This is a genomic window from Longilinea arvoryzae, from assembly GCF_001050235.1.
Taxonomy (GTDB): Bacteria; Chloroflexota; Anaerolineae; order Anaerolineales; family Anaerolineaceae; genus Longilinea; species Longilinea arvoryzae.
Window position 1 is genome coordinate 278020 of the sequence record NZ_DF967972.1, and the last position, 57671, is coordinate 335690.

General features: G+C 58.7%; 55 protein-coding genes and 1 riboswitch (1 of these 56 running past the window's edge). Of the genes, 29 read left to right on the forward strand and 26 right to left on the reverse strand.

The genetic code is table 11. The features are described 5' to 3' along the window. Nucleotides 1-232, reverse strand: a 232-nt coding sequence (locus tag LARV_RS20270; protein WP_172797753.1) for a DUF1206 domain-containing protein, incomplete at its 3' end; no start/stop codon positions are given. Between the two features lie 202 nt (nt 233-434). Between LARV_RS20270 and LARV_RS01280 the strand changes: the two genes are divergently transcribed. Further along, on the forward strand, nt 435-1496 hold the full coding sequence (locus LARV_RS01280; protein ID WP_075071930.1) for a 4Fe-4S dicluster domain-containing protein: 1062 nt from the start codon (nt 435-437) through the stop codon (nt 1494-1496). 101 nt (nt 1497-1597) lie between these two features. Here the strand turns inward: LARV_RS01280 and LARV_RS01285 are convergent, their stop codons facing one another. After that, complete coding sequence (locus LARV_RS01285) at nt 1598-3979, reverse strand: plasma-membrane proton-efflux P-type ATPase (RefSeq protein WP_083522240.1); 2382 nt, start codon at nt 3977-3979, stop codon at nt 1598-1600. A 165-nt stretch (nt 3980-4144) separates the two neighbouring features. On the opposite strand from LARV_RS01285, the gene LARV_RS01290 reads away from it, so the two are divergent. Beyond that, nucleotides 4145-4531, forward strand: coding sequence for a VOC family protein (locus LARV_RS01290; protein ID WP_075071931.1), 387 nt, complete (start codon nt 4145-4147; stop codon nt 4529-4531). A gap of 195 nt (nt 4532-4726) precedes the next feature. Here LARV_RS01290 and LARV_RS01295 read toward each other — a convergent pair whose 3' ends face one another. Further along, nucleotides 4727-6709, reverse strand: a complete 1983-nt coding sequence (locus LARV_RS01295; RefSeq protein ID WP_075071932.1) for an aldehyde ferredoxin oxidoreductase N-terminal domain-containing protein — start codon at nt 6707-6709, stop codon at nt 4727-4729. Between the two features lie 251 nt (nt 6710-6960). Then, nucleotides 6961-7063, forward strand: a riboswitch (cyclic di-GMP riboswitch). 146 nt (nt 7064-7209) lie between these two features. Here LARV_RS01295 and LARV_RS19800 point away from each other — a divergent pair. After that, the gene (locus tag LARV_RS19800) at nt 7210-9060 is read left to right on the forward strand and encodes a hypothetical protein (protein ID WP_083522241.1); all 1851 of its coding nucleotides are present in this window, start codon (nt 7210-7212) and stop codon (nt 9058-9060) included. Nucleotides 9061-9209: 149 nt separating this feature from the next. Here the strand turns inward: LARV_RS19800 and LARV_RS01305 are convergent, their stop codons facing one another. The 6 genes from LARV_RS01305 to LARV_RS01330 form a co-directional block, all read right to left on the reverse strand. Then, on the reverse strand, nt 9210-9785 hold the full coding sequence (locus LARV_RS01305; protein ID WP_075071933.1) for a GNAT family N-acetyltransferase: 576 nt from the start codon (nt 9783-9785) through the stop codon (nt 9210-9212). 328 nt (nt 9786-10113) lie between these two features. Continuing rightward, a complete protein-coding gene (locus LARV_RS01310; RefSeq protein ID WP_075071934.1) occupies nt 10114-11451 on the reverse strand; it encodes a GyrI-like domain-containing protein in 1338 nt (445 codons plus the stop codon). A 254-nt stretch (nt 11452-11705) separates the two neighbouring features. Next, the gene (locus tag LARV_RS01315; protein WP_075071935.1) at nt 11706-12473 is read right to left on the reverse strand and encodes a type 1 glutamine amidotransferase family protein; all 768 of its coding nucleotides are present in this window, start codon (nt 12471-12473) and stop codon (nt 11706-11708) included. A gap of 60 nt (nt 12474-12533) precedes the next feature. Further along, nucleotides 12534-13019, reverse strand: coding sequence for a ClbS/DfsB family four-helix bundle protein (locus tag LARV_RS01320; RefSeq protein ID WP_075071936.1), 486 nt, complete (start codon nt 13017-13019; stop codon nt 12534-12536). An 89-nt stretch (nt 13020-13108) separates the two neighbouring features. Beyond that, on the reverse strand, nt 13109-13501 hold the full coding sequence (locus LARV_RS01325; RefSeq protein WP_075071937.1) for a VOC family protein: 393 nt from the start codon (nt 13499-13501) through the stop codon (nt 13109-13111). Between the two features lie 198 nt (nt 13502-13699). Continuing rightward, entirely contained in the window at nt 13700-14206 is a 507-nt protein-coding gene (locus tag LARV_RS01330) for a hypothetical protein (protein WP_075071938.1), read from the reverse strand. A gap of 188 nt (nt 14207-14394) precedes the next feature. On the opposite strand from LARV_RS01330, the gene LARV_RS01335 reads away from it, so the two are divergent. Then, a complete protein-coding gene (locus LARV_RS01335) occupies nt 14395-15264 on the forward strand; it encodes a carbapenem-hydrolyzing class D beta-lactamase OXA-1089 (RefSeq protein WP_075071939.1) in 870 nt (289 codons plus the stop codon). A 24-nt stretch (nt 15265-15288) separates the two neighbouring features. Here LARV_RS01335 and LARV_RS01340 read toward each other — a convergent pair whose 3' ends face one another. The 3 genes from LARV_RS01340 to LARV_RS01350 all read right to left on the reverse strand — a co-directional run bounded on the left by LARV_RS01340 (nt 15289) and on the right by LARV_RS01350 (nt 16940). Beyond that, the gene (locus LARV_RS01340) at nt 15289-15672 is read right to left on the reverse strand and encodes a hypothetical protein (RefSeq protein WP_075071940.1); all 384 of its coding nucleotides are present in this window, start codon (nt 15670-15672) and stop codon (nt 15289-15291) included. Between the two features lie 162 nt (nt 15673-15834). After that, nucleotides 15835-16395, reverse strand: coding sequence for a GNAT family N-acetyltransferase (locus tag LARV_RS01345; protein ID WP_075071941.1), 561 nt, complete (start codon nt 16393-16395; stop codon nt 15835-15837). Between the two features lie 146 nt (nt 16396-16541). After that, nucleotides 16542-16940 carry an ACT domain-containing protein gene (locus LARV_RS01350; RefSeq protein WP_075071942.1) on the reverse strand — a complete coding sequence of 133 codons (399 nt, stop codon included), beginning with the start codon at nt 16938-16940 and terminating at the stop codon, nt 16542-16544. Between the two features lie 284 nt (nt 16941-17224). Between LARV_RS01350 and LARV_RS01355 the strand changes: the two genes are divergently transcribed. The 5 genes from LARV_RS01355 to LARV_RS01375 all read left to right on the forward strand — a co-directional run bounded on the left by LARV_RS01355 (nt 17225) and on the right by LARV_RS01375 (nt 24095). Continuing rightward, nucleotides 17225-20938, forward strand: a complete 3714-nt coding sequence (locus LARV_RS01355; protein ID WP_075071943.1) for a 5'-nucleotidase C-terminal domain-containing protein — start codon at nt 17225-17227, stop codon at nt 20936-20938. Nucleotides 20939-21111: 173 nt separating this feature from the next. Next, nucleotides 21112-21744 carry a class I SAM-dependent methyltransferase gene (locus LARV_RS01360; RefSeq protein ID WP_075071944.1) on the forward strand — a complete coding sequence of 211 codons (633 nt, stop codon included), beginning with the start codon at nt 21112-21114 and terminating at the stop codon, nt 21742-21744. A 150-nt stretch (nt 21745-21894) separates the two neighbouring features. Beyond that, on the forward strand, nt 21895-22548 hold the full coding sequence (locus LARV_RS01365) for an HD domain-containing protein (RefSeq protein ID WP_075071945.1): 654 nt from the start codon (nt 21895-21897) through the stop codon (nt 22546-22548). 54 nt (nt 22549-22602) lie between these two features. After that, the gene (locus LARV_RS01370; protein ID WP_075071946.1) at nt 22603-23232 is read left to right on the forward strand and encodes a response regulator; all 630 of its coding nucleotides are present in this window, start codon (nt 22603-22605) and stop codon (nt 23230-23232) included. 74 nt (nt 23233-23306) lie between these two features. Next, a complete protein-coding gene (locus tag LARV_RS01375; RefSeq protein ID WP_075071947.1) occupies nt 23307-24095 on the forward strand; it encodes an inositol monophosphatase family protein in 789 nt (262 codons plus the stop codon). A 57-nt stretch (nt 24096-24152) separates the two neighbouring features. Here the strand turns inward: LARV_RS01375 and trhA are convergent, their stop codons facing one another. The 3 genes from trhA to radA all read right to left on the reverse strand — a co-directional run bounded on the left by trhA (nt 24153) and on the right by radA (nt 27409). Continuing rightward, nucleotides 24153-24788: a PAQR family membrane homeostasis protein TrhA gene (trhA, locus tag LARV_RS01380; protein WP_075071948.1), complete on the reverse strand. Its 636-nt coding sequence runs from the start codon at nt 24786-24788 to the stop codon at nt 24153-24155. Between the two features lie 230 nt (nt 24789-25018). Further along, nucleotides 25019-25831: a hypothetical protein gene (locus LARV_RS01385; RefSeq protein ID WP_075071949.1), complete on the reverse strand. Its 813-nt coding sequence runs from the start codon at nt 25829-25831 to the stop codon at nt 25019-25021. A 171-nt stretch (nt 25832-26002) separates the two neighbouring features. Then, nucleotides 26003-27409 carry a DNA repair protein RadA gene (gene radA, locus LARV_RS01390; protein WP_075071950.1) on the reverse strand — a complete coding sequence of 469 codons (1407 nt, stop codon included), beginning with the start codon at nt 27407-27409 and terminating at the stop codon, nt 26003-26005. 240 nt (nt 27410-27649) lie between these two features. On the opposite strand from radA, the gene LARV_RS01395 reads away from it, so the two are divergent. Then, nucleotides 27650-28669 (forward strand): hypothetical protein, encoded by a 1020-nt coding sequence (locus LARV_RS01395; protein WP_075071951.1) that lies wholly within the window; start codon nt 27650-27652, stop codon nt 28667-28669. Nucleotides 28670-28716: 47 nt separating this feature from the next. On the opposite strand, the gene LARV_RS01400 is transcribed toward LARV_RS01395, so the two are convergent. Beyond that, nucleotides 28717-29949: an NAD(P)-binding domain-containing protein gene (locus tag LARV_RS01400; RefSeq protein ID WP_075071952.1), complete on the reverse strand. Its 1233-nt coding sequence runs from the start codon at nt 29947-29949 to the stop codon at nt 28717-28719. 173 nt (nt 29950-30122) lie between these two features. Between LARV_RS01400 and LARV_RS01405 the strand changes: the two genes are divergently transcribed. After that, nucleotides 30123-31106 (forward strand): GNAT family N-acetyltransferase, encoded by a 984-nt coding sequence (locus tag LARV_RS01405; RefSeq protein ID WP_075071953.1) that lies wholly within the window; start codon nt 30123-30125, stop codon nt 31104-31106. A 29-nt stretch (nt 31107-31135) separates the two neighbouring features. On the opposite strand, the gene LARV_RS01410 is transcribed toward LARV_RS01405, so the two are convergent. From LARV_RS01410 to LARV_RS01420, 3 genes are all read right to left on the reverse strand, one after another. After that, nucleotides 31136-31741: a hypothetical protein gene (locus LARV_RS01410; protein WP_075071954.1), complete on the reverse strand. Its 606-nt coding sequence runs from the start codon at nt 31739-31741 to the stop codon at nt 31136-31138. Between the two features lie 116 nt (nt 31742-31857). Continuing rightward, nucleotides 31858-32115 carry a hypothetical protein gene (locus tag LARV_RS01415; RefSeq protein WP_075071955.1) on the reverse strand — a complete coding sequence of 86 codons (258 nt, stop codon included), beginning with the start codon at nt 32113-32115 and terminating at the stop codon, nt 31858-31860. Nucleotides 32116-32138: 23 nt separating this feature from the next. Beyond that, entirely contained in the window at nt 32139-32567 is a 429-nt protein-coding gene (locus tag LARV_RS01420; protein ID WP_075071956.1) for an RrF2 family transcriptional regulator, read from the reverse strand. Nucleotides 32568-32842: 275 nt separating this feature from the next. Between LARV_RS01420 and LARV_RS01425 the strand changes: the two genes are divergently transcribed. The 3 genes from LARV_RS01425 (at nt 32843) to LARV_RS01435 (ending at nt 37086) form a co-directional block, all read left to right on the forward strand. Continuing rightward, nucleotides 32843-33265 (forward strand): acyl-CoA thioesterase, encoded by a 423-nt coding sequence (locus tag LARV_RS01425; RefSeq protein ID WP_075071957.1) that lies wholly within the window; start codon nt 32843-32845, stop codon nt 33263-33265. Nucleotides 33266-33306: 41 nt separating this feature from the next. Then, entirely contained in the window at nt 33307-34353 is a 1047-nt protein-coding gene (locus LARV_RS01430; protein WP_075071958.1) for a M42 family metallopeptidase, read from the forward strand. 234 nt (nt 34354-34587) lie between these two features. After that, complete coding sequence (locus LARV_RS01435; RefSeq protein WP_075071959.1) at nt 34588-37086, forward strand: ATP-dependent Clp protease ATP-binding subunit; 2499 nt, start codon at nt 34588-34590, stop codon at nt 37084-37086. Nucleotides 37087-37189: 103 nt separating this feature from the next. Here the strand turns inward: LARV_RS01435 and LARV_RS01440 are convergent, their stop codons facing one another. After that, nucleotides 37190-37855 (reverse strand): GNAT family N-acetyltransferase, encoded by a 666-nt coding sequence (locus LARV_RS01440; protein ID WP_075071960.1) that lies wholly within the window; start codon nt 37853-37855, stop codon nt 37190-37192. 102 nt (nt 37856-37957) lie between these two features. Beyond that, nucleotides 37958-38212, reverse strand: a complete 255-nt coding sequence (locus LARV_RS01445; RefSeq protein WP_075071961.1) for a GlsB/YeaQ/YmgE family stress response membrane protein — start codon at nt 38210-38212, stop codon at nt 37958-37960. A 359-nt stretch (nt 38213-38571) separates the two neighbouring features. On the opposite strand from LARV_RS01445, the gene serC reads away from it, so the two are divergent. The 4 genes from serC to LARV_RS01465 all read left to right on the forward strand — a co-directional run bounded on the left by serC (nt 38572) and on the right by LARV_RS01465 (nt 43551). Next, a complete protein-coding gene (serC, locus tag LARV_RS01450; protein WP_075071962.1) occupies nt 38572-39669 on the forward strand; it encodes a 3-phosphoserine/phosphohydroxythreonine transaminase in 1098 nt (365 codons plus the stop codon). A gap of 183 nt (nt 39670-39852) precedes the next feature. Beyond that, nucleotides 39853-41271: a LysM peptidoglycan-binding domain-containing protein gene (locus tag LARV_RS01455; RefSeq protein WP_152031651.1), complete on the forward strand. Its 1419-nt coding sequence runs from the start codon at nt 39853-39855 to the stop codon at nt 41269-41271. Nucleotides 41272-41289: 18 nt separating this feature from the next. Continuing rightward, complete coding sequence (locus LARV_RS01460; RefSeq protein ID WP_075071964.1) at nt 41290-41937, forward strand: ABC transporter ATP-binding protein; 648 nt, start codon at nt 41290-41292, stop codon at nt 41935-41937. Beyond that, entirely contained in the window at nt 41938-43551 is a 1614-nt protein-coding gene (locus LARV_RS01465) for a hypothetical protein (RefSeq protein WP_075071965.1), read from the forward strand. A gap of 7 nt (nt 43552-43558) precedes the next feature. Here LARV_RS01465 and LARV_RS01470 read toward each other — a convergent pair whose 3' ends face one another. Genes LARV_RS01470 through LARV_RS01490 form a run of 5 tightly spaced genes read right to left on the reverse strand, consistent with a single transcriptional unit; the run spans nt 43559 to nt 47453 of the window. Next, nucleotides 43559-44353, reverse strand: coding sequence for a GNAT family N-acetyltransferase (locus LARV_RS01470; RefSeq protein ID WP_152031652.1), 795 nt, complete (start codon nt 44351-44353; stop codon nt 43559-43561). A 14-nt stretch (nt 44354-44367) separates the two neighbouring features. Beyond that, complete coding sequence (locus LARV_RS01475; RefSeq protein WP_407936362.1) at nt 44368-45258, reverse strand: class I SAM-dependent methyltransferase; 891 nt, start codon at nt 45256-45258, stop codon at nt 44368-44370. Between the two features lie 5 nt (nt 45259-45263). After that, a complete protein-coding gene (locus LARV_RS01480; RefSeq protein WP_075071968.1) occupies nt 45264-45779 on the reverse strand; it encodes a ClbS/DfsB family four-helix bundle protein in 516 nt (171 codons plus the stop codon). A gap of 35 nt (nt 45780-45814) precedes the next feature. Then, entirely contained in the window at nt 45815-46456 is a 642-nt protein-coding gene (locus tag LARV_RS01485; protein WP_075071969.1) for a GyrI-like domain-containing protein, read from the reverse strand. 16 nt (nt 46457-46472) lie between these two features. Beyond that, nucleotides 46473-47453 (reverse strand): helix-turn-helix transcriptional regulator, encoded by a 981-nt coding sequence (locus LARV_RS01490; RefSeq protein ID WP_075071970.1) that lies wholly within the window; start codon nt 47451-47453, stop codon nt 46473-46475. Between the two features lie 163 nt (nt 47454-47616). Here LARV_RS01490 and LARV_RS01495 point away from each other — a divergent pair, with 163 nt between their 5' ends. From LARV_RS01495 to LARV_RS01545, 11 genes are all read left to right on the forward strand, one after another. Beyond that, complete coding sequence (locus LARV_RS01495) at nt 47617-48531, forward strand: nitrilase-related carbon-nitrogen hydrolase (protein WP_075071971.1); 915 nt, start codon at nt 47617-47619, stop codon at nt 48529-48531. A gap of 88 nt (nt 48532-48619) precedes the next feature. Next, complete coding sequence (locus tag LARV_RS01500; RefSeq protein ID WP_075071972.1) at nt 48620-49270, forward strand: hypothetical protein; 651 nt, start codon at nt 48620-48622, stop codon at nt 49268-49270. Between the two features lie 221 nt (nt 49271-49491). Then, entirely contained in the window at nt 49492-50244 is a 753-nt protein-coding gene (locus LARV_RS01505; protein ID WP_201785853.1) for a PIG-L deacetylase family protein, read from the forward strand. A 113-nt stretch (nt 50245-50357) separates the two neighbouring features. After that, nucleotides 50358-51098: a M23 family metallopeptidase gene (locus tag LARV_RS20275; RefSeq protein WP_172797755.1), complete on the forward strand. Its 741-nt coding sequence runs from the start codon at nt 50358-50360 to the stop codon at nt 51096-51098. Continuing rightward, nucleotides 51095-51805: an SDR family NAD(P)-dependent oxidoreductase gene (locus LARV_RS01515; RefSeq protein WP_075071974.1), complete on the forward strand. Its 711-nt coding sequence runs from the start codon at nt 51095-51097 to the stop codon at nt 51803-51805. Before LARV_RS20275 ends, LARV_RS01515 begins: the two co-directional genes overlap by 4 nt. A 3-nt stretch (nt 51806-51808) precedes the next feature. Then, nucleotides 51809-52609 (forward strand): AAC(3) family N-acetyltransferase, encoded by an 801-nt coding sequence (locus tag LARV_RS01520; protein ID WP_075071975.1) that lies wholly within the window; start codon nt 51809-51811, stop codon nt 52607-52609. Between the two features lie 3 nt (nt 52610-52612). After that, nucleotides 52613-53782, forward strand: a complete 1170-nt coding sequence (locus LARV_RS01525) for a threonine synthase (protein ID WP_075071976.1) — start codon at nt 52613-52615, stop codon at nt 53780-53782. A gap of 14 nt (nt 53783-53796) precedes the next feature. Then, nucleotides 53797-55368 (forward strand): sensor histidine kinase, encoded by a 1572-nt coding sequence (locus tag LARV_RS01530; protein ID WP_075071977.1) that lies wholly within the window; start codon nt 53797-53799, stop codon nt 55366-55368. A 27-nt stretch (nt 55369-55395) separates the two neighbouring features. Beyond that, the gene (locus LARV_RS01535) at nt 55396-56253 is read left to right on the forward strand and encodes an MBL fold metallo-hydrolase (RefSeq protein WP_075071978.1); all 858 of its coding nucleotides are present in this window, start codon (nt 55396-55398) and stop codon (nt 56251-56253) included. A gap of 285 nt (nt 56254-56538) precedes the next feature. Beyond that, nucleotides 56539-57597: an asparaginase gene (locus LARV_RS01540; protein WP_075071979.1), complete on the forward strand. Its 1059-nt coding sequence runs from the start codon at nt 56539-56541 to the stop codon at nt 57595-57597. Beyond that, nucleotides 57597-57671, forward strand: the 5' portion of a protein-coding gene (locus tag LARV_RS01545; RefSeq protein ID WP_075071980.1) for an endonuclease III domain-containing protein. The gene runs 630 nt beyond the window's last position; 75 of the gene's 705 nt are visible here — the first part of the coding sequence; its start codon is at nt 57597-57599; the stop codon falls past the right edge of the window. Before LARV_RS01540 ends, LARV_RS01545 begins: the two co-directional genes overlap by 1 nt.

The following is a 57671-nucleotide window of genomic DNA, read 5'->3' on the forward strand; positions in this document are numbered from 1 at the left end:
CCGGATCGGTAGGCTGGCTGGTCAATTCAAGCGTGGGCTTTGGGGTGGGCAAATTGCCAGCCGGATTGATGACGCTGTTTGCGTAGACGATGGCCGATTCCAGCCGCCAGCTCAAACGGCGGTGAAAATACGGCACCTGATACAGGATCAGGCCAATGACTGCCAATCCAGCCAGGATCAGCAGAACGCGGCCAAAAGGTCGTTTGAAGAAGGGTTTCTTTCGGTATAACATGAGGGGAATTGTACCAAAGAATCAAGGGGCCTTCGACCAGTATCCGGGAGGGTTGATTTTTGAACCTTTCCCGGTTGCAGGCGGATGATCGCTGGCCGGTTTGGAATGGTGAAAAATACAAAAATAACAAAGGGCGGTTGATTCGCCGCATCCGCGACCTATAATGGATTCATCTCCGTTTCGAGATGAAAGTGAGTTGTATATGAACGAGCAGACTTACCGCCGGCTGGCCAGACACCTGGACCAGCTTCCGGATGGCTTCCCACCCAGCCGCACGGGCGCCGATCTGCACCTGCTGGAGTTGCTGTTCAGCCCGCAGGAAGCCGAACTGGCCGTGCACCTGACGCTCGAACGCGAGAGCGCCGGGCTTATCGCCGCCCGGGCCGGACTCGCGCCGGACGCCGGCGCACTTCTCCTGGATGAGATGGCGCAGAAGGGCCTCATCCTTTCCATGGATACTGAGGACGGCGGTCGAACGTACATGGCCGCGCCTTTCGTGGTGGGCATCTACGAATTCCAGGTCAACAACCTGAGCGTCAATTTCCTGCATGCCCTGTGGGAGTACTGGAGCACGACCGTCGACCGCCCATCCGCGGAGACGATCCCGCAAATGCGCACCATCCCCATCCACGAGAGCATCGATCCGCGCCTGGAAACGGTGACCTACGAGCAGGTGAACGCCATCGTCGATGCCCACACCCGTTTCGCCGTCGCCCCGTGCATCTGCCGCCGCGGCGCCCGGATGGTGGGAAAAGGCTGCGACGCGCCCGAGGAAAGCTGCCTGATCTTCGGCGAATGGGCCGAGTTCTACGCCCGCACCGGGCGCGGGCGGAAAATCGACCGTTCCGAGATGCTGGCGCTCATCGCCAGGGCTGACGCGGCCAACCTGGTGCTGCGCCCCAGCAATTCACAGGACGTTTCGTTCATCTGCTGCTGTTGCGGCTGCTGCTGCGGCGGCCTGGTAGGGTTGAAACGCCACCCCCGCCCCGCCGATGTGGTGGCCAGCGCCTTCATCGCCAGCCTGGCGCCCGAGGACTGTCAGGGCTGCTTCACCTGCCTGCAGCGTTGCCAGATGCAGGCCCTGGTCGAGGACGGCGACCGCGTGGCCCTCAAGCAGGAGCGCTGCATCGGCTGCGGCCTGTGCGTGACCACCTGCCCGAGCGGCGCATTGACGCTGGTGCGCAAATCCGAGAGTGGACTGACGCGCGTCCCGCCAACCATGGAAGATACCTGGCGCATCATCAGCCAGACGCAAAATATCTGATTTTAAGCCAATCTTTTACTTTAAAGCTGCCCGGCGCTTTCTTCGGCTGGGCAGCCAATCCATGAATATCCACTTAGAGTGGCAATGCCTTGTCATTCCCTTTAGTTGAGGTGAAGTTTGGCGAAGATCGGCACCTTGATAAGATCCAACGCCATAAGATACACACAGATCACCCCAAAAACTTCTACCACCAGCATAATCTGGATGGGAGCCATCAGGATACCCTGGGTTGCGAGAAGGCCGACTACCAAAATATCCGCGCTCGTTCCAATCAGCATCCATTTACTGGGCAGCGAAAGCCAGAAATGACCTCTTTCGCGAACCAGATAAATTGTTCCCTGCCCACTGTAAACCAACATTACAAACAGCAGCGTCTGCAGGTTTGCCAGTGGTAGTTGCAGAACAGAATGGGCGTACCAGAAAATCCCGAACGACAGCGCCAGGATTGGTAGAGCGATGCATACGGCCCCCCAAACAATCGAGCGCACATTCCAGCGGTTGGGCAAAGGGGATGGTTTTACCTGATCGGTGGATATCGACATGGTGACAAAGTCGTTGGTAAAAATCAAAAGAATCATCAGAAGGGGTGTTGTGACAAACGTGTGGAAGAAAATCAATCCAAAACTAAGAAAAAACACAATCTCAATGGTCTTGATAATCTTATTGAGTGTGTAGGTAAGCATACGTTGATAAATTCGCCGGCTGGTTTCAATCGCTGCAACCAGATTGCTGAGTCCAGGAGAAGTCAGAACCAGGCTGGCAGCTGCTTTGGCAACATCGGTAGCGCTTGAAACAGCCACCCCTACTTCAGCTTGTTTTAGGGCAGGAGCGTCATTCACGCCATCTCCCGTCATCCCTACAACCATTCCCTTCTTTTGGAATTTTTTTACCAACTGATACTTCATTTCTGGAAGCACTTCGGCATAAACATCATAATCTTCGTCCGAACCTGTTTGCGGAATTTGTAGACTCTCGCCCAACGAAGCTCGGTCGCCAATGCCGATTATCGATGCAATCGATTTGGCAGTGATCAGCCCATCCCCGGTGATCATAATCACTCGGATTCCTAATTTTTTCAATCGGGAGATCAAATTGGCAGAATCTGGGCGAGGGGGATCCTGAAAAGCAACCAACCCGGCAACCTGGACGATGTCATCTGTTCCGGAGGCAATCGCCAGGACGCGTAACCCCTTGGAGGATAGGCCATCCACCAATTGTGTGAATTTCTCATCCAGATTTGAATCAAAGGTACTGATAATTTGAGGCGCGCCCTTCATAATACGAAGGATATGATCATTCTGATTAAAAAATGCTTCTGACCGCTTGGTGGCAGGCTCAAATGGCACAAACCTTTGCCGGCTGTCATTAATATGCAAATCAACCCCTGCCTTTTTGGCCTTTTCCAGAATCGCTTTGTCCAATGGATCCTGTGTGGCTGCATCGCTCGCCATCACTGCCAAGTGAATCACATCCTGTTGAGAATTGGGCGAGAAAGCAATAATCTCTGACACTTCCAATTTATTTTCGGTTAGTGTTCCTGTTTTATCCGTACATAACACTTGCATGGATGCAGCTTCTTCGATCGAACTAAGGCGCGTAACCAGTACCCCATTCTTTGAGAGTGTAACCGCGCCCAAAGCTGTTGCAACAGTAAACGTAGCCGGTAGAGCGACCGGAACAGAGGCCACCAAAAGGATTAATGCAAATGGAAGCATATCCTGCATTGGCAACCCAGAGAAAACTGCATACGCCAGAACAATTGCAACTAAAATGATATCCAGAATCACGAGATGTCTGGCGATCGAAAAGACAATTTTTTCAAGCTGTCCGGTCGACCTTGCCACTCGAACCAACTCAGCTGTCTTCCCAAACCGGGTGCGAATCCCGGTCTCTGATACGATTGCCGTGGCTTCACCACGAACAACAATGGTGCCCTCATAAGTTAATGCACTCTCGGCTGCTTCGACTGCCATCGATTCACCGGTCAATGAAGATTGATCCAGCGATATTTGACCGGAAACCACTTTCGCATCCGCTGGTACCAGATCCCCCATCCGTAGATAAATTACATCGCCAGGAACCAGATCCACGCTCGGTAATAATTGCCAGGCCCCATCCCGTAATACACGAGCATTTACTGTTAGTCTTTTTTTCAATAAAGCTAAAGCATTCTGGGCATTATTTTCCTGTTGTGTACTCATACCTGCATTAAAAAGGATCAATGCGCCAATAATTCCAGCTTCGATATACTTTCCCAGGATAAGTTCAAGGACTACACAGGCCTCAAGCATCCAGGGTATCGGTCCCCACATTTTTTTCAAGAAGACCAGCCATAGGTGTGTTTTTTGTTCTGGTAATGCGTTTGGACCATATTGTTGTAAACGTTTCTCTGCTTCAGCCTGGGAAAGGCCTGCACCAAGGGAGGTGGATGGATTTTCCGTCCTTTTTTCAGGCAAACCATCCGATAATATAGATGAATTCATATGGCAATAATCCTTTCTTTCATTTTACCCATAACGAAATCGCCAATATGACAACCAGAGCGAAAAGCATATCTTTCCACTTTAACATTTTTACTTTATTTACAATTATTATAATATTCTATATAATAATTGTCACCATTATCCATATCTCAAGGAGGATACAGCATGTCTCGCATCATCCATTTCGAAATCCCCACCAACGACCCGGCCGCCAGCATCAAGTTCTATGAAACCGTGCTCGGCTGGAAGTTCGAAAAGTACCCCGGCCCCATGGATTATTGGCTGATCAGCACCGGCGATCGAAACCTTCCCGGCATCGACGGCGGGTTAAGCGGCGCCGCGGATGATTTTAAGACCACGGTCAACACCGCTGAGGTTGACAACCTGGACGAAACGTTCAAGCTGGTTCAGGCCAACGGCGGCCAGGTCATCACAGCCAAAAATCTGATCCCCGGGGTGGGATGGATTGCCTACATCCGCGATCCCGGCGGGACCGTGCTGGGCTTGTTGGAACCCCTGCCCGGCAGGCCGGTCCGTCCGACGCAGGAATAAGAGAGGAATTGACAGGGATGAAGAGGACGGGGAGGATGTAAGGAGAATCGGGATAAAGAAGTTATCGAGTGGTTGGTTCCGCTCGGATCATGCATCAGATGGAAGAGTGCATCATCTCAGAACCCATTCCATTCTCTTTCTTGTGCTCTTGATCCTCTTCATCCCTGTATTCTTTATCCTGCGTATCCTGTTTTCCTATGTTGGTTTGTTACCGGCCTGCTGCCCCGGGGTGAGCTGCTCGGGGATGGCGGCCGGGCCGTCGGCAAAGGCTGCCTCGATGCCGCGGCGTACCTCTCGCCAGTAAGCCTGCGCCGCGGTGAACTTGTCGGCCCGGAAACGCGCCAGCCACTCATCCAGGGCCGGGTTCTTCAACCCAACCCGTTCCCACTGTTCCAGATACCCCAGAATCAAATCCACCACCCGCTCGCTTTCCCACATGGCCACCTTGGGGCCTTCGCGATGGTTGATGTCTTTGGCCAGTTCGAACTGGTGGGCTTTGTAATCCACTTTCAAATCGTAATGCGCGGTCAGAATTTCATCCGTGATCAGCTCGGACCACTTGCGGTGGAACCGGCAGATCCCGCTGTTCTCATTGAACAGCTCGTAGGTCATGCGCTCCACATTCTTCCGCCCCAGCGTATACGGATCGAGGAAATCGACGCCGTAGTAGACAAAGTATTTGCCCATCATCGGCATCGGAGAGAACATGCCCGGCACCCAGTATTGGTTCGGCGTCATGTAGCCGTTTTCGCCGTGCGCCAGGTAGACCGCCCGATCGCGGCTGCGAATCTTGTATTTCTTGTCCAATGCGGCGGCGGCGGCGCGGATGCCCTGGCGAAAGATCGCGCAGCGCGGATCCGTGAGCACCTGGGCGGTCACCTGGATGGCATACTCGGCGTTCCTGGCGCTGTCGGCGACCACATCGAATTTCTGCGGGTCGTCGGTGTAGTCGAAGCGTAATTCCTGGCGCGCCGGGAAGCCGAAATCTTCGGGCGGAATGAGACCCTGGCTGATCAGTTCGAGAATCCAGGCCAGTGTGCAGCCGGCTTCGATGGCGTCGTAGCCCATTCCCTCGACGAAATCGTTGAGCTGTTCGGCGGCGCGTTGGTCGAACACACCGCACTGCGGACCGAGGGCGTGATAGGGTTCGTAGTCTTTCTTGTAGCGTCCATTCAGCTTCTTGCACACCACGGCGCAGGGCTCGCCGCAATGCTGGAATTTGCGGGGTTTGATGGTTTCTTCATTGAACTGGGCCAGGTAGTGATCCAGAATGAAATTTTTATGCTGGCGCAGGCGCGAATCCTCGTCGGCGTAGATGCTGGTGTAGTTGAAGCTGAGGATACGTTCGTTCAACTCGCGCATATTGACACCGAAGGTGCCGCCGGTATCGAACTGCGGCACGTAGCGATATTTTTCTGTCGCCGCCAGGTCGGTCTGGATGGTTTTCTTGCCGAAGTGCTCGATGAAATAAGCGTCGATCTCGCTCGAATCGCGCAGGTCCGGGTCTTCCCATTCGCCGCCGAAAACGATGGCAGCGATATTGTGGTACTGCAGCAGGCGGCTGCCCAGCCCGCCGCGCCCGGCCCAATCGGTCACCGCGGTCAGCGCGCCTTTGCGCACCGGGCTGGAACCGATCGCCCCCTCGCGGGTGTGGCGCGCAGCGGGGCCGACCGCCATGATGCGCACCTTGTCGGTCTGATATTCGGACGCGTACCGGTCGAACAAAGCCTGCTGCAACGCGAAGAAGCCGGTCAGACGTTCGCCATCCGGATCGGCATACCCCACCCACAGCGAATCCACATCCACGGGTTCGATGCGGCACTGAATCTCACCGTTCTTGTGGTTGAGCAGCAGCACGCTGGGCGTCTCGGCGCGGTTGCGCAGGGCGATGTAATTGACGCCCACGCCGTGGAAGACGTAAGCCGCCCCGCCCAAGCTGGACACATAGAAGCCATCCCATTGCGGACTCCAGGCGCTCACCACCAACCGGCGCGAGCCAGGAATGCTGCTACCCGCCAGCAGACCCTCGCCAAAGGTAAAACTGTCCGGATAGAGGTTGTAGCGGTGCCAACCGTAATCCACCGGTCCCAGAATATCAGCGTCTTCGAGCGGGCGCGCGTACCAGTTTCCATTATTCAAGTGGACGGTCATCTCGCGTTGGATGATCGGATAAGTCATGATATCTTCCTTTCCGCAGATGTTTGGGCTATAAAATATTGTAGCCCAGTTTCAGGTGATCAGAACCAGGCATCTGGAAAATCCATGCCATCCCGGCGATCTTAAGAATACCTAATTTATCCGAAATAAGGAAATTTCCCTATTGTAAAACCTTGCATATTTGTTAGAATAGAAATGGTTAAGGGTTTGAAACCCTGATAGTGGGACAGCGAAACCTCGTTTTTTGGTTAACCAGGGTGATTTACAATCCGCTTTGTTGGTGAGGCGATGAACCACCGGTTGAATTTGGTCGCTTGCGCTGTAAAAACAGCCTAGACCGGTGGGGAGCCAGTAGCGAAACCGGCCCGAATTGGACGCCGGTTTTTTTGTTTTCCGGCGGTTCAGGGCATTCCTGCGAGGGGGGAAGCAGGTGATCAAGGAGGTTTAACGATTCACAATCGTCATGCCATGACTTGTTTGGTTTTGGCCTATAACCGGTTTTGCTCATCAGGAGGAATTCAATGAAATCGAAGTCTATTTTTGCCGCTCTGGCAATGCTTATTCTCGTGATTGGTCTATTCGGGATTTTCCAGCCTGTTTCAGCTCAAGATCAGGCCGGCACAACGCTGACCGCCGTGGTTCAGGAAGCCACGCCTTTTTATAAGGTCACTTACCAGTGGACGCTCGACAAGTCGGTGTACCCGGCCACCTGGGATCTGTTTGCCGGCGACAGCGGCACTTCACTATATACGGTTACCGCCACCAAATCGGCCGGAACGCTGCTTGGCTTCATCGACGGCCAGGTCTGCGTCACCAACAGCGGCGCTGAAGCCACCCAGGGCCTGAAGATTGCCGTGCATGTGACCCTCCCGCCCGACACAACCGACGTCGCTCTTTCGACGATCGTTTTTCAGAGCGGTGAACTGGCCGCCGGCGCTTCACAGTGCTACCACATCATGGCTTACGTCGACCCGACCCTTCTGGCCGGCAAGGTCTTCAAGCTCACGGCCGATATCACCATCGACAATCACTCCGGCCATATCGGCGAACCCTTCGGGCCTTCGCCCTCGCTGACCGGCAATTTCCCATCCAGCCCCAATTACGTCTTCAACAACAGCCTGGATGTCAGCGATACCAACGGCCAATCCTGGCATTTCACCGACACCAGCGTGGTCAATTACTCCAAGACGTTCACCTGCAATGCGGATGAGGGTCGGCACGACAACACGGTCTCGGCCACTCAGATCATCAACGAGACTCCCAAACCGATCAGCGACACCGCCTCGGTGCAGGTCAACTGTCACGATCTGACCGTCGCCAAGGACGCCAGCACCAGCCTCCAGCGCAAGTACACCTGGAGCATCGATAAGATCGCCGACTTCGCAGCCCTGACGCTGAGCCCCGGCCAGTTCTATACGGTGCCGTACAGCGTGATGGTCAATGTCACCGGACACACCGACAGCCAGTTCGCCGCCAGCGGCAATATCACGGTTACGAATCCGGCGCCCATGGCCGCGACGATCAACGCCGTCAGCGATGGGATTGCGGGCGGCATCACCGCCAGTGTGGTCTGCCCGGTCAGCTTCCCCTACAGCCTGGCTGCCGGCGGCACATTGAACTGCACCTACAGCGCTTCGTTGCCGGATGCGGCCGACCGCCTCAATACGGCCAGCGCTGTGCTGCAGAATCACGCCTATGGATCGAACGGCAGCGCGACGCCATCCGGCACCACCCATTTCAGCGGCACCGCCAACGTCAGCTTTGCTTCGGCAACCATCAACGAAGTCGATGAGTGCATCAGCGTCACCGACAGCATGCTCGGCAACCTGGGCACGGTCTGCAAGAACGAAGCCCCCAAGACCTTCACCTACTCGGTGAATGTCGGCGGATACGGCACCTGCGGTGAATACTACGTCGATAACACGGCATCCTTTACCACCAACGACACCTTCACGCCGGGTTCCGACAACTGGCGCGTGACCGTGACCGTGCCGTGCGCCACCGGCTGCAGCCTGACCCCGGGTTATTGGAAGACCCATTCCAGTTACGGCCCGGCGCCTTATGATGGCACCTGGGCTCAGGTCGGCGAGAACACGCCCTTCTACCTGAGCGGCAAGAGCTGGTACGATGTATTGTGGACTACCCCGCAGGGCGGCAACGCATACTATATCCTGGCGCACGCCTACATCGCGGCTCACCTGAACCAGTTGAACGGGGCGGACGTCAGCGCGGTGGCTTCACAATTGGCCTGGGCTGAAGGCTTCTTCACCACCACCCTATCGAAGAGCACGCGCACTTACGTGCTGTCCGTGGCCTCGATTCTGGACAACTACAACAACGGTCTCATCGGCCCCGGACACTGCAGCGAATAACCTCGAATTTACCGATCGACAACGGCGGGCTTGATGCCCGCCGTTATTGTTGGGGAAGGGATGGGTTTGCGGTATGAGGTAGGCGGATTCGTCATAAAGCCAATGGGCTATAAGCTAATCGCCAATAGCTGATTGCTAACCGCTAACCGCTAATCGCCAACCGCTAAAAGCGAATTAGCCGCCAGCTCTTTCCCCAGAATGGCGTACATCCGCACCGCGCCGGAGAAGAGAAAATCGGATACTAACAACTGCCAGCCGCGCTTGCGGTACAGCGCCAGAGCGTTGGTTTCGGTTTGCATGGTCGATAGCACCGCCGTTCGCTGCGGCCGGCCGGCCAGCACCCGGTCGTGGAGCTGCCCGCCGATGCCAAAGCCCTGGTAAGCGGGCGCGACGGCCAGTTCGGTCAGTTCGAAGGCACTGCCCAGCCAGTGCTCGCGCTGCACGTCGTTCATATGCTGTGCCACCTGATCGTGCCACCACTGCCCCGGCAGGCTGGTGAATCCGTAGACGAATCCGACCACAGTCCCCAGGGCAGCCTCACGCGCCACGATGCAGTGGAATCCAGCCTGGCCGCGCTGGCGCAGGAAGATATCCGAAAAAGCGCGCGCCTCCGGTTCGCCGCGCAGGTAGGGCGGCGGCTCGAAGGCGGCTGCGTACACCCTGACGATCGCATCGCTCATGGCCGCGGCAGAGGCCGGCGAAAGCTCAAGGTATTGAATCTCCATACTCGAATTATAACTTCAGCCCACAGCCGCGCAACGCTGGGAACCAGGCAAATACCGGCCCCCTACGGGCGCAACGTCCCCTGGAACCAGGCGGTCGTCTCCTGCGGTATGGCCGACGGGGTGCGGTGGGCAATCCCGGCGCAGATGCTAAGCGGCAAACATATTCTTAAAAAAAGCCGGTGGCGGCCCGGCTGCGATGAAACTCTAATGTGGGCCAACCACCAAATATCATTATAGGCACTTCAGGGCCGTTGGGAACTTACAGCCACATAACAAACCGTTCCGATTTACTGCATCGGAACGGTTTGTGCACTCCCAGATGTTCGCCTTACTTCACCGGAACGTAGATATAGAATACCGAGTTGTCGGTGAAGTTGAACTCTTCGCCGTAGAATTCCATATCGAAACCGGGTTCCACCACCTCCAATCCCGACTGAGGCAGCCAGGCCTGGTAAAGCGCCTGGTAGGTTTCGCCAAGCGTGTCCAGTTTGCCGTGGTGCGGGTATGCAACACACTTCAACTCCGGCAGGTTCACCACCAGCATGCCCTCAGGCACTTTCTCGACTTTCGAGACCGGCATACAGGCGACGTATTCGAACTCGCCCTCCGGCAAGCCCGGTGGAACGCGGCACACCCCGTACGCGTTTTCGAGTCCGTTGGCAATTTCAGCAGCCCGTTTGTTGAATACGTTCCACAGTTCAGGGACCTCGTCGTTCTGGTTCTTGCCCTGGTAGCGCAGCCCGATCAGTGTCATCGCGGGCTGGTTGATGATTTTGACATCCATTTCGGTCTCCTTCTTTTCCTGTCTGGCGTTGGTTTGAATTCTCCAATGCCGGTTGCGTTCGACGGGAAACTGTAACTCCACCATGGCGGCGCTGTTCTCGCCCGGCTCCTGCAGGTAGACTTCGCGCACCGGGCCGTTCACCAGGTAACCGTTGGCTTCCACCCAGCCATACAGGCCGGTATAGGCATGCATCAAATCGCCGGGTTGGCGTGGGATGACGGAGCAGGCCAGTTCGGGCACGGCGGGCAGCCAGCGCAGATTCACCGACCCGGAGGGCAGGTTGCTAGGTTCGGAATTGCGCGGATCGAGCACGACGGCCGTTTCAATGGGCACGGCGCGTTCGTCGTATTCCGGTTTCTCATGCAGGGCCAGCCATTCGCCGCTTGGGCGCAGGTGCGCCTGCTGCAGCCACATCATGATCGAATGATAGAGCCGGTCGCTGTGATCGAACATTTGCTCCGTGGGGAGCGCCAAAGCCTGCTGGCTGGCGACATGCAGCGCCGGAGATGACTTGAGCGCGGCGTCCGGCAGCGAAGTCCGGCCCTCGGCTTCGATCTCACGCAGGCGCACGGCCACCATCTCCAACCGGCGCTGCTCGGATTGCACCCGCCGCTCCAACTCGGCCTGCTTTTCCTCCAGCATGGCGCGCAGTTGAGTCGCCCCGAGGTCGCGGTCGAGCAGGTGGGTGATCTCATCCAATGAGAAACCCAGATCCTTGAGCGCCAGGATGCGGTTGAGGCGCGGAAGCTGCTGCAGCGCGTAGTAACGGTAGCCGGTAAAGCGGTCGATCCAGGCCGGACGCAGCAGGCCCATCTGCTCGTAGTGGTGCAGCGTCTTGACCGTCACCCTCGCCAGTTTGGAGAAGTCTCCGATCTTGAGCATACTTGTTTCCCATCCTGAAAAGTACTGAAGGCCTTCAGTGCGCCCAGTATAAACCCTCCGGTAACCGGAGAGTCAAGAAGAGAAGAGAGTCTTAAGTTGATGAGTCGAAGCGTTCTTCGTGGAGGTGCCGTCAGGCTTCGGGTTATATCGTTATTGAATCAATGATCGGCTAAAAATGATGGATGTTGGAGGATACAGTCCATATCCAGAGAACGTCCTGTCTTCCTCTGAACTCCAAACACAGAACCCATCACTCATCCCCGCATGATCCCGCCGCCATTGCGGAACAGGCTGACTTCCACCCGCCCCATATGGTGAATCTGCAAGCGGTAGGTGTGCCCCAGACCGTTGGTAAAAAAACCGCGCTCGCCAATTTCAAGCAGCGTATCTTCGTCAATCGCCCAGCTTACGTCCACCAGTTCCATGGCCACGGCATGAATCAGGCGCGTCAAATTACCCCACTGCCCGGCGTGACACTCGATGGCAAACGGCGCCAACCCCAACCCCGGCCGCACTTCCAACTCGTCCAACCCCTCGCTGGCCCAATGCGCCTGGATGGGATGTTTTTCACCATCCACCGTTACGCGCCAGCCGCCCACCACGGCACGATCGCCCGCCACAACAGCCCCGGAGGAAACGCCGCAATAGGGTAAATCTTTCTCCTGCAGCCAGCGCACCCATTCGAGATCCTGGCACAGCGCCTGCTGGCAGAGTGGTGTGGAGGTGGCGCAAACGCACACGCCGCTCGCGTCCATCGCCGCCAGTGCGGCCAGCGCCTGCGCATCCAGAGAATGGCCTTCGGTCAACGCCATCTTCAGGATCTGGTCGGTTGGCAGCCCAAGTTCATTGAAAATATGCTGATAATAAGCGAAAATCTGGTCCGCATCCCCAGCCGTGACGCCCACGACGATGAGCGCCAGGCGCGCCTTTTCGGCGCCGGCAGCGGTCAAAAAACGCCCATAAGTATCGGCCCAGGTTTGTGGCTGATCGCCCCCACCGCCTATCAGAAATATATTTGCCATGGTTCCCTCGCCTGCTTTCTCCCCCCATTCGGCAGGATCAAGCAAAATCAATTCTCTGCTTCAGCCCGGCTGTTTTTTTCGCCAGGCCAGCAATACCGGTAAATGTTCGTCATAGTGTTCGTACGTGTTGCCGATGATCCATTCCACGAAGGGATGCCCGCGCGTCCACGCAAAACACGTCGGGCTAAAAAGGTGTTCCTCGGACGCGGCGGCTGCAAACCGTTTCAACGCCTGATAGGCCCAGGATTCATTCTCACGCACTTGCGCCAGCGGCGTCAGTCGATTGCGTTCGTAAACCAGCGCGTTCAACGCATCCACCGAAAGGTTCTCCCCCTCCAAATTCGACAGTTCCCCGATCACCAAACCCAGGTAGATATCGCCGACCCGGTTTTCCCAAAACGCCAGATGCGCCAGGACATCCTTGATGGACCATCCGCCGTCCAATACGGGCGCCAGGAATTGTTCATCCCGTAGGCCTGCCACCGCAGATTCCAGGCGGCTACGTCCCGCCTGCATGTTTTGCAGCAGTTCGCGTCGGTCAATCATCAGGCATCCTTATGCTCAAACGCAACCATTATACCCCCTCCATCCGGGTAAATCCGGAATCGAGACCCTCCCCGCCATCGCAATCGGAATTACACCCCTGCCCCGCCGGATGTTTCCGTCAGCGGCGATGCGAACTGGATGCGGTTGCCTTCCGTGTCGTAGAAAGCGCCGACGGCCACCACGCCTGGGATGATCGCGATATCATCGCAGCGCACGCCGCGCGCGCGTAACGCTGCCAGGGTGGCGCCGGCATCCGCGACGCTGAGCACGGCAATGGCGCCATTTTGAGGGATGGGGCCTACGGCTTGATCCCATCGATTGATCGCCAGGTGAGTCTTTCCAACTTCGCCGAACTCCATCCAACCCATCCGGTCGTCGAGGTAGGCCACCGGCCAATCCAGAAGGTCCATGTAGAATTTCTTGGCCCGTTCCCAATCGGCCACGAAATATTGCACCACATTGACATCCGTAAACAAGGACATGGCAGCCACTCCTTTTGAAATATATTTCTTTGTTGATTGAATTTATCAATTTATAAGCGGGAAGTCAACAGGGAATATTGAGAAAGGGGCTGTGCCATGTGGAAATGGGTATGCGGAGGGAGGCAAAAAGAAAGAGCTGCCAAAAGTGAGATTTGCTTTTAGGCAGCCCTTTTATCGGGTTCTTACGGGAGAAAACAATCAGGCGGTACGGCCGCCTTTGAGCGTATCCTGGTAGGCGCGCAACCGTTCCATCTCGCCGGCCGCGGCCATGCGGGCCTGCTCCGACCAGGTTTTCGGATCGGCCAGGCGGATACCCGCCGCCGTAAGAATATTCATGATTTTTTCCGGCTCCAACGCAGCAAGTTGAGCGAAAGTATTGACCCCGGCTGTATGCAGAATCGTATTGATCTTCGGGCCGATGCCCTCGATGAGGGTCAAATCGTCCGGCTGCAGCGGCGCCGACGCCACCCCGGTCGGAATTTCGGCAGCCCGGACGGCCTCATCCTCTATTGGCGCAACCGTCTGGTTCGTTTTGACTTCTTCCTCCGGCCGCGAGCGGAATACCAGCCAGAAGAGCACAAAAATCACCAGAATAATGATCACCCAACCCCACCAGGGCATGCCGGATGTGGTTTCAGTCTGTTGAGCGCATCCTGAAATCAACGTTGCCAGCAAAATCATAAGCAGCCAGTTTTTTCGAAGCATAACCATCCTCCGTCTTGGTTGCCGACTGATAGCATTACATTCTGTGATTCATTATAGACAATCTCCAGTGATTTACAAATCGTTGGTCAGACTGTGATTCTAAATGATGAATTGAACCGTCAATAAGGTCATTATTTCAAAAATCGGAATACAATCAGGCATCCTATTTTTCCCAAGGAACAAGATCCATGCGTAGAACCCGGGTCCTCGTGTTGAGTTTTACACTCCTCCTGGCTTTACTGGCAGCTTGCAACCCACTCCAGACCGCCACGTCCCAACCCTTGCCGAACACAACCGTTCAGACGGAAACCGACCTTCCGGTTTCCGAAGAAAAACCGGAACTGGAAAATTTCTTCGAGGGAATGAAGGGCGCCTTTGTGTTGTACGACTTGAATGGTCAGAAAACGATCCGTTTCAATACACAGCGCTGCGCCGAACCCTTCCTGCCGGCGTCCACCTTCAAAATTCTAAACGCCCTAATTGGTTTGGAGACCGGCGTTATCTCGGACGAAAATTACAAGATTGCGTGGGACGGCACGAACTACGAGATCGCCTCCTGGAATCAGGATCAGACCCTCGCGACGGCGTTCCAAAATTCGGTCGTCTGGTATTACCAGGAACTCGCCCGGCGCGTCGGGGAAGAGAGAATGCGGCATTATGTGGAATTGGCCGATTATGGCAACCGGGACATCTCTGGCAAGATCGATACATTCTGGCTGGAAGGCGGCCTTCGAATATCAGCCGACCAACAGGTGGATTTTCTGAAGCGGTTCTATCAAAATGATCTGCCGTTTTCCACCTCATCGATCGACATCGTGAAGAAGATCATGATTTTGGAGTCGACCGATTCCTATACCTTTCGCGGAAAAACCGGATCGGTTCAACGTGTTCCCATCCACACCGGCTGGTTCGTGGGTTACCTGGAACGGGATGGGAATGTGTATTTCTTCGCGACCAACATTGAAAGCACCGATCCGGATGGATTTGCAAGCGGTGCGGCCGCGAGGGAAATTACAGAGAATATCCTGGTCGAGGAGGGTCTGCTGCCGCCCCGCTGAGAATCACCGGCGCGGCGCTGCATCTCAGGCGCGATAGAACTGGCTGGCCGGGCAACCCGCGCAGCGCGTTTGGTACTGCGGGCAATGCGAGCAATCCGAACCGCACGGTGGTTGAACGAGCTCGGGCCTTGTATCCCCGCGCGACCAGGCGCTTTCCGCATCCGGAAAATCCATGAACGCCAGGCTCGCCCGGACCAGTCCCAACAGTTCGGGGTGTTGGGCGGGAATTTCAATCCACCAGCGCTTGTTTTCCGGCAGCACATAAACGCCAATCGTCATGCATTTTTCTGCAAGATAACTGGCCACATAGGGGCAGCGGGCTGAAATTCGAGCATGCTCGGCGGCCGCCTCGGGAGTTGCCGCCAGACCCAAAAGAACCGCGCATAACCGGTCGGTTGTTTGCGCCATTTTGCCTCCAATAACATCCATGAAAGACGATTTCTTTAGATTTTATCGAAGTTGACCGGGTCCATTGGCCAGTTTTTTTCGAAAAGCCTGTTTGGATTCACTTGAGGTACGGTCGGACAAAGAAGGGTATCCGGGTGTAAACCCGGCCTGTTGCATGAATTCTTAACATAATTCGGAATGGATCGCGGTAAAGCCAAATTGTTCCAGGCGCTGGAGCAGAGATTTTTCCTGGATGGGACAGCCAACGCGAAGCGCCGTATAGCCTTTTTCGACCAGCGCGTGCAGTGATTTTTGCAGCAGCGTCATCGCCAGACCCTTGCCCTGCCAGGGGCGGGCCGTCATAAGATCGAAAATTCGAGGGGTGTCCGACCCGCGCGGCCGCGCGATCAGGCAGGCTGAAACCGGAGCGCCATCCACGAAACACATCCACGAGCTGTCCAACAGCGGATGCGATTCTACCGTCAGGAAATAGCGGCGCATGTGCAACCGTAATTCTGGTAAAGCCGCGCCATCCAGACCATAAGCGGATTGCGTCAACGCGGCCAATAATTCATAGTCGCCGCCGCCGGGGTGCAGCAGATAGGCGCCGGTAACCGGCAAAGGCAGGGGCGATGGGATCACGTCGGCCAATGTCTTCTGCAATACAAAATCCCCGGCATTCGAGAACGTCGGGGGATCCACTTGATAAGTCAGATTCCAGCAGTGTCCGAAGGCGGTCGTCATTTTCCTGTTAGCAATGCAACAGGACGCCCCCTCGGCCCCGTTGGATCGATTACCTTTATTTTGGAGGATATTACTTTCAATAATCTTACATTTAATAGTAACGACACAGGATATTAAAAGAGTCGTACCCGGCCGAAACGCAATTATTATACAACCTTTTGCGGGTAATCTGGTTCCAGATCATGCCCGGCTTCCTTCAATGCCGCGCATGCCCGCGCAAGCAGGGCCTCTTTGACAAACACATAATCCGTATCGTAAGTCGAAAGCGTAAACACACTCACCCCGGCCTGCGCCAGCGGCGCCAGGACACCCAGCAGTACACCGATCTGGTCGAAGGCAAACGGTCCCTCCAGGCGTAAAATTCGCCAGCCGGGTTCGCAACGAAGATCCGCCGGCAGGTTCGCTTTGCTGCACACCAGCGATAACTCGTCTGGCGTGCGGGTGAGTGAAGTAAACGGGCCTTTCATGGCCCAGGCCGGGATTTCCGCGTCAGCGGCAAGCCGGCAAACGCTGTATCGTTCGGGCAGCACGGTAATCGCAGTCACGCTTTGATTGTATCCCGGTTTGACATTTCCTTAACTTATCAGGATTTTTTAAGAATTAATCCATTGGCGGTTTGGATCGGTATAATGATTTAATGTCGATGAATTAAGTACAATTTCCAAACGAACACCCATAAGGAGGTGCTGCCTTCGAAATGAGTATAGCGGGGATTAAACGAATTTGAAGGAAGTTTGGATATCCGGCGGTATTGGCCGGATATTGACCCAAAAACCAGGGTGCATTGCACCCGTGTCCAATGATAATCACGAAAGGAACAGGTTTCGAGATGAAAAAGCATACTCTTGTACGAGTATTTGGCGGTTTGTTGATACTCGTCCTTGCCTTTTCTTCGCTGACCGTCAATGTCTCTGCCGCGCCGGCCGTTGGCAAAACCACCGACACCAAGACCAACGGCGTCATCTTCTTTGCAGCCGACGGCATGCGTCAGGACCTGGCATTGCAATATGCCGAACAGGACCTGCTGCCCAATTTTGCCGACTTGATCCAGACCGGCGCGATCGCGGGCGATAACGGCCTGCTGACCCAGGCGCCGGCCAACACCGGCGCGGGCTGGTACAGCCTGGCAACCGGCGCGTGGTCTGGCGTAACCGGCTCCACCAACAACACCTTTGCCATCAACGGCGCGTCCTTCTCCAGCCGCACTGCCTCCTTCGACAAAGGCGTCGTGCAGGCTGAATCGTTGGCTCAGGCTGCTGAACGCGGCGGCAAAAAGGTTGCCCAGATCGAATGGTCGGGCGGCGCTGAAATGAACATCCAGGGCCCCTCCGTCGATTACCGTTCCTTCCTGTCCGGGCGCGGCGTGGCCACCAACTACATCAGCCCAACCGATTCGGCCGCCTTTGTAGCCTCGTTCGGGCTGCAGTTCGATCACCCGGCCGGATTTGCAGGCCAGGCGCCTTACGCCGCTGCTGCGCCAACAAACGCGGTCGGTTGGAGCCATGTACCCACCTCCTATAGCCCCGCCAAGGAAATGCACCTGCGCGTGCTCGACTTTGGCACCGACAAGTACGGCCTGAACGCCTATATCTTCGATGCCACCAACGATGCCACAGTCAATTACGACACAGTGCTGTTCGCCTTTGGCAAGAACGGCGCCGAAGCCGTGGCCACGTTGCACAAAGGCCAATGGGGTGACGTGAAAGTCAAGATCGTCGGCGGCTCGATGGCCGGCCTGACGGCGGGCATGCTGATCAAGGTCGAAGAAATGACGCCCGATCTCTCGATGGTGCGTCTGTTCCACACCTCGGTCACACGCGCCATTGCCTCCTGGCCCACCTGGCTTGGAGAAGACGGCTTCAGCGGTGATTTCGCCGAATACATCGCCCAAACCTTCCCCACCGCCACCTCGGCTGACTATGCCATTCTGGAATCCGGCATCGTCAGCGAGGACACTTACGTGGAGCAGGCGCTGTACTGGGAAAAGGCCTACCACCCCATCATCGAATACGTCATCGACGCTTACCATCCCGATCTGCTGCTGCTGGGTTATTCGGCCACGGATGAGTTCTCACACCAGTTCCTGGGGCTCATCACTCCCACGCTGCCCAACGGCGAGCCGAACCCGGCTTACGATGACGTGCAGGTCAACGGCACGCCCGATGGACGCGTGGCGGACCGCGAAGCCTACATCAAGGCAGCCTACGAAGGCGCAGACAGCACGCTGGGTCTGGGGCGGTCTTTGATGGGCAAGGACATCACCACCTTCGTTGCTTCCGACCACGGCTTTGGGGCTCAATTCCTGGCCATCGACGCCAGCAAACCGCTGGTCGACCTGGGATTGCTCTCCAAGCCCCAAACTTCCAACTGCCGTCCGGCAACCGGTGAGACCATCGGCAAGGCCAAGGCCTGCTGGGCCGGCGGTACGTTACAGATCTACCTGAATCTGGCCGGTCGCGATCCGGCTGGCGGCGGTTACCAGCAGGTGGCCGCTGCAGATGAAGCCGCGGTCGTCCAGCAAATCAAGGCCGCCTACCTGGCGCTGACCGATCCAAACGATTGGACCGGCGACGGCCAGCCCGAAGACTGGATGATGATCGACCGCGCGTATACCAAAGCCGAAGCGCGCTACATCCCCAACGGGACGGACTCCTACGCGGATATGGCTCACCCAACCCGCACCGGCGACCTGGTTGTGTTTGCCTATCCGCCGTACCAGTTCGACGCCGAAACCCCCGGCACGCTGGTGGCGCTCTCGGCCTTCTTTGGCCAGCACGGCTATGTGCCGGATGTACAGAACCTGGATGCAAACGTCAACATGCATGCCACGTTCTTTGCCGGCGGCAAAGCCATCCAGCCCAACTACCTGGCTGAAGGCATCCGCACCATCGACCTGGCCCCCACCATCGCCTACATCCTCGGCGTTCCCGAACCCCAGCAATCCCAGGGCGTTGTGCGCCTTGATCTGCTGAGAGGCGGCGAAGCCCGGACGCTCGTCCCGCTGGTCGGATTTACCGATTTCCACGGCCAACTCGAACCCACCACGGCCACTTACGACGGCAAGAACATCAGCGTGGGCGGCGCGGCTTACCTGGCGACCCTGTTCAAAGAGGAATTCGCCAACTTCGCCGATCGCGGGTTCCTGTTCTCCTCCGGCGATAACGTGGGCGCTTCCCCGGCCAACTCCGGCCTGCTGCAGGATAAGCCCGCCATCGATGTGGAAAACGTCTGGGGAGTGGACGCCACCACCTACGGCAATCACGAATTCGATTATGGTCTGGCTCGCCTGCTCATGCATGAGGCGAATGCCAACTTCCCATTCCTGGGCGCCAACATCGTGGATGAAAATACCTTACTGAACCCCGACTGGGTTCAGGGTACGCACGTGTTCCGGTACGGAAACGTGAGTATCGGCGTCATCGGCATTGCCCTGGAAACGACTCCCGAACTGGTCAGCGCGGGCGCCACGGCCGGATTGACTTTCCTGCCGGCCGTCCAAACCATCAAGACCGAATCGCAGAAACTCAAGGATATGGGCGTCCGCGTTCAGGTCGTGTTGATCCATGAGGGCACGACGGTTGGCGCAAATGCAATCGATGGGAACGCGGCCGTTGCCTGGGAAGGCCCCATCGTCGACATCGCCAATGAAATTCAGAAGACCGAGGTGGACGTGATGCTGGGCGGCCATACCCATCGCGTATCGAACCTGATGGTTGGCCACATCCTCATCGCCGAGGGCATCAACGCCGGCACCAGCTACTCGGTGGTCCAGATGATCGTGCACGGCCAGAACGTAGAATGGGCCGGCGCAGCCACCCGCATGGCCAAGGACATCGGTGTTGCAAAGGACGCGGACGTCCAGGCAATCATCGATGACGCCAACGCGCAAACGGCCATTCTCCGCAACCAGGTCATCGGCACCCAACAGTTCGATATCCTGCGCGACCCGACTCGCTTGCATGAATCGGCCATGGGCAACATGGTGGCCGACGCCATGCGCTTGCGCTATCCCGGTGTCGACGCAGCCTACACCAATTCGGGCGGCCTGCGCGCCAACCTGTACTGCACGCCACCCAGCGCTGGCGAAGGACCCTGTGAAATCACCTGGGGTGAGATGTATGCAGTCCTGCCCTTCGGCAACCGGACCGTCATCGAGACCCTCACCGGCGCTCAACTCGAACAGGCCTTTGTGAACGGGTTCACGCCATTCTGCTACCCGGGTTTCACCGGCGGAACCGGCCGCTTCCCGCAGATCTCCGGTCTGGCGGTTACCTTCTCCTGCAATGGCACCACTCCGGTGGTCACCGGCATGTGGAGAACGCCGACCGGCATGGGCGGTACGCATATCCCCATCCTGCCAACGGATACGATCCGCATCGTCACCCTTGACTTCATGTACACCGGCGGTGATGGTTACACCATCCTGAGCCAGGGTACGAATGTCTACCAGCCCGGCGATGACCTGCTGCAGGTCGCCATCGATTACGTGGCGGCCAACTCGCCGGTTGGCCCGGTGGTCGAAGGTCGCATTGTCGGTCCATAAACCCTGACCTTCCGGATTACCGCGGGGTCCTGTGATTCACAGGACCCCGCTTTTTCATCCCGGACAATGATCTCCCGGGCGCGGCCGAGGGTATAATGAAGCCTTATTCACCGCAATGAATTAGCCTCGACGTCGCAATGGTTCATCCAAATGGATTGCAAATCAGGAAACGCATGAAACCGAATGCCAGCCACCCGCTGCGAAACGCTCTGCGCGAATTTTATGACAAAACCGCCCTCGATCGCGAAGCCGGAACGGTGGCGGATTGGAAAATCGAGGTACGCGCAAATTTTCTGACCCTCCTGCAGAAGGAACAAAAAAGGACCCTGCTGGAAGTCGGCGCCGGAGTGGGCCGCGACAGCCTGTTCTTCCGCGAGAACGGCCTGGAGGTTGCTTGTATCGACTTGTCGCCGGCCATGGTGGCGTTATGCCGTCAGAAGGGCCTGGACGCGCAGGTCATGGACGTGGCCGGGTTGGATTTTCCGGACGAGTCTTTCGACGCAATCTATTCCATGAACAGCCTCCTCCACCTGCCCAAGACCGAGTTTCCCGGTGCGCTGGCGCAGATTCGGCGGGTATTGAAACCGGGCGGGTTGTTTTTCCTGGGCGTCTATGGCGGGGACGACCACGAAGGCATTCGAGAAGAAGATTACGCCGAGCCGAAGCGCTTCTTCTCGTCCTTTAGCGACGAGCATATCCAGCGGGAAGCGGCCAGGGTTTTCGACATCCTTTCCTTCCGGGCCATCGATTGCGATTGCGGTGCATCTCTTCATTTTCAAGCCTTGATTTTGAAAAAAGAGATCTGAGTAATGCGGGATGATGCCAGAGCACGGATTTACCGTTTTTGCTCGAGCCCTATAGCCTCTTTACGAAGACCATTCATCGCCTACTGCTGAAAGCTAACAGGCTAACAGCTAAAAGCGAATTGCTAAAAACTTCCCCCGGAGATTCGTTTCATGCCCACCATCGAACAGGCGCAAGCTCTCTACCCACAAAATGATGCCGTGCACGGCTTTGATCACGTGCTGCGCGTTTACCATCTGGCCGAAAAACTGGCCGAAGCCGAAGGCGCCGACCTTGAAATCGTGCGCGCGGCGGCGCTGCTGCACGATGTGCAGGGCAGCCAGCCCACCAGCGGCGGGCGCGGCAACCACCACGAGGCTTCCGCTGACGAAGCCGCCCGCATCCTGACCGCTGAAGGCTGGAACGCCGAATCCATCACCCGCGTGCAGGAATGCATCCTCGCCCATCGCTACCGCAGCAGCCAGCGCCCGCGCAGCCTGGAAGCGCAGGTGCTTTTCGACGCCGACAAACTGGATGTCCTGGGCGCCATCGGCGTGGCCCGCACCATTGCTTATGCCATTCAAGCCGGCCAACCGGTTTACGCGACGCCTTCGCAGCGTTTTCTCGAAAGAGGCGAAAAAGAGCCCGGCGAACCGCACTCGGCCTACCATGAATACCTTTTCAAACTGCGCCACGTCCGCGACCGGCTCAACACCCGGGCGGCAAAGGCCCTGGCCGAAAAACGCCATGCCGATCTGGTGCGCTATTTCGAAGCCCTGGCCGATGAAAATGAATTGCGCGACTGGCCGGACGGCCGGGGAGGCTGAACCGCAAGGCACCTGTAAACTGCATTTCAGGTGAATTGCATTAAAATTTTTCTCATGAACATTCCTTACGGTCCGATACTGGTTGTGGAAGATAATGCCAACGTGCGCGAGCTGCTGGAAGTAACCCTGCGATTCAAGGGCTATCCGGTGGTTTCGGCGCGCAACGGCAAAGAAGCGCTGGATCGCACTGAGTTGGAGCGCCCGGCGCTGATCATCACCGACATCCTGATGCCATTGATGGATGGTTACAGCCTGGTCTATAACCTGCGCAAAAATCCGCGCACCAACCAGATTCCGGTGATCTTCATTTCCGCCACCTACCTGACATCGGAGGACAAGGAATTCGCGCTCAACCTGGGCGCGGTGCGTTTCGTCGAAAAACCCATCGACCCGGAAGATTTCCTTCTGACCGTGGCCGAAGTGCTGACCGGCGCGACCATCGAACGGAAAGCCCCGCTTGGCGACAGCGATTTCTACCACGGCTACCGCGAACGGTTGGAATCCAAGCTGCACCATAAGGCCACTCAGATTGCGCGCACCGAGCGCCTGTTGCAAACCCTGCCGCCCGAGCAGAAACCGCCCTTCGAGGCGCTGCTGGCGCAGGAAACCAGCGATCAATACGAGATTCGCGACGAACTGGAAAGTCTGCTCAAGCTGGTGGGCGCGTTCAAACCGGAAGAATGAACTCGCATCGCTGAATGCCGGATTTATGGCAGTAAAGCTGCCGGATGCTTATCGAGAAAGTTATAATTACCCGTATGCAACAACCAACTTTATTTGATTTGATCGACCTGGCCCGCGCTTCAGGAGAGATTCTGCGCGCGGGTTACGGCCAGGATCACCAGGTGCACTATAAAGGTCTGATCGACCTGGTTACCGAAGTGGATCGTAACTCGGAAAATATGCTGCTGGAACGCATTCGGGCGCGTTTTCCGCAGGATGCCATCATCACCGAAGAGAGTGGGCGCTTCGAAGGCGAGACCGGCTGCAGTTGGATCATCGACCCGCTGGATGGGACGGTCAATTTCGCCCACGGCGTACCGATCTTTGCCGTTTCGATCGCCTATTCTGTGAATCGCGAGGTTCGGATGGGCGTGGTTTACGACCCGCTGCGTGATGAGTGCTTCTCGGCCGAACGCGGCAAGGGCGCCTGGCTGAACGGCCTGCCCATTTCACCCAGCGTTGAGACCAATTTACAGAAGGCGCTGCTGGTCACCGGCTTTTCCTACGATCCCGCCATCCGCGATCGAAACCTGCCTTACTTTGTACAGCTCGTCAAAAAGGCCCAGGCCGTCCGGCGCATGGGTTCGGCCGCGCTGGATCTGTCCTATGTGGCCTGCGGCCGTCTGGACGGCTACTGGGAAATGCAGTTAAAAAGCTGGGATATTGCCGCCGCCGGTCTGATCGCCCAGGAATCCGGCGCCTTGGTCACCGACATGGACGGCAACCCGGATTTTATGCGCCCGCCCTACGGCGCTGTGGCCGCCAACGCCGCCCTGCACGCCGCCCTGCTGGCCGAGCTTAAGAATGTGGAAGATAACGAATAATTCGAAAAGAGGTCGCCAGAATGACGACCTCTTTTATGCTTTCTCGAGAAACATCGTTTACAACATACTGTACACTGCGACAAAATGGGCGGCCGCGCCCAGCATGACGAAGATATGCCAGACCTCGTGGAAACCAAACACGCCCGGCTTGAAATCCAGCCATTTGGTGCTGTAGACCACCGCCCCCAGGGTGTAGATGATCCCGCCGGCAAACAGCCAGTGGATGGTCGTGGGAGTCAGACTGGCGAGCATTTCGCGGAAGGCCAGCACAATCAACCAGCCCATCAACACGTATATTCCGGCGGTGAGCCAGCGCGGCGCGTTGATCATCCAGATATTGGCAATGATGCCAATCACAGCCAGCATCCAGATGAGGGTCAATAGGCCCCATTTCCAAAAACCGTGAAAAGCCATCAGGCAAAAGGGTGTGTATGTTCCGGCGATCAGCAGGTAGATGGCGGAATGATCGAATTTACGTAAAATACCGATCCCTTTGATGGTGGAGCTGATCGAATGGTACAGACCGCTGGCCAGGAACAGGCCGAAAAGACTGACGCTGTAAACCAGCAATGAGATTTTATCGATCATCTGGCTTCCGCTGTGCATCAGCAGAACAACCTGCCCGATCAGGGCCAGGCCTGCCCCGGCGAGATGTGTCAACCCGCTGGCGGGCTGGCGAAACTTTGCAAGCATAAAACGCTCCTTGACCACGGTTGGATGGATCGTACAGTTATCCACTATAGTCCAGGAGGAAAGGTTGGCGATGTACCCATCGTCACATCGTCGGTCCCGTGTTATGCACTGTGAGGGGACAGAGGTCACAACCAGCAGGGCGTGCACCTGCCCCCCTTAGGGGGTGGGCACGCGCCTCCCGGCCGTTATTTGACCTGGTTTACAATCGTTGGTTCGATCCCACCCAACAATTAGGGCAGAGATCCGCTCAACGCCGGCGCAGGAGCGGTTTTCTCCCGGGCTGTCAGGAGACCGGAAATCGAAAGTATCAACAGTGGCAGGTGCAATACACCCATCCACCAGTTTTGACTTTGCATCACAAACCAGGTCATCATGTTCAACAGGCCAAACAGCAAACCCGCGTAAGCAATTATCGATAACACCGGTTTACAGACGCCTTTGGAATACATCAGCAACATTCCAAGAACCACCGGTGTGATCATGCAGTAGGTGACCGCTGCTTCGTTCCATATCACTGCGCCAGAAAAAACCGGTTGGATGTTGCCGCTGGCATCTACTCCATAGGGCATGAGGAAGGCCAGCAGCATCAATGGAATGACCCATGCGCGGCCTTTGGAGAAATCCCCGGAGCGAATTTCTGACTTATGCTCAAAGAAATCGTACAGACAATAAGCTGCCACCACCAGTTGCAGCAGCGTGTTTCCGACCAGCCAGGCCAGATTGTACTCCGCGGTGACAGCGATGTTTTGAAAAATTGCCACCGGGATCAGGAAGAACCCGTAATACCCCATCAAAAGGCGCTTCGAAAACCGGCCAGAGACAACGGGCAGAATCACCGCCAACAACAGCGCCAGTTTGGCGACCGGCAGCAACGCTGGCAGACCATTAATCAAGGGCCGGCTGAGCACCGCCGCGACAACTGCGGAGGTATTGGCCGGATCATACGGACGCTGCGCTACCGCCGGGACGAACAGAAGCAAGGTCAGAATTACTTTCGGCCAGATTGAAAACCAAAAAGATCTGTGCAATTTTTTCCTGTCCATATTACCCCACCTCTTTAAGAGGCATAACACACCTTACCCTGGACGAGGTACACATTTCAGCTTGGATTCTGTAAGTTATAGCCAGACGTAGACCAATGTCGGGTTTCGTTCCGGTCAAGATTTACATCGGCCCCGGCTAACATCACTCAACCCAACCTGCATAACGGCGAGTTACTTTTCTTCCTTCACCAGCGCCAGGGTCAGGGCCTCGCGCAGCGAGCGCGCCTCCAGCACCTGAATGCCCTCGGGCAAGGGCTCGCTCTTGCGCAGTCGGCGCGGGATGACGGCCGACTTGAAACCCAGTTTGGCAGCCTCGCGCAGGCGCGCGTCCATTTGCCCCACCCAGCGCAGCTCGCCCGAAAGCCCCACCTCGCCGATCAGCGCCAGGTCGGCGCGCACCGGCAGATCGCGCAGCGACGAAGCCACCGCCACGGCAACGGCCAGGTCGGCGGCCGGCTCGGTGATGCGCAGCCCGCCCACCACATTGACGAATACATCCTGCTCGCCCAGATGCAATCCCATGCGCCGCGATAACACCGCCGTTAACATCAACAGGCGGTTGATATCGATGCCGTTGGGCGTGCGCCGCGGATTGGCCATGCTGGACGGACTGGTCAGCCCCTGCAGTTCCACCAGCAGCGGGCGCGTGCCCTCCATGGTCACCGCGATGGACGAACCCGGAGCGTTGACCATGCGCTCGGCCAGGAAAGCCTCGGACGGGTTGGGCACTTCGATCATGCCGTGCTCGCGCATTTCGAACACGCCCACCTCCGAGGTGGCTCCGAAGCGGTTCTTCACCGAACGCAGCAGCCGGAAGGTCTGGTAGCGGTCGCCCTCCAGATAGAGAACCGTGTCCACGATGTGCTCCAGCACGCGCGGACCGGCGATGATGCCCTCCTTGGTGACGTGCCCGATGACGAACACGGCCATGCCGGAGGTCTTGGCCAGCTCGCGCAGGCGCGAGGCGCTCTCGCGCACCTGGCTGACCGAACCGGCCGAAGATTCGATGGCCGGCAAATAAACCGTCTGGATCGAGTCCACCACCAACAGCGTGGGGTCGACCGTGCGGGTATGCTCCAGGATCGTCTCCAGGTTGGTTTCGGTCACCAGATAAAGGTTATCGGGCATCTGGCCGTCCCTGCCGTCCTCGTCGCGCAGCAGGCGCAGGGCGCGCATCTTTATCTGGCGTTCGGATTCCTCACCCGAGACGTACAAAACCTTGCGCTCGGCGGCCATTTCCACCGCCATTTGCAGCATCAAGGTCGATTTGCCGATGCCCGGGTCGCCGCCCACCAGCACGATCGAGCCCGGCACCACCCCGCCGCCCAGCACGCGCGCGAACTCCTGCATGCGGATCGGCAGGCGTTCTTCGACGTCGCCTTCGATCTCCTGCAGGCGGCGCGGCTGCGATTGCCCGGCCAGCCCGTGCGGTTCACCCTTGCGCCCGCTGGCCGCCGGCGGGGTGATGAACTCCTCGACCATCGAGCCCCAGCTTCCACAGGCCGGGCAGCGCCCCAACTGGCGCGGGGAAGTTTTTCCACAATTCTGGCAGACGTATTGGGTGAGGGTTTTTGGCATAGAACTATTATACTATGAAGAGGGTATGGGAGATGCGGTGAAGCGTGAGGCGGTGACTCGGTATTCGTTGATTCGGTATTCGTTGATTCGACCATTGGTGATTCGTGAATCGTCAGTGCGCCAATAATCCTATCCTCGATCCAGATCCTGCCCATCCTGTTCATCCTGTGAATTCTTTACCAAACTCCGTATAATCATTTTGAGGGAAACGAACGCGTTGCCCATGCAAAGGAGGTTTCCATGCCCTGGCAAGATCAACTCAAGGGCGATGCAATCGCCTGGCTGCTGGAATATCCTTCGCCCGACGTGCGCTACCGGGCGCTGCGCGACCTGCTCGACCGCCCCGCGGACGACCCGCAGCTCGCGGCTGCCTATCAGGCGGCTTCCGGCGGTGGGCCGATCGCCGCGGTCCTGGATGAAATGCAACCCCAGGGCTACTGGGCGCGGCCCGGCCCGGGTTACAACCCCAAATACCGCGCCACGGTCTGGGCGTTGACCCTGCTGGCGCAGTTGGGCGCGTCCGTCGAAATGGACGCCCGCATCCGCCAGGCCTGCCAGTACCTGTTCGAACACGCATTCACGCCGCTCGGGCAGTTCAGCTCGAACGGCTCACCCTCCGGCACCATCGACTGCCTGCAGGGCAACCTGTGCTGGGCGCTGACCGCGCTGGGCATCGACGACCCGCGCCTGGATCAGGCCTATGAGTGGATGGCGCGCACCGTCACCGGCGAGGGGTTGGCCCCGGTCGGCGAGCGCTCGAACCCGATGCGTTTTTACACCTACAAACACGGCCCGCTGTTCACCTGCTCGGCCAACAACTACCAGCCCTGCGCCTGGGGCGCCGCCAAGGGGATGCTGGCCTTCAGCGTGCTGCCGGCCAGCCAGCGCACCCCGCTCATCGATCGCGCCATTCACGCCGGGGTCGAATTCCTGTTCTCGGTCGACCTGATGAAGGCGACCTACCCAACCCGTCTGGGTGACGACAAGCCCAACCGCGACTGGTGGAAGTTCGGTTTCCCGGTCTTCTACATCACCGACCTGCTGCAAATCGGCGAGGCGCTGGCCAACCTGGGCTATGCCGCCGATCCGCGCATGGCTGGGCTGCTCGATTTCATCCGTCAAAAGCAGGATGCCGACGGCCGCTGGCCGCTTGAATTCGATTACAGCGGCAAGACCTGGTGCGAGTTCGGCGAGAAGAAACAAGCCAATCCGTGGGTGACGCTGCGGGCGCTGAGGGTGTTGAAAAAAAGTGAAGTGTGAGTGGTGAACCGGGATTGGCTTCATCTTCACGCCTCACGGTTCACGCTTCACCTCTTCGCCATCTCCTCCGCCAGATAGGCCGCATCCTCGCCCACGCCGTATAACAAACCGGATGTCTGACGATACAGCCAGGGCAGGCCGAGAAAATACAGCCCGGCAAACTCCGTCGCACCGCGCCGGGTGATCGGGTAACCAAACGAATCGAAAACCGGAAGCTTTACCATACTGAAATCGAACGCAAAGCCACCCGCCCAGATCACGGTATGGATGCCGGCCTCCCGCAAATCCAGAGTCGAATATTCCGGAGCGGAATAGCCATCCGACAACTGAGGAATCTGTTCCGGCGGATCGGAATACCCATTCCGGATAATGGTTTCATCCACCAGCCTGACAAAATCGCTTTCCGCTTTATCGGCTTTCGCCAGGCTTTCCTTCAAATCGGCCGCCAGGATAAGCTTGCCATCCTGAAAATCGCGGACGTGCCCCAGCAGCACAATGCCGTCCCGCTGAAATTGGTGCAGGTTCAGACTGTGGCCGCCGTTCTTGCCGGTTACATGCGGATTGGGGCCAAATCGCGCCGCCGGCGAGGGCAATTGATCGGCGGTGCGCCTGAACAGCCCGGTTTCCAGCACCCATTCAAAGACATCCCGGCCCCGGTAACGGCGCGGGAAACGCCCGGCGCCGCCCACGCACAAATACACCTTTCGCCCGCTCTCGTTCAATTCTTCGGCAATCTGGCAGCCGGATTGGCCCGACCCCACCACCAGCACGGCGCCGGGCGGCAGCCGGTCCGGGTTGCGGTAATCGCAGGCAGCCAGACGGTGAACATCAGGAGGCAGCAGTCTGGCCCAGGCCGGCACCCGCGCGCGCTGGAACAGGCCGCTGGCGACGACGACTTGCTTTGCCCGATAATTTCGGTCGTTCGTCCTGACCAGGTATCCCTTCTCGCGAGGCAGGATGCCCTGAACCTCCACCCCGTAGAGCAGCGGGAGGGTATATTGCCGAATATAATCCTGAAAACGCTGGTCGACCTCGGCGCGCGGCATAAATCCGTTTGGTTCCGAGCCCGCGTATTCTGCTCCCGGCAGGCGGAACCCCCAGTTGGGCGTAACCAGTGTAAAGGAATCCCAACGTTGTTGGGTCCACGCGCTGCCGGCGCGGTGGGTCTTTTCCAAAACCACGTGTTCGCGTTGCTGCTGAGTCAGGTAATAGCTCATTGAAAGGCCGGCCTGTCCGCCGCCCACAATCACCGTTTCAATCGTCTCCGTCTTGCGCGTCATTCCTACCCCATTTCTGTTTTATTATTACATTATTTGTAAACAATATCATATTACCGATTCGGCAAATTACAAGGGGCAAGAAAAATTGAAAACCGGTCGATCCCCCCGGTGACACCCAAAGGGTCTGCTATACTTACAACGGTTGCAATAAATCAATCTCTCAAGGATGGCACATGGAAATCCTGCCTCTGACTCGCGATCATTATCCACAGGCTGCTGAATTGTTTGTCCGCAAATTGAAAAGGCTGCGGCAGAGCATCCCAGAGCTTCCCGATTCGCTCGAGGATATCGATGCAGTCGCGGAGCAGTTCGGAAGGTTTCCCCCATCCACCCCGGCGTATGTTGCCATGCAGGACGGCCGCATGCTGGGTTATCTGGCCGGGTTCGTCTTCGGAAATATGCGCGGGACCGGCCGGACCGGTGCATTTGTGCCCGAATGGGGCCATGCGGCGCTGGAGGACGAGCCAGCGGTTTACCGCCAGCTTTACAGCGCCATTTCAGGTTCATGGGCCGCGGCGGGTGCAAGCATGCACGGCATTGCCCTGCTGGCCAATGATCTGGCCGCCCTGCGAGCCTGGTTTTGGAACGGCTTCGGACTGACCGTGGTGGACGGCATCCGCTCCACCGGCCCGATTGGGGCGGTTCCGCCAGCCGGCTGGGAGTTGCGGCCGGCCGAGAAAGCCGATGCGGACGCGATTTCGCGGATGGACGCCGAACACTGCCGCCATTATTCACAGGCGCCGTTGTTCATGGCGCCGCGCCAGGCCGACGATGCCGAGACGGTTCGCCGCTTCATTGGCCGCCAGCCCAACCGGTACTGGCTGGCATTTCACGGCGGCGAACTGGGCGGCCTGCTCCGCTGTGAACCGCGTTCGGAAGGTGCGGCGGAAATTGTCGTTTCCCCGAAAACGATTGCCGTCGACGGCGCTTTTGTTCGCCCGCAATTCCGCGGGCAAGGCGTGGCGTCGGCATTGCTCGAAGCCGCCTTGCGCGATTACGCCGCGCAGGGCTTCACGCGCTGTTCGGTCGATTTCGAATCCTTCAACCCGCAGGCTGCCGCCCTCTGGCCGCGGTATTTTCACCCGGTGACCTATTCCGCCATCCGGGTGTTGGAATGGCTACAGCCAAATCCCGCCGAGGATAATTCGTCTCGATAAAAATAGCCGCCCATCGGGCGGTCAGCGTCTCAAGATTTACGCCGCAACAGAAGACTGATCACCGCTCCGATCGCCAGCGAAAGGAGCAGAAGGGCTCCAAAGAAAAATTCGATCCGCGCCGAGCCGCCGCTGAAGATGGGTGACTCAGGGTGCAATACGTTCGTCGCGTTGCCCAGCGCGGCCCACAGGGCAATCCCGAACGCCAGGTTGGAGCCGCAGGTCAGCCAGTCGATGCGCAGCACGCTCAATCCGGCTTGCAGCAGCACAGCTGCCACGCCAAAGGCAAAGGGCACCTGCCAGCGCGGTTCAGCGAAAAATAGCCCTCCCCAATTGAGCTGCATCACCAGCAGCGACATGGGCAGGTAGGTCAGCCAGAAAACCAGGCCGGTGCGTCCCAGTGCCAGCGACCATCCCGCCAGCAGCGCCCGGCCCTTTTTTGAAACCAGCCCGGCCAGCCCCGTCAGCCCGGAAATAGCAAAAGCTGCTTTGCCCGCCCACACCCAGGCGCCATGCAGCGTTACGAGGCGCAGATTGGCCCCCAGGCTGCGTTCTGCCGGCCCGAAAAACGTAACAAGACCCGTCAGAATCACAAGCCCGAACAACGCGATCCACAGAGCTCGTGCAGATTTCAACATACGTTGATTATATCGAAACGCCAGAGAGTCGGATCGAAATAGCCGGGATTTTTTATGTAAAAAGAGGCGCATTGTGTTGCGCCTCTTCTGTATTCAAATCAGAGTCCGGTGGACGATCAATCGATCGTACGCAATGGTCGGTCCGGTAAACCCAGGAAATACACCATGGCATTGTTATATGAACTGACCTGGCCGGTCGATTTTAGATGATCCAGTTCGTCGTCCTGTATGTGAAGGCTGATTTCAAATTCAGAACAGGTACGCATATCACCGGTATTGATATCCAGGAACTGACCACCCCCCCAATCGATTACCACGGTTCCATCCCTTAAAACCAGCACCCACTGTCGATTAATCGGTGTGCCTACTGGCATGGTGAACTCCTGTGATGAACGGGTTAGTTGCTGCTGGCTGCTGGCGACGACGCTTCGGACATGAATTGCGCGAAAGTGGTCGTGGCCAGTTTTTCGATCAACTCCGTTTGGGTCCCGCACCAGAGCTTGCGCAGCGGGCAATTCTCACCAAATGGGCAAGCATCGGGCGAAGACGTGCATTCGTTCAACGCGATGGGGCCATCGATGGCTTCCACAACCTCGAGGATGGTAATCTCCTCCGGCGATCGGGCCAGCGACACGCCGCCGCGAGCGCCCCGGGAGGTGTGAATAAGGCCAGCGATGGAAAGCTGAGAGATGATCTTGGCCAAAAAGGAAGGCGGAATGCGCTGCTCTTCGGCGATTTGGCTGGTCGCTGCGCGTTGAGTCGGATCCAATTTGGTCAGATGATAGATGGCGCGCAATGCGTAGTCGGCCTGACGGGTGATTTGCATAAATAACTCCTCATGGAGAATTTGGACAATTCAGATATACAGATCAAATTTCTCTTTTTAAGAGTTTATGACAACCCTGGATTTTGGGCAAGTGATACACATCATACCAAATGTATGACAGGTTTACTCAATGCCACATAAAAAGGGAATAAACGTCTTTTTCCTACTATTTATTGTGACGAAATGCACATTTCTGGACCTGCGTTCAGATTTTAACATACAGTATAATTTCAGGGTCGGTTTCTGATCCTTAAACCTATGCAGGGGTAATCTCCATGACCGAATTTCGCTTCTATTGTCCGATTCAGGTCCGTTACGGCGATCTGGATGCGCAGTGGCATGTCAACAACGCCCGCTTCAACAGCTATATCGAACAGGGCCGGTTCGAATACCTGCTCCGCCTGGGTTTATTCGACGGCGTCGATTTCAGCTCGCTGGGTTTGATCGTTGCTGATGTGCACATCACCTATCTGGCCCCCATCGAGATCAACCATCAGGTGCGGGTCGGCGTTCGCACCTCGCGCATTGGCAATAAAAGCCTGGTCTTTGAATATATCGTTCAGGATGCCGCCAGCGGCGATCTATTTGCCAAAGCCGAAACAGTGATGGTAGCGTATGATTATAAAAGCCGCCAGTCCATCCCGGTCTCGCCCGAGTGGCGTTCAACCATCAGCACTTTCGAAGGCGTCGCTTTCTAGGCTGCCTTTATCCAAATCCTATCCCAATATGAGGTCAAGTCATGGCACTGCCAAAGATCGATACGGATTATTTGCTGGAATTTGCGACCAGTTTGCTCAACACCCCCAGCCCCACCGGCATGGCCGAGGCAGGCATCGATTTCACCGAACGCGCTCTGTCCGGATACACCGGTTTGGAATTCCACCACACGCGTAAAGGCGCGCTGGTGATCACCTGGCCGGGTCAGAAGGATGACGCTCCGCGCGCGCTGACCGCTCACGCCGACACGCTGGGCGCGATGGTCAAAGAGATCAAGGAGAACGGCCGCCTCAAGCTGACCCAGATTGGCGGCTATGCGTGGAACACCGTGGAAGGCGAAGGCTGCACGATCTTCGCTTCCAACGGCCAGCGCTACCGCGGCTCCATTCTGTTCAACCAGGCTTCTGCCCACGTTTTCGGCAGCAAAGTCAATGAGACCAAACGCGACGGCGATGCCATGGAAGTCCGCCTCGATTTGCGCACCACCAGCCCTGAGGAAACCGAGAAATTCGGGATTCGCGTCGGCGATTTCGTTGCCTTCGACCCGCGGGTGGAGGTGAACAACGGGTTTCTCCGCTCGCGTCACCTGGACGACAAGGCCTGCGTGGCCTGCCTGGTTGCGGCGGTCAAGGCCATCCATGATGCCGGGCTCAAGCCGTTACAAAAGACGTATTTGCACATCAGCAATTACGAAGAAGTCGGGCACGGCGCCTCGGCCGGCATCCCCGCCGAGGTGACCGAACTGGTCAGCGTCGATATGGCCGCGGTCGGCGAAGGCCAGGCCTCGGATGAGTATCATGCCACATTGTGCGTCAAAGATTCCGGCGGGCCCTATCACCACGGCCTGTCGCAGCGCCTGCGCACGCTGGCCGAAGCCAACGCCATCGATTATAAAGTGGATATCTATCCCTTCTACGGCTCGGACGGCGAAGCCTACTGGCGCGCCGGCGGCGACGTGGCGGTGGCCTTGATCGGCCCCGGCGTGGACGCCTCGCACAACTACGAGCGCACCCACCTGGATGCGCTGGTGGCAACCACGCAGTGGGTGCTGGCTTATCTGCTCAATTAACCGCCGCCAACCGCCGTAACCCAAACTCACAACGATATCGCTTTCACCACCGGATGCAGGCCTGCAATACCGGGTGGAAAATTCTGTTAAAACTTGGTAGAATCTTTATAGAAGAGTACCTAATTAAAGGTATGGATTGGGGGTTCGCCCCAGAATGCAGCAGAAGCTGTAGGCTCTTGAACGGCGGAGCCGGCAGGAATTGAGAAGGTATCAGGAGGTATCGCCGTGGCTGGTATGGAACGTTTCACCCAGAGAGCACGCAGGGTGTTAAGCCTGGCTCACCAGGAAGCAGAACGGATGCACCAAGAATCGATCAGCACAGAGCATGTGCTGCTGGGTCTGATCGAGGAAGAAGGCGGAATCGCCGGACGGGTGCTGCGCGACCTGGGCCTGGAACCCGACCGCGTGCGCGAAATGGTCGAAAGATTGGGCGGCGCTGGCACATTTCAAGGGAACAAGATCGACCTGTCTTCCGGTGTGCAGCAGGTTCTGGAATTTGCCATCGATGAAGCCCGCCGCATGGGACATCACTACATCGGCACCGAGCATTTGCTGCTCGGACTGATGCGTTCGAATGAAGGATTGGCGCTGGACGTGCTGCGCAAACTGGGCGTAACGCCCGAACAGATTCGCCGGCAGACCCGCCGCGTGCTGCAGGAAAGCAGTTCGCAAATCAATACCGCCCAGCCGGGTTCCGAAAAGCGGGGCGATCCGAATAGCGCAGGTCAGGAAAAGAGCAAGGAAAAAAGCAAGACTCCGCTGGTCGACCAACTGGCGGTGGACCTGACCACACTGGCCGAAGAAGGCAAGCTGGATCCGGTCATCGGGCGCCAGATGGAAATCGAACGCGTCATTCAAATTCTGGCGCGCCGCACCAAGAACAACCCCGCCCTGATCGGCGAGCCCGGCGTTGGCAAGACGGCCATCGTCGAGGGTCTGGCCCAGCGCATTCTCGAGGGCGACGTACCTGCGCCGCTGCTCGATAAGCGCGTGCTGCAACTCGATGTCGGTTCGCTGGTGGCCGGCACCATGTACCGCGGCCAGTTCGAAGAGCGCCTCAAGCGCGTCATTGACGAACTGAAAGCCTCGGGCGCCATCCTGTTCATCGATGAGCTGCACATGCTGGTGGGCGCCGGCGCGGCCGGCTCTTCCGTCGACGCCGCCAATATCCTCAAACCGGCGCTCAGCCGCGGCGAACTGCAGGTCATCGGTGCGACCACGCTGGAGGAATACCGCAAACATATCGAGTCGGACGCCGCGCTGGAGCGCCGCTTCCAACCCATCAAGGTGGAAGAACCGACCATCGATGAAACCATCGAGATCCTCAAGGGCATCCGCTCGGCTTACGAAGAGCATCACCGCCTGGTGATCTCGGACGAAGCCCTCGATGCCGCCGCGCGCCTTTCGGCGCGTTACGTCACCGAGCGTTTCCTGCCGGACAAGGCCATCGACCTGATCGACGAATCCTCGTCGCGCGTGCGCATGTACAAAAGCCCGGCCGCCAAGACGGTCAAGGATATCATGGAGCAGTTGCGCGACGTACGCCACAGCCACAGCCTGGCGCTGGAAGACGGCCGTTTCGACGATGCCCAGGACTTGCTGGATCGCGAGAACGCCTTGGAAAGCCAGCTCGAGCGCATGCGCACCGGCTGGGACCGCGCCACCAGTCCGGTGGTCAGCGCAGACGATATCGCCGAGGTCGTTTCGATGTGGACGGGTGTGCCCCTGATGCAGCTCGCCCAGGAAGAATCGGAGCGCCTGCTGCACATGGAAGAGGAGCTGAGCAAATCCATCATCGGCCAGGAGGAGGCCATCGAGGCTATTTCCAAGGCCGTGCGCCGCGCGCGCGCCGGGTTGAAAGACCCGCGCCGCCCGATCGGCTCCTTCATCTTCCTCGGCCCCACCGGCGTCGGCAAGACCGAACTGACCAAGGCGCTGGCGCGCTTCATGTTCGGCAGCGAAGACGCGCTGATCCAACTGGACATGTCTGAGTTCATGGAGCGCCATACCGTCAGCCGCCTGGTCGGCGCGCCCCCCGGTTACGTCGGCTATGAAGAAGCCGGCCAGCTTACCGAGGCCATCCGCCGCCGGCCGTACTCGATCGTCGTCTTCGACGAAATCGAAAAGGCGCACCCCGAGGCGCACAACATGCTCCTCCAGATCATGGAAGAGGGCCATCTCTCCGATGCGCGCGGGCACAAGGTCGATTTCCGCAACGCCATCATCGTCATGACCTCCAATATCGGCGCGGATATGATCAAACGCCAGACCGGCTTTGGTTTCCAGTTGAAAACCGATGAAGCCAACGAAGAGAAACTGGCCTACGACGAAATGCGCAAGAAACTGACCGAGTCGCTGCACCGCGTGTTCCGACCCGAGTTCATCAACCGCGTCGATTCGGTGATCGTCTTCCGCTCGCTCAACCGGGAAGATATCCGCAAGATCGTACGTCTGGAATTGGACAAGGTCGCCGAACGCCTGCGCGACCACAACCTGGTGCTGCAGGCCAGTGACGCTGCCCTGGATCAACTCGCCGACGAAGGCTACGATCCCGATATGGGCGCCCGCCCGCTGCGCCGGGTCATCCAGAACAAGATCGAAGACCGGCTGTCGGATGCGCTTCTGGCAGGCGAGTTCAACGACGGCGACATCATCCAGATCGACCGCGTGCCGGACGGCGAAATCTTCATGCGCCGGGTGGAATCGCAGCCTGAATTGGGCGAACCCGCCTAGACGGAGCTTAAGTTCAAACAAACAGGGATGCACCTAGCCGTGTGTCTCTGTTTTTTTAGTTCCTGTAGGGGCAATTCATGAATTGCCCCTACCTAAACGTCCTTTACGAACGATTCTGCCAGCGTGAACGTGCGATCAACAGGCTGTCCGGATCGTCGCCCGGGTCCGATTGGGGATCCTCCGCGCTGGCGGTGACATCTTCACCCCGCGCCAGAGAAACGCCGCGCCGAGCGGCCCATTCGCGGTCGAGAATGCCAAACCAGTATTCACTCGACCAGCGTCCTTTGAACCACAGATTTTCGATAAGATGCGCCTCACGGCGCAGCCCGATTTTTTCCAGCAGGTGGCAGGAAACCAGGTTGAGCTCGTCGCAGCCGGCGCGGACGCGGTGCATTTTCAATTCGAAGAACAGATAATCCAGCAGTCGGACGGTGGCTTCGAAACCGTAGCCCTGCCGCTGGAACTTCCGCGCAATCGTGAGTCCCATTTCAGCCTGGTGCGGATCCTCGGCCTCGACCTTGAAGGCGCAGTCGCCGGCCAACTCGCCGCTGGATTTAACCTGGATGGCCAACTGCAGCCACTTGCCGGGCGCGCCCGCCTGAACGCGCCGCATGGCGCGGATGAATTCCACGGCCTGCAGCTCGGTGAAAGGGATATCCCAACCCTGATACCGGGCTACATCCGGGTCGGAACGATATGCCGCGAAGCCTTCCACATCGCGCACCTCGAATGCGCGCAGAATCAAGCGATCCGTTTCCAATGTAAGCATGATGTATGCCTCGATATCGTGGAGTGCATTTAATTGTAGTTAAATGCAAACGCGAGGGGAGTGTCTTAAATCCCCCCTCGCGCTGGAAATCTGCCTGTTTCGTTAGCGGCGCCGCAGAAAACGCAGCGCCAACAGCAGGATGGCCGCTCCGACGATTGCCGCGATGATTTCAGCCAGGATGCCGGTCCCGATGTGGATTTTCAGCACGCCGAACAACCAGCCGCCAAACAACCCGCCCAGAATGCCCACCACAATCGTACCGACCAGGCCGAGTTTGATCCCTTTGACCAGAAACTCGGCAACCATACCCGCAATGCCGCCGATGACGATCCAGGTGACAATGCTTCCAAGGTCCATTTTTTCCTCCTATCGATATGGATCCTGTCAAACTCAGAAATCATGCTTGGATATGAACAGTATAGCATAACCTTTTCTCGCAAGAAATCGCGGGTTATGCCGCCATTCATCTCTTAAAACCCGGATCCGCGAGATGTTCTGCCGGGCAGGCCAATCACGCCATCAATATGGCAAACGTTGGCTTATTGTAAGACAAAAGGCATTTGGCAGGTCAAACCGAAATCGGGTATGATTTTAAATGGCATTAACCAGTCCTGAATGGGGACGTTTCGGTTCCAGACCACCTTGTTTAGGATATGTATTGCCAGCTTCAGAAACAACTCGGATCCAAATCAAAATTAAAAAAAGAGGCGATGAGAATGACTTCTGTGAAGCGTGTTCATAACTTCAATGCCGGCCCCTCTGCGATGCCGCTGTCGGTACTCGAAAAGGCTCAGGCCGAACTGCTCAGCTTCAACGGTTGCGGAATGTCCGTCATGGAAATGAGCCACCGTTCGAAGGAATTCGAAGGCATTATCAAGACTGCTGAAGCCGATCTGCGCGAGTTGATGGGCATCCCCGCCAACTACAAAGTCATGTTCCTTCAGGGCGGCGCTTCATTGCATTTTGCCATGGAAGCCATGAACTTCCGGCCGGCTGGCGCATCGGCGGACTACATTGTCACCGGCGCGTGGAGTAAGGCTGCCATCAAGGAAGCCGCCAAGCTCGGAACCACCAATGTGGTCTTCAATGGCGAAGCCGAAAAGTTCAACCGCCTGCCGGCTGCCGGCGAACTGAATTTCGATCCCAAGGCCGCCTACGTCCACATCTGCCACAATGAAACCATTCACGGCGTCGAATTCAAGAGCGAGCCGGTCCTGCCTGCTGGCGTGCCTCTGTTCTGCGATATGTCTTCCGATTTCGTCAGCCAGCCAATCGACGTGACCAAATACGCCATGATCTACGCCGGCGCACAGAAGAATGCCGGCCCCGCGGGTGTCGTGATCGCCATCGTACGCGATGACATGCTCGAACGTGTTCCCGCCAACCTGCCCACCATGCTCGACTACAAGGTGATGGCCGAGAAAGAATCGCTCTACAACACCCCGCCCTGCTGGTCCATCTACATGTGCGGTCTGGTGTTCCAATGGCTCAAGGAGCTCGGCGGCCTGGAAGCGATGTACAAGATCGACCAGCAGAAGGCCAAGATGATCTACGACGTCATCGACAAATCCGGCGGTTACTATCGCGGCCACGCCGTCCCCGAATCGCGCTCGATCATGAACATCCCGTTCCGCCTGGCCAGCGAAGAGCTTGAGGATTTGTTCGTGAAAGAGTCCAAGAAAGCCGATTTGATCGGCCTGAAGGGCCACCGCTCGGTTGGCGGCCTGCGCGCCTCCCTCTACAATGCCGTGCCGCTCGAATCGGTCAAGGCCCTGGCCGATTTCATGGTCGAATTCCAGAAGAAGAACGGCTGATCATTCAGTGGTTCGATTGCCACGGGCTCTGCGAATGCAGAGCCCGTTTTTCTTTCCGGTAAAGGGTGAACCGTGAACGGGGCACCGAAATTGCGTGAGGACGTGCTGCGGTCGAAAACAGGCAGCGGTTCGCGGTTCACCCTTTACGATTTACGCTCCACCGAATCCCGTTATAATAGCGCTATGCATCAACCTAACAAAACCCGCTGGATTCTGCTGCTAACCCTGCTGGCTGCTTTGTTCACCAGCGCAGCCGCCGGTCCAAATTTCACCTCCATTCATGCCGCTCCCCTGCGTTCGGATGTGAATGCCTATGATCTCATCGCGGCCATGAATGCGCTGCGCGTGGCCAACGGCCTGCCGGCTCTGGTCGAAGATCCCATCATCGACGCCGTCGCCCAGTCCACCGCCCAGATCATGGCGGCCAACAACATGTCCTGGCACATCGGCGACGTCTCCGGGCGTTTACAGTCCGCCGGTTACGGCGGCGGCGCCAAGGTATGGGGTACCGAGAACTTCGCCGTGGGCGACATGACGCTGGACGAAATCATGGTGATCTGGTCGGATGCCTCGCATATGATCCCGGCCGTCAACCCGGCCTACTGCAACGTGGGCGCCGGCATCGCAGACGCCGGTGGCGGCCGCTACTACTACGTCCTGCAGGCCGCCTATACCTCTGGCAAGTCCTGCGGCGAATACACCTCGCCGGTCGGGGCCACGCCGGGCGCCGGCCATACGGGCAGCTACGGCATTATCGTTCCGGTCGAGGTATCCACCCCGGGCGCCGACGGCAAGATCTACCACGAAGTCAAATCCGGGCAGTCCCTGTGGTCCATCGCCATTGCCTACCACGTGACCATCAAGGATATCCAGACCTGGAACAACCTCTCCTCGAGCATCACCCTGCAGATCGGGCAGAAACTTTTCATTCCCGACAAGGACACGGTCGGTTACGCCACACCCACCCCGGCGGATATGGTTCAGAAGAGCACCCCGGATGCGGATGGAAAAATCATCCATACCGTTGCTGCTTATAACACCCTCAGCACCATTGCGGATGCCTATGACGTCAGCGTGGAAACCATCCTGGCCTTGAACGGCCTGCAGGCGGATTGGCCGCTGCAGATCGGGCAAAAAATATTGATCTACCCGGGTAACATCACGCCCAGCCCGACGCCGCGCCCGCTCACGCCGATCGAAAAGCTCACCCCGGCCGCGGATGGCAAGTATTACCATACCGTGCAAAGCGGGGAATACCTCTCCTGGATCGCCGATCTTTACGGCGTGAACATCACCGATTTGATGGCCTGGAACAACCTCAACTCCGGCTCGATCCTGCAGCTCAACCAGAAGCTGGTCTTGCAGGTCACGCCGCCCGCCACCGCCACGCCCACCCTTGGGCCGGCCACCGAAACGCCAACGCCCACGCCGGTCACCCCTACCGTCACGCCCACTCTGACCCCGACCCCCACGCAAACGCTCACACCGACGCCCAAACCGCTCATATCGCTTACCGGCGGCACTCCCTGGGTGGGCGGGTCGATCGTTGGCCTGCTGATCGGCATCGCGGTGATTGTGATGCTGATGCGCAAAAAGCGCTGATCAAGCCTTCAGGGTCGAATGCAACCTCAACTCGTCGTCGCTGAAATCAGCAAACAATATGGTTCCTTCCTGGCGTTAGCCCCGGTTTCGTTTGGTTTGAATGCCGGAGAAATCGCGCTCCTTTCCGGCCCAAACGGATCCGGGAAGACAACCCTGCTTTCCTGTCTGTCCGGGTTGATCCGTCCGTCCACCGGAAGTGTAAGCGTGGCAGGCTACGATTCGTACCACGCCGAGGTCGAATTCCGCCGCCGGCTGGCATTCGTCCCGGATGTACCGCGATTTTACGTCGAATTGACCGCCTGGGAACACCTGCGCTTCATCGCCATGGCGCATAACGTCATCCGAGATTTCGACGCGCGCGCGGAAAACATTCTCCGGAAACTCGACCTGTGGGAAGCCAGGGACCTTTTCCCGCACCACTACTCACGTGGCATGCGCCTGAAATTAGGTCTGGCGCTTGCCCTGATCCGCCCCTTCGATGTGCTGCTCCTCGATGAGCCAACCTCTGCGCTCGACCAGCAGGGCATTCAATACCTGCTGGAGGAATTGCATCGCGCCAGCAACCAGGGCGCGTCGATTCTGGTTTCAACCCACGACCCGGCGCTGTTCGGCGATGTCGAATCCCGCAGACTGTTGATTCGCCAGGGCGTTTTCGAGGCGCTGTAAATGCGCGCAGTTCATTTTGTTCGCTCGAGGCAGGAAGAACGCGAACTGGCCTATTGGCTGTCCCTCGTGGCCTACGACCGCCGCGACCGTTCCACGAGTAATTACATCTACCTGGTCTACCTGGTCCTGTTTTTTAGCATCTGGACGTTTTCTGCATTGACCTTTTTCGCCAGCGGGGGCGCACTTTTGCTGCGTTTTCTCGATCCAGACAATCTGGCGCGCGCAGCGATCTTCCTGGAAGTCCTCTTACTGGCAGTCTGGAGCATCTTCACCTTCTGGCAGGCTCTCAAGCGCAGCCCGGTCAGCTTTTCGGAACCGGATGAAACCCTCATCTGCCAGATGCCGGTCAGCCGGCGCAGCCTAGTCCTGCGCTGGGTATGGATGCCCTGGCTGAAGAGCGCCGTGCCGTTCTGGTTGGCAGCAGTCACATTGGGCTTTTCAGTCGCCGAGACGAACATGCCCGGCACCATGGACCTCAGCCGCATTGTGGAATATTCCGGCTATGGATTGCGAGCCTGGCTGGCCGTAATCCCCATCCACCTGGCGCTTTTCTTGTTCCGCTGGTTCGTCGGCGTCGCCCGCCTGAATGGACAATCGGTGCGCCGCTGGCTGGCCTGGCTGGTGATGCCGCTGACGGTCGCGTTTTTCGCATTCCTGCTGATCTTTACGCGCGATCCATCCGCGCTGCCCTCCGGGCTGTGGTCCGGAATTGCCGGAAGGATCCTTCAACCCCTGCAGGCCGGATTTTCACAGATCGGGCTGGCGGCCGGATTGCTCTCAACCTCGCTGCTGGCGCTCGTTACGCTGGCTGCCCTATTCTGGATCAGTCCTTCATTTAGCCTGAACCGCGCCGCCCAGGAAACCAACGAGCTCGAAGCCAGCGAGACCGCCGCGAAATACGGCTTCGTTGGGCTGGTTGAAGAACAACGGCTCAAAAACCGCCTGGGGGTGAACAAGAAACCCAGCCGGCTGCCGGCGCTGGCCGGGGCCGGGGCGCTCCTGTGGAAGGATGTGCTCCAATCGGTGCGTTCCCTGCGTCTGCAATCCATCCTGGCCTGGTTCAGCATCGTCACTGCCATGCTGGCGCTGCCCATTCTCCCCGATCTGGGCAGTCGCGCCTTGTTGATCGCCTTCTGGGTAATCCAGATCGCGCGATTCAGCGTCGCACGGCTTCGCAACGACCTTGCCTGCTGGGTATTGATCCGCCAACTGCCTTTCTCACACACCCGATTCCTGTTTTTCGATCTCGTGGCCGTTTATGCCCTGTCCGTGCTGGCCAGCCTGGCCGGCCTGGCCGTCCACGCAGCGTTCTTCCAGGCCCGCGTGGATCCGTGGGCGGCGTTCATCCCGGGGGTCGTCGCCGGGATTGTCAGCATGGCGGCCTTCGATGTCTGCCGTCAGTCGCGGGATGAATTGTTACTGGCCGGCATTGCCCCGGAATTGAGCGCGTTGGGCAGTCTGCTGGGCGTTGCCGTGGCCGCCGCGCCGATGGCGATCAGCATTCTGGTCTCCGGTTACGCCGGCGTTCTCCTGGCAACGGCAGTCAGCCTGGGGTTGGGCGGGTTGGCCTTTTCCATTGCCGACCAGGCTTACCGCACGATTCACACGGAATAAATCTTCCTCATCCCTGTTTGTTCTCCGGTTCCCAGTAAAATGCGGCGTGGTCGGCGCATTTTTCGAAACCCAGGCTGCCGGCCAGCGCATTGGAAGGTTCATTGTTCCAAAAGCATTCCCAATTCGGTTCGCGGCCCTCTTCCAGGCAGGCCTTCACCAGGGCCGAAGCTGCAGCGTGGGCCAGCCCGCGCCGGCGGCAGCCTTCGGCCGTGTGCACGTCGATCTCCACCCGGGTGCGACTTGCAAACACGCTGGCGCAATGCGCGGCGATCTCCTCCCCGTCCAACAGGCAAAATCCCAGGCCATGGGCCAGAAAATCCGCGGGGCTGCGCCAGGTGGTCATTCCACCCAGACGGGCCAGCAGATCCGCGTCCATGCGCCGCAACCGGAAGCCGGGCGGTGCGGCCGATGGCCTGAAACGCCCGGGGTTCAACCGGTATTCGCGCCGATAGATCGGCGCGTAATGTTTTCCGGCCAGGAAACCTTCCAGCACGGCCTGCCAGCCTGCCGAGAGGGGCGCCAGCACCAGCCCGCGCTCCCCCACCGCCGCCCAGGCCTGAACCAGATCCGCATTCATCTGATCCGCCAGGGATTGGGCAGCGTCCGCGGGAGGTTGGCCGCACAGGTAGAAGTAACCACAGGCAAGCCAGATCCACGCGCTGGAAGGCGCATCCGCCCGATCGACGAACACCCGTCCCGGATTGATGCGCTCGCACACCGCCTCGGGCAGAACCGGGCGCCAATCGCCGCCCGCCAGCAGCGGCAGGACGCGTTCGAATTGTTCTCCGGGAATCTCGTGCATATCCGCCCGCTGCTTCACGAATTTTCGCCCACAGCGACCAACTGCGTGGCTCCATGAATGCCAATCGCGTGCAGGCGGACACGCAGTTCTTCGCCGCGCTGCTTCAGCGCCGCCGCCCCGGGCAGCGCTTCGGCGCGGCTCTGGTATTGATCGATGATCCCATCGAGGCGCCGGATTCCTTCGACCTCGAGCGGATCGGATTCGAGATCGCGTTCGTCCGCGAACTGCCACGCGAGCCGCATGCCCCCCAACAGCTCCACCAACCCGGCGCGGGTGAAGGTCTCGTGGTGAACCACGCCGCTCGCGCTGTCGATGGCTGCCCACCAGTGATGCAACAGGACATGGGTCAGTTGGGTTTCACTCTGATTGTCGCTGTACATCTCCGTCAGGATGCAGCGCCCGCCGGGTTTGAGGACGCGCCGCATTTCGCGCAGCGCCCGGGCCGGATCAGGCAGATGATGCAGGGAAGAGGCCATGCAAACCGTGTCGAAGCTGGCATCCGGGAAATCGAGTTGCATGGCATCCATACAACGGAAGGATGCCTTCGGTTGGCCGGCAAAGGCCTGCCCAAAAGCCTCGCCGTAGCGTTCGACCGCATCCACCCCGATCAATTCGTCGAACTCTTTGACGTTTTCCAGAATATAACCGGCAAAGCCTCCGTGCCCGGTGGCCACGTCCAGCACCCGGCCGGCCGAAAGTGTGTTGAGCATCTGGGTCAATTCCATGATCACCTCAGCGATTGTAGAATGCAGGTTTTCAAAGTATAGCCCAGCCGGGCAGGAGGTGTCCCCCTGCCAGCGGCCAGTTTTTTTCCTGGCAGAGGGGATTTTACGAAGTAATATCTGAGAACCTACAAAAAGGGCCTCACCCGCGTCGTAACCAGGTGAGGCCCTTATTCGATTCAAGTCCCTCAGGCAGCGGCTTTCTTCCGCCGCGGGAATAACTTCTTGCGCATTTGAGTGTGCGCCCAGCGGAAATGGCTGCCTGTATTGGCCTGGATGAGCAACGCCAGGGTATTGCTGCCCGCCCAGGGGTAACGCCCGCGGCGAAACAGGTCTTCTTCGCTCAACCGGAAAGCCAACGCCCGGACTTCTTCGAAGGCATCCGCAAACAACTTCTCCGCTTCTTCCAGCGGGCAGCCGGCGTATTTCTCATAGATGACCTGGTTCAACACCGGAAGTTGCGACCATTTATAACCGGGCGCGGGCAGGATGGGTTTTTCGCCACGCTGCCCGGCGGCATACCAGCCCAGTAGCATGTGCATCCATTCGGCCAGGTGCGCCAGCACGTCTTTGGGTGACCAATCACCCAGCGCGCCCGCACTTACTTTCTGTTCAGGCGTCAATGCCGCCAGAAATTGGTCCAGTTTGTCTTTTTCAGCTTGAAAATCGGCAATCAAATCGGTTTTCGTCGTTGCTCTTGGCACTCTATGGCTCCATGTTGATGAATTTTTTGATCCGCTCAGCGCTCGATCGGATGACGCAATACGGTTTTCATTTTCTCCGGCGCAGCTTTGCGCGGATCGCTCATATAGATCTCGTGGTGTTTGCCGCCGCTGCCCAGTTGCGCGTGATAGCCCTGCTGCACGGCAAAAGCGTGCATCCTGTCCACGTTGGCCGGTTCGGTGGCATATGGCCCGATGTGCATCATCTGCACGCATAGCCCCTCCTCGAAACCATCCAGGCGCAGGCGTGCAAAGGCCGGCTGGTCGCCGCGCTTCTTGCGCAGTTGCGCCAACCCCTCCGCGAAGATCTCCGCTGTAACAACCTCAGGTTGCAGGATCATTACCGTCCATTTCCAGTTATCGGCTACGCGGAGGTCAAATTTTCCGTCCTCCACCCACCACAAACCCTCCAACGCCATGACCGGGTAGTCGATGGGATCGTCCTTGCGCAGCTTGACCATGAACTTGAGCGTGTAGGCGATACCATACAGCGCCGCGACCGCTTCCTGAAAGGCGGGCGAATTGCCGGGCAATACCCCGGGTTCGATGTCACCGTCCAGCATGGCAAATTGAAAGCGTGGCACCTGAATGATCTCCGGTGTTTTTGCTGAAGGCTGGTAGTAGGGCTTCAATGATTTCTTCAAATCGAGCTTTTCCATTTTGTTTTCTCCATCTCTACGTATTCATCCTGGTAATTTCCGCCGCCCAGGCGCGCACCATCTGGCGTAGTTCCGGCGGCTCCAGCACGCTTACCAGTGGGCCATAGGCCAGTGTGGAAGAAGCCGCCCAGCCCAGGTCGGGGCTGAGCAGGGTGACGGTCACGCTGCCATCCGGTTCCTCGCGTAACGTTTCCCAGGCGACGCGGTTCAGGCGCGCCACGTGCGCCGCAGCCGGTTCGAAGCGCAACGTGGCAGCGATTTGCGGCTGGCTGGCGAACTCCTGCGCCAGGTAGGCACGCACGTCGAAGTCCGCCGGTGTACTAAAGCGCTCGTCCAACAGCACCAGACTCTCCATGCGGTCCACACGGAAGGAGCGCACCGCTTTACGCAGGTGACAGTAACCAGCAAGGTACCACCAGCCCCAGCGGTGCACCAGCGCGTAGGGATCCACGCAGCGCTGCCGGGGTTGTTCGCTGCTGCCGGAGAAGTAGCGCATACTCACCACGCGTTGTTGATGAACGCCGCGGCGCAACACCTCCAGCAGCGGGGCAAGGGCATCCAGGTCGGCCCGGTTCAGGCCGGTGGCTGCCAGCGAACGCCGCGCCCAGGCGATTTCTCCGCGCTGTTCATCGGGCAGCACGTTCTCCAGCTTCGCCAGCGCGCCGCGGGCTGCTTCGCGATAAAGCTGGCCCCACATTTCCTCCACCAGGCCGGTCCCCAGTGAAACTGCCACGGCCTCCTCGGGGGTGAACACCAGCGGTGGAAGGCGGTAGCCGCGCACCAGCGAGAAACCGCCGTTCGGCCCACGCTCGGAGTAGACCGGAATGCCCATTTCATCCAGCATGCCCAGGTAACGGTGCAGCGTGCGCACCGAGACGCCCAATTTTTCGGACAGTTGGGCGGCTTTCTGATTGGGTTGGCGTTGCAGGAGCAAAATGAGGGTGATCAAACGCGGTGCGGTTGCCAGAGTTGCCTCCCGGCCGGGTTGTGCGGCCAATCTCTATTGATTATCGGATGGATATATGTCAATTCCTGACATAATTATGACAAGATGAATACGATCGAGCAAGAGACTGACCGGGGTACGGTTTGCTTTTTCCGGCAGAGTCCTGTACAAATGATCCTGCTTTTAGCAAAAAAACGAAACAGAGGATCCATTCATGCAAAATATCACCATCGCCGCCGTTTCCACCCGAAATCGATTGGGACAACCCATTGATGCGCTGGCTGATATGCGCGCCTGGACGGAAAAGGCCGTCCGGCAGGGTGCAGAATTGGTGCTCTTCCCCGAACTCAACGTCACCGGTTACATCCAGCATGCAGCCGCGCGCCAATGGGCTGAACCCATCCCCGGACCATCCACCCGGCAGGTAATCCAACTGGCCCGCGATATGGGTGTAATCCTTTCCTGCGGCATTCTCGAACGCGAGGAAGATCGTTTCTACTGCACTCACATTCTCGCCAACGGCAGCGGCCTGATCGGCAAGCAACGTAAGATCCACACGCCCGTCCAGGAACAGCCTTATTGGGGCTTTGGCGGATCAATCGAAGTTTTCGATATCGGCAAGATCAAAGTGGGGATAACGATTTGCCGCGATTCCTTTTTCGATGAGATGACGCGCACCCTGTTCATGAAAGGCGCTGAACTCGTGTTGATGCCGTTCGGATACTACAACGTCCCGCGCAGCCGCTACCTCAAGGAAACCATCCACGGCATGTCCATCCAGAAAGCCTGCTGGACGAACGGCTTTTTTGCCCTGGTCTGCGACAGCGCCGAAGATCGCGCGCCGAACGAATGGGAGGAGAACGGCGCCAAATTCCCGGGATGGGCTGGTGTAATCGACCCGTGGGGCAGCCCGCTGGTTTTTGTAGAGCGTGACGGCAACGGCGAAGCCATGGTGGTGCAGGGAATCAGCGCAGAGGTTCTCCAGAACCGCCGCAATCATCCCAATTTTTTGGCGGCCGAACTGCGTCCCGAGCTTTATCAATGGACGCAAGCATCCTCCGAAACGTCTGACCCCGGATTAATTCATCTCAGGCGTCATTTCAGTATTCCACGGCCGATGCCAACCTAACATTAAGGAAAAGGTTCACCCGGGCAGCCCGGTTTGTGATTTAATCATCTCGTGAGCTTTTCTTTATCCCCTGGAGGTTACCGCGCCCATGTTATCTCAATCCCTGATCCCCAGTGAACTGGTTTACTTCAACGCCGAAAAATTCGCCTCGACCAGGGGCGTTTTCAACAAAGTCAGCCTGCAACACACGACTCTCCAGGTGAATCGCATCGAGCTGGTTCAGTATCTGCTGGCGGCCGCCTTTTTGGCGAACGAAAAGGCCGGCCTGCTGTGCCTGGGGCTGCGCAAGAAGAAGACGTTTTTCGGACTCAGCTCGCATATGGCGCTGTATGCCGACCCGAGCGGCCAGCCTTCAAGTTGGGAAGGCCCCTGCCTGGAAGCCGACCTGTTGGACGCCGCTGAACACTCGGCCAACAGCGAAGTCGCCAGCATCGTTTCGGCATGGTTGGGGCGCAATTATTCCGAACCTTACGATGAGGTGCTCGAACGTTCGAAAGCCAACCTGGCCGAACGCGGGCTGCTGGATATGCAGGAAGAGCGCAGGTTGAAAATCTTCGTCAGCCACAGCTATTCCCTGCCCGAGGAATGCCGCGCTTTCATCGCCGCCCAGCCGCTGGACCCGCTCAACGATCTGCTGCAGGCCTGCCAGACTTCCAGACCGCAGGTGTGGCAGGCGCTGCTGCGGGATGCCAAGAGCGCCGTCGATTCGCGCCAGGAACAAATGGACGTGGACGGTTGAAGAGAAAGACCAGCCACAGAGATCACAGAGAACACAGAGAAGATGATCAGAGATCAAGAGGATAAGAAAGCCGCTCGATAAAATCGGCCAATTTTCTTTCCTCTTTTTTTTATTCCGGTGTTCTCTTCTTCCTCTGTGATCTCTGTGGCTATCTTTTTGTAATTTGTACAACCGCCATCCTTTGGGGTACACTTTCTAGAATGCATCGAGGAGAATCATCTATGACCAACTCATTGTATATTCCTGAAAGCGCCATGGCCATCGTTGCCCATCCGGACGACATTGAATTCACCTGCGCCGGTACGCTGGCGCGCTGGGCCAGGGCCGGCGCGCGCATCGCCTACCTGTTGTGCACCAGCGGCGACGTCGGCATCGCCATCCCCGGTATGACCCGCGCCCGCGCCACCGAGATCCGCGAGGCCGAAGCCCGCGCCGCCGCCGAGATCGCCGGCGTGAGCGATATCACCTTCCTGCGCGAACCGGACGGCCTGCTGGAAGCCACCCTCAGCCTGCGCAAGCAGATCGTGCGCCAGATCCGCCGCTTTCGCCCCGAGGTCATCCTGACCGGCGACCCAACCGTTGTGATTTCCAGCAGCGATTACATCAACCACCCGGATCACCGCGCCGCCTCGCTGGCCGCGCTGGAAGCCACCTTCCCGGCCGCCGGGCAACCCAACCTGTTCGAGGAGCTGGCCGGGGAAGGCCTGACCGCCTTCAAACCCCGCAAGGTTTACATCACTGCCTGGGATAAAAGCGATACCTTCGTCAGCATCGACGAGACCATCGATATCAAGATCGCCGCCCTGCGGGCCCACAAAAGCCAGATGAAAGACTGGGATCCGGAACCGAGGATCCGCGAGTGGGCTGCCGACACTGCCCGGGGCAAGGAAATGCGCTATGCCGAAGGTTTTCGCGTGGTGACGTTGGAAGACGACGAAGCCTGGGGCAAGCGCCACGGCAACGTGCAAGAATAACCGAAATTAGCCTCGCGCCGGTCCTCCGGCTATATAATGGCCGGTCCTCCGGCTATATAATGGCCGGCCCTCCGGTCATAATGGCCGGAGGACCGGCTATAATGGACTTTCCGATGAAGAAGTTCCTTAAATTCACGCTCTCGATGGCCTTCATCGCCGCCCTGGTGGCCGGCTATTTTTTGTTCCTGCGGCCCAACCCGGACGGCTCGAGCGGTTCGATCTCGCAGCGCCAGCGCATGATCCTGGCCTACCTCAACGATCCCGCCGCGCACGCCGATTGGGTTTTGCCGGCCGGCCAACGCTGCGCGAACGCGCCCTTTCAAATGCCCACGGACGGCTACATCGGCTTCACCTGGGATGACTCCTTCTCGCCCGGCCACCGCCACACCGGACTGGACATCTTCGGGGGCGACGAACCCGGCCTGACGCCGGTGTATGCCGCCTATGACGGTTATCTCACCCGCGAGGCGGGCTGGAAATCCACGCTCATCATCCGCGTCCCATCCGACCCGCTGCAGCCGGGCCGCCAGATCTGGACCTACTATACGCACATGGCCAACCGGCTGGGCGCGGCCACCATTTCCGACCAGTTTCCGCCCGGCACCCAGGAAGTGTTCGTCGAAGCCGGGACGCTGCTGGGCTATCAGGGAAATTATTCCGGCGACCCGCTCAACCCGGTCGGCGTGCACCTGCACCTTTCGATCGTAAAAGACACCGGCGCGGGAGGTTTCCTGGACGAACGCGATATCGACAACACGCTCGACCCATCGCCCTATTTCGGCATGGCCTTGAACGCCACCGAGAATCCGGACGGCGTGCCGTTGTGTCCGCCGGAAACGCAGGCTCAGCCTTGAACACGGCCCTGGACGGCAAGACGGCGCTGGTGATCGGCGCGGGGCGCTCGCTGGGACGGGCGCTATCCCTTGCGCTTGCCGGCGCGGGCGCGGCCGTGGCCGCGCAGGACCTTTCACCGGTCGGGCTGGATGCCACAGCGGATGCCGTGCGCGCGGCGGGCGGATCGATTCGCGCCTACTGCGGTGAAACCGGCAAAGGCCTGCCCGCCGGGGCGCTCATGGACGAAGTGCTGAACGATTTTCAGCGCATCGATCTGTTTTTTCACTGCGCCTGGGCGCATCCAATAGCCGGCCTGCTGGAACTGGACGAGTGGGACTGGCAGCGCGCCTTCGAGACCAACGTCACCTCGCCCTACCTGCTGCTCAGGCTGGTCGGCCGGCACATGCAGGATCTGCACGGCGGCGCGGCGGGCATTTTTGCGGTCGACGCCGCCCGGCCGCCCGTTTTCGCGGCCAGCCAGGCAGCCCGCCTGGCGCTGGTGCGCGCCGCCGCCGCCGAGTTTTCGGCGTATAATATTTCTGTATTCGCCATCTGTCTGGGGGACCATCAGAGCATCAGCGGTGAGGCTACTGTGCCGCCGGGTGACGAGACATTGGCATTAGCGCGGGCTGTCCGGTTGGCCCTGCAACTTGCAGGCAGTCCGACATTGCCGCGCCAGATCGTCTACCGGCCCAATGCAGATCCAAAACCTTCCTCCCCGGAGTGACTCATGCTCTCCTACCGCGACCTGGTGAGTGGATTAAAACAAATCAATCTGGATGCCCATACGCCGGTCATCGCCCATGCTTCGCTTTCCGCCTTTGGCGAGATACGCGGCGGGGCCGACGCGCTGCTGGGCGCGCTCCTCTCGCAGGTGGGCGGGTTGATGATGCCCACCTTTACCTACACCACCATGATCACGCCCCAGGAGGGCCCAGCCGAGAATGGCATGGCCTACGGCAGCGGCGAAGACCAGAACCGCATGGCCGAATTCTATTCTCCGGATATGCCCGCCGATCGTCTGATGGGCGTAACCGCCGAGATGCTGCGCCGGCACACGCAGGCCAGACGATCCACCCACCCCATCCTGTCCTTCAGCGGCCTCAATGTGGACGATGCTCTGGAAGCGCAAACGCTGGCCGAGCCCCTGGCGCCCATCGAAGCGCTGGCTGACCAGGGTGGTTGGGTGGTGCTGCTGGGGGTGGACCACACCTGCAACACCAGCCTGCACGTCGCCGAAAAACGCGCCGGGCGCACGCAGTTCATCCGCTGGGCACTCACCCAGGAAGGTGTGCGCGCCTGCCCGGGTTTTCCGGGCTGTTCGAATGGCTTCGAAGCCATCCAACCCCTGTTGAGCGGCATCACCCGCAGCGTGACGATCGGTTCGGCCGAAGTGCGCGCCATTCCGCTGGTTCCCATGCTCGATATCGCCGCCGGATGGATCCGCGAAGATCCGCTGGCGCTGTTGTGCAGTTCGCCGGATTGTGAACGCTGCCAGACTATTCGTACCATTACCGCTCCAACCCCATAGATCATGACAAACCTACCCAAAAGCTATCTAACTCATCTGGAATGCCCCGAATGCGGCCGGAGGTTCGACGCCGACCAGGTTCAAACCTATTGCCCCGACTGTCGTTCACCCCTCATGGCGCGCTACGATCTGGCGCGTCTGCGCGGTGATGCCACCCGCGAGCAATTCGGTCAACGCCCACGCGGCATGTGGCGCTGGGCCGAACTGCTGCCCGTCCGCGACCCGCGCTACCGCCTGACGCTGGGCGAAGGGGACACTCCGCTCCTCCCGCTGGCGCGTACCGGCGCCGCGCTCGGGATGGACGCCCTGTTCGTCAAAGACGAGGCCCTCAACCCGACCGGCTCGTTCAAAGCGCGCGGGCTGTGCGCCGCGGTCAGCCGCGCGTTGGAACTGGGGGTCCGTGAATTCGTCATTCCCACCGCCGGCAACGCCGGCGGGGCGCTGGCGGCCTACGCCGGGCGGGCAGGCGCGCCGGCTCACATCTATATGCCGGCGGATACACCACGCGCCAATCAGATCGAAGTGCAGGCGGCCGGAGCAGACCTGCACCTGGTGAACGGCCTGATCAACGACGCCGCGCGCGAAGCCGGAGCCGAGGCCGCCGCCCGGGGCTGGTTCGATGTCTCCACCTTCAAGGAGCCTTACCGCTGCGAAGGCAAGAAAACCATGGGGTTGGAACTGGCCGAAGCCTTTGGCTGGCGCCTGCCGGACGTGATTCTCTATCCCACGGGCGGGGGCACCGGCCTGGTGGGCATGTGGAAAGCCTTCGCCGAGCTGGAAGCCCTGGGGTGGATCGGATCGCAGCGCCCGCGCATGGTCAGCGTGCAGGCCGATGGCTGCGCGCCGATCGTACGCGCTTTCCAGCAGGGCGCACCGCGCGCCGAAGCCTGGCAGAACGCCCATACCCTGGCCTCCGGGCTGCGCGTACCGGCCGTTTTTGCCGACCGGCAGGTGCTGCAGGCCCTACGCGAAAGCAACGGCACGGCCCTGGCCGTGTCGGATGAAGACATCACCGCCGCCCAGTCCGAGCTGGCGCGCGGCGAGGGTATTTTCGCCGCGCCGGAAGGCGCCGCCACGCTGGCCGGCCTGCACCAATTGCGCCAATCGGGTTGGATCGCTGCGCACGAAACCGTGGTGCTGTTCAACACGGGCAGCGGATTGAAATACATCTAGGGGAAAAGGTTTTCATGACTGCTCAGGACCGCACTCGCTCCTCGCTGGAACTCCTGCTCGACATCAGCCGTGAACTGGCCACCACGCTGGATATGCACACCGTGCTGGCGCGCGTTCTCGATCTGTCGGTCGCCAACATCGGAGCCGAACGCGGCAGCCTGATCATCCTGGATGCCAACCAGGAGCCGGTGGACGCCGCCATCGTTGTCGGCGGGCGCATGCTGCCGCACACCGTCGAGCAGTTGAAGGGCACGCTTTCGCACGGACTGGCCGGCTGGGTGATGCGCAACCGCACCGCGGTTCTGGTGCCGGATACCAGCCAGGACGAACGCTGGATGCGCCGCGAGGATGACTCAGCGGAACGCACCGGCGCCAAATCGGCCATGTGCCTGCCGCTCACCGCGCGCGAGAGCATCGTCGGTGTGCTCACCATCGTTCACCCCGAACCGGGCGTATTCACCGATGAACAACTGGCCCTGCTGCGCGCCATCAGCGACATCGCCGGCATGGCCGTTCACAACGCCCAGTTGTATACCTCGCTCGAAAACGCCCACCGCCGCTATCGCGAGTTGTTCGAAGATTCGATCGATCCGATCTTTGTCACCACCCTCAGCGGTCAAATTCTGGAGGCCAACCGGCAGGCCGCCAACGTCACCGGTTATTCGCTGGAGGATCTTCCCAAACAGGCCGTGCAAGACCTGCATGCCGTGCGCTGGGACCGGGTGGGCGCGGGATTCGAACGCCTGGCCGGCAGCCTGACCGTACGCTACGAATCGGAGTTGAGAGTCAGGAACGGCGCCAAACTGCCCGTGGATGTGTACGCCCGCCGCGTCGAAATCGAAGGCGCGCCGTGTTTGCAGTGGATCCTGCGCGATATTTCGGAACGAAAAGACCTGGACGCGCTGCGTGAAGACCTGAGCGCCATGATCTATCACGACCTGCGCTCACCACTGGCCAACATGATCTCCAGCCTGGACATTCTGGCCTCGCTGCTGCCCCTCGACGAAAACGACACGCTCAAATCCGTCTTCCAGATTGCCACGCGTTCGACCGAGCGCATGCAGCGCCTGATCAGTTCGCTGCTGGATATCCACCGGCTGGAGGCCGGACAGTCGATCGCCAACCGGACCGAGGTGTCCATCGCCAGCCTGGTCGGTGACGCGCTCGATTCCGTGGTGCCCATGGTGGATACCAAGCACCTGAGCGTGACCCAGGAACTGGCCCCGGACCTGCCGCCGGCCTTCGTGGATTCGGACATGATCCGGCGTGTGGTGACCAATCTGCTGGACAATGCCAGCAAATTCACGCCCATGAACGGCGTGCTGCGCATCACCGCCTGCCGGAAAGGCGAGTGGATCGAGGTCGGCGTGTCGGACAGCGGGCCGGGCATTCCGCCCGAGGCGCACGAGGCCATTTTCAATAAATTTACCCGTCTGCACACCGAGCGCATGCCCAAGGGATTGGGTCTGGGGCTGGCATTCTGCCGCCTCGCGGTGCAGTCACATGGTGGTAAAATCTGGGTGGAAGACGAGCCGGGTCACGGGAGCCGCTTCCTGTTTACGTTGCCTGTGGCAAAGACGGCCTGAGGTCGAATTTATCTCTTGAGGATTGGTATGCAGGAAATCGCTGCTCATGTTTTTATCGAAACTGCTTTTCCCGGCGTTACTTTGGGCGCCATCAACACGCCTCACGGCCTGATCCTGATCGATGCGCCGCTGCGCGCCGAAGATACGCGCTCGTGGCGGTCGGCGCTGCTCAATTTGAGCGGCGGCGTGGAACGGTTGTTGATCAATCTGGACGCGCACTTCGACCGCACCCTGGGCGCGCGCGCCATGGACTGCTCCATCGTTTCGCATGAAAAAGTCGCCCAGATTTTTCGCAACCGCCCGATTACCTTTAAAACCCAGGGGGCCGAGACCGGCGCGGAGTGGGAACTTTACAATAACCTGGGCAGCATTCGCTGGGCGCCGCCGGAAATCACCTTTACCGAAGAAATGACCATTCACTGGGGCGGCAACCCCATTCGCCTGGAGTATCGTCCGGGCGCTTCGGTGGGCGCGCTGTGGCTGAACCTGCCCGAAGAACATGTTTTGTTCATTGGCGATGCCGTCGTACCGGACCAACCGCCCTATCTCGCCGGAGCCGACGTGCCTGTCTGGATCGAAACGCTGCGCCGCCTGCTCTCCGAGCAGTTCCAGAACCACACGCTGGTCAGCGGGCGGGGTGGATTGATCACCCAGGCCCAGGTACGCGCCCAACTGGCCTACCTCGAGCGCGTTCGCCAGCGCATCGATGGGTTGGTGGAGAACGGGGCCAGGGTCGAGGATACCGAAGCCCTGATCGCCCCCCTGATGCAGGACTTCTCGCCCGCACCCGAACGGCGTCGCCTGTACGAGCAGCGCCTGCGCTGGGGTCTGCGCCAGTATTTCCTGCGCCGCAGTTATCCGGAGAGCATCGAGATCGAGGAATAGGGAAAGAAAGCCACAGAAAACACAGAGTTCACTGAGGAAAGAGAAAGAGTAGAAAAAGAAAGCCACAGAAAACACAGAGGTCACTGAGAAAAGAGAAAAATAAGAAAACAGGAGTGAACACGCTCCTTTTGATTACTTTACTCAATGGTCTCCGCAGCACCTTTTTTATAAAATCTGTGATGTTCTGCGAAACCAATCTTCTTAATTGGTTCAATTTCTTTTCTCTGTGCTCTCTGTGGTCTCTGTGGCTTTTCTTTTCAACCTCAAATAATAAGGACACTTTGGATGACCTATCCTAACTATCAACCGCTCGTCGAGGTCACTCGCGGGCCCATCGTCGAATCGATCCATTGCGGCGCGATCGCCGTGGTGGATGTGCACGGCCATGTGGTCGCCAGCGTGGGCGATCCCGAAATCATCACCTACCCGCGTTCCACTACCAAGCCCGTTCAGGCGCTGCCCTTTGTCGAACTGGGCGGCCCGCAGCACTTCGGCCTGACCGAACGCGAGCTGGCCATCCTGTGCGCATCCCATTCCGGCACCGACGAGCACTTCCGGGTCGTTTCGGGCATCCAGGCCAAGATTGGCGTCACCGAAAGCGACCTGCTGTGCGGCGTTCACGACCCGCAGGACGAAGCCACCGTCGAGGCCATGCGCCAGCGCCATGAATTGCCCACCTCCAACCGCCACAACTGCTCGGGCAAGCACACCGGCATGCTGGCCCAGGCCGTCCTGCGCGGGCTTTCGAAGAAGGAATACATCGACCCCAACCATCCGGTCCAGCAGTTGATCATCAAAACCTTCAGCGAGATGACCGAGATTCCGCGCGAGGATATTCTAATCGGCATCGACGGCTGCTCTGCGCCGGTGTTCGCCCTGCCGCTGCGCAACATGGCCATGGCCTTCGCCCGCCTGGCCGGTCCGAGCGAACTGTCGCCCGAACGCGCCGCAGCCTGCCGCCAGATCACGCATGCCATGATGAGCAACCCGGACATGGTGGCCGGGCCCGGGCGCTTCGACACGATCGCCATGGGTTTGCTTGAAGGGCGCATGTTCGCCAAAGGCGGCGCCGAAGGTTACCAGGGCATCGGCCTGCTGCCGGACGCTCTGGGCCCGGGCAGCCCCGCGCTGGGCATCACCTTCAAAATCGCCGATGGCGATCAGGGTGGGCGCGCCCGCCCGGTGGTGGCCATCGAAATTCTGCGCCAGCTCGGGCTGCTCTCACAGGCCCAGATCGACGAACACCTGGCCGCGCTGGCTGCCCGGCCCAACACCAACTGGCGCAAATTCATCGTGGGCGAAATTCGGCCGTCCTTCGAGCTGAAATTGAAGCGCACCTGGTAATGAACGCTCCGAAACCCGTCCCGCCCGCCGAAATCCAGCAGCGCGCCGCCGAAGTGCACCGCCGTCTGCTGGCC

Excerpts from the sequence above, each read along its gene's own strand:
- LARV_RS01315 (WP_075071935.1), bottom strand. The coding sequence starts at position 12,473 with ATGGCAAATATATTTCTGATAGGCGGTGGGGGCGATCAGCCACAAACC.
- LARV_RS01360 (WP_075071944.1), top strand. The coding sequence starts at position 21,112 with ATGAAACCGAATGCCAGCCACCCGCTGCGAAACGCTCTGCGCGAATTT.
- LARV_RS01530 (WP_075071977.1), top strand. The coding sequence starts at position 53,797 with ATGACTGCTCAGGACCGCACTCGCTCCTCGCTGGAACTCCTGCTCGAC.
- LARV_RS01365 (WP_075071945.1), top strand. The coding sequence starts at position 21,895 with ATGCCCACCATCGAACAGGCGCAAGCTCTCTACCCACAAAATGATGCC.
- LARV_RS01340 (WP_075071940.1), bottom strand. The coding sequence starts at position 15,672 with ATGGCGCAAACAACCGACCGGTTATGCGCGGTTCTTTTGGGTCTGGCG.
- LARV_RS01305 (WP_075071933.1), bottom strand. The coding sequence starts at position 9,785 with ATGGAGATTCAATACCTTGAGCTTTCGCCGGCCTCTGCCGCGGCCATG.
- LARV_RS01500 (WP_075071972.1), top strand. The coding sequence starts at position 48,620 with ATGTTATCTCAATCCCTGATCCCCAGTGAACTGGTTTACTTCAACGCC.
- LARV_RS01420 (WP_075071956.1), bottom strand. The coding sequence starts at position 32,567 with ATGCAAATCACCCGTCAGGCCGACTACGCATTGCGCGCCATCTATCAT.
- LARV_RS01535 (WP_075071978.1), top strand. The coding sequence starts at position 55,396 with ATGCAGGAAATCGCTGCTCATGTTTTTATCGAAACTGCTTTTCCCGGC.
- trhA (WP_075071948.1), bottom strand. The coding sequence starts at position 24,788 with ATGCTTGCAAAGTTTCGCCAGCCCGCCAGCGGGTTGACACATCTCGCC.
- LARV_RS01395 (WP_075071951.1), top strand. The coding sequence starts at position 27,650 with ATGCCCTGGCAAGATCAACTCAAGGGCGATGCAATCGCCTGGCTGCTG.
- LARV_RS01355 (WP_075071943.1), top strand. The coding sequence starts at position 17,225 with ATGAAAAAGCATACTCTTGTACGAGTATTTGGCGGTTTGTTGATACTC.
- LARV_RS01285 (WP_083522240.1), bottom strand. The coding sequence starts at position 3,979 with ATGAATTCATCTATATTATCGGATGGTTTGCCTGAAAAAAGGACGGAA.
- LARV_RS01485 (WP_075071969.1), bottom strand. The coding sequence starts at position 46,456 with ATGGAAAAGCTCGATTTGAAGAAATCATTGAAGCCCTACTACCAGCCT.
- LARV_RS01335 (WP_075071939.1), top strand. The coding sequence starts at position 14,395 with ATGCGTAGAACCCGGGTCCTCGTGTTGAGTTTTACACTCCTCCTGGCT.
- LARV_RS01465 (WP_075071965.1), top strand. The coding sequence starts at position 41,938 with ATGCGCGCAGTTCATTTTGTTCGCTCGAGGCAGGAAGAACGCGAACTG.
- LARV_RS01415 (WP_075071955.1), bottom strand. The coding sequence starts at position 32,115 with ATGCCAGTAGGCACACCGATTAATCGACAGTGGGTGCTGGTTTTAAGG.
- LARV_RS01375 (WP_075071947.1), top strand. The coding sequence starts at position 23,307 with ATGCAACAACCAACTTTATTTGATTTGATCGACCTGGCCCGCGCTTCA.
- LARV_RS01455 (WP_152031651.1), top strand. The coding sequence starts at position 39,853 with ATGCATCAACCTAACAAAACCCGCTGGATTCTGCTGCTAACCCTGCTG.
- LARV_RS01345 (WP_075071941.1), bottom strand. The coding sequence starts at position 16,395 with ATGACGACCGCCTTCGGACACTGCTGGAATCTGACTTATCAAGTGGAT.
- LARV_RS01540 (WP_075071979.1), top strand. The coding sequence starts at position 56,539 with ATGACCTATCCTAACTATCAACCGCTCGTCGAGGTCACTCGCGGGCCC.
- LARV_RS01310 (WP_075071934.1), bottom strand. The coding sequence starts at position 11,451 with ATGCTCAAGATCGGAGACTTCTCCAAACTGGCGAGGGTGACGGTCAAG.
- LARV_RS01280 (WP_075071930.1), top strand. The coding sequence starts at position 435 with ATGAACGAGCAGACTTACCGCCGGCTGGCCAGACACCTGGACCAGCTT.
- LARV_RS01525 (WP_075071976.1), top strand. The coding sequence starts at position 52,613 with ATGACAAACCTACCCAAAAGCTATCTAACTCATCTGGAATGCCCCGAA.
- LARV_RS19800 (WP_083522241.1), top strand. The coding sequence starts at position 7,210 with ATGAAATCGAAGTCTATTTTTGCCGCTCTGGCAATGCTTATTCTCGTG.
- LARV_RS01460 (WP_075071964.1), top strand. The coding sequence starts at position 41,290 with ATGCAACCTCAACTCGTCGTCGCTGAAATCAGCAAACAATATGGTTCC.
- LARV_RS01290 (WP_075071931.1), top strand. The coding sequence starts at position 4,145 with ATGTCTCGCATCATCCATTTCGAAATCCCCACCAACGACCCGGCCGCC.
- LARV_RS01440 (WP_075071960.1), bottom strand. The coding sequence starts at position 37,855 with ATGCTTACATTGGAAACGGATCGCTTGATTCTGCGCGCATTCGAGGTG.
- LARV_RS01430 (WP_075071958.1), top strand. The coding sequence starts at position 33,307 with ATGGCACTGCCAAAGATCGATACGGATTATTTGCTGGAATTTGCGACC.
- radA (WP_075071950.1), bottom strand. The coding sequence starts at position 27,409 with ATGCCAAAAACCCTCACCCAATACGTCTGCCAGAATTGTGGAAAAACT.
- LARV_RS01320 (WP_075071936.1), bottom strand. The coding sequence starts at position 13,019 with ATGATTGACCGACGCGAACTGCTGCAAAACATGCAGGCGGGACGTAGC.
- LARV_RS01435 (WP_075071959.1), top strand. The coding sequence starts at position 34,588 with ATGGAACGTTTCACCCAGAGAGCACGCAGGGTGTTAAGCCTGGCTCAC.
- LARV_RS01295 (WP_075071932.1), bottom strand. The coding sequence starts at position 6,709 with ATGACTTATCCGATCATCCAACGCGAGATGACCGTCCACTTGAATAAT.
- LARV_RS01520 (WP_075071975.1), top strand. The coding sequence starts at position 51,809 with ATGCTCTCCTACCGCGACCTGGTGAGTGGATTAAAACAAATCAATCTG.
- LARV_RS01330 (WP_075071938.1), bottom strand. The coding sequence starts at position 14,206 with ATGCTTCGAAAAAACTGGCTGCTTATGATTTTGCTGGCAACGTTGATT.
- LARV_RS01495 (WP_075071971.1), top strand. The coding sequence starts at position 47,617 with ATGCAAAATATCACCATCGCCGCCGTTTCCACCCGAAATCGATTGGGA.
- serC (WP_075071962.1), top strand. The coding sequence starts at position 38,572 with ATGACTTCTGTGAAGCGTGTTCATAACTTCAATGCCGGCCCCTCTGCG.
- LARV_RS01410 (WP_075071954.1), bottom strand. The coding sequence starts at position 31,741 with ATGTTGAAATCTGCACGAGCTCTGTGGATCGCGTTGTTCGGGCTTGTG.
- LARV_RS01400 (WP_075071952.1), bottom strand. The coding sequence starts at position 29,949 with ATGACGCGCAAGACGGAGACGATTGAAACGGTGATTGTGGGCGGCGGA.
- LARV_RS01470 (WP_152031652.1), bottom strand. The coding sequence starts at position 44,353 with ATGCACGAGATTCCCGGAGAACAATTCGAACGCGTCCTGCCGCTGCTG.
- LARV_RS01385 (WP_075071949.1), bottom strand. The coding sequence starts at position 25,831 with ATGGACAGGAAAAAATTGCACAGATCTTTTTGGTTTTCAATCTGGCCG.
- LARV_RS20275 (WP_172797755.1), top strand. The coding sequence starts at position 50,358 with ATGAAGAAGTTCCTTAAATTCACGCTCTCGATGGCCTTCATCGCCGCC.
- LARV_RS01505 (WP_201785853.1), top strand. The coding sequence starts at position 49,492 with ATGACCAACTCATTGTATATTCCTGAAAGCGCCATGGCCATCGTTGCC.
- LARV_RS01325 (WP_075071937.1), bottom strand. The coding sequence starts at position 13,501 with ATGTCCTTGTTTACGGATGTCAATGTGGTGCAATATTTCGTGGCCGAT.
- LARV_RS01370 (WP_075071946.1), top strand. The coding sequence starts at position 22,603 with ATGAACATTCCTTACGGTCCGATACTGGTTGTGGAAGATAATGCCAAC.
- LARV_RS01425 (WP_075071957.1), top strand. The coding sequence starts at position 32,843 with ATGACCGAATTTCGCTTCTATTGTCCGATTCAGGTCCGTTACGGCGAT.
- LARV_RS01405 (WP_075071953.1), top strand. The coding sequence starts at position 30,123 with ATGGAAATCCTGCCTCTGACTCGCGATCATTATCCACAGGCTGCTGAA.
- LARV_RS01445 (WP_075071961.1), bottom strand. The coding sequence starts at position 38,212 with ATGGACCTTGGAAGCATTGTCACCTGGATCGTCATCGGCGGCATTGCG.